The sequence below is a fragment of the Rhizobium sp. NZLR1b genome (assembly GCF_019685155.1).
GTDB lineage: Bacteria > Pseudomonadota > Alphaproteobacteria > Rhizobiales > Rhizobiaceae > Rhizobium.
Genome location: NZ_JABDWC010000016.1, coordinates 110671 through 153900 on the forward strand (window position 1 = coordinate 110671; position 43230 = coordinate 153900).

At 61.3% G+C, this 43230-nt stretch carries 38 protein-coding genes and 1 pseudogene (1 of these 39 only partly in view); 20 read left to right on the plus strand and 19 right to left on the minus strand.

All coding sequences use genetic code 11. From position 1 onward, the window contains the following. The 8 genes and pseudogenes from dhaL to HJB84_RS21800 all read left to right on the plus strand — a co-directional run. Positions 1–495, plus strand: partial view of a dihydroxyacetone kinase subunit DhaL gene (gene dhaL / locus HJB84_RS21765; RefSeq protein ID WP_221116853.1) — the 3' portion only. The gene continues 177 nt to the left of window position 1, outside the view; 495 of the gene's 672 nt are visible here — the last part of the coding sequence; its start codon lies off the left edge, out of view; it ends in the stop codon at positions 493–495. A gap of 46 nt (positions 496–541) precedes the next feature. After that, positions 542–1795 (plus strand): ABC transporter substrate-binding protein, encoded by a 1254-nt coding sequence (locus HJB84_RS21770; protein WP_221116854.1) that lies wholly within the window; start codon positions 542–544, stop codon positions 1793–1795. A 192-nt stretch (positions 1796–1987) separates the two neighbouring features. Continuing rightward, complete coding sequence (locus HJB84_RS21775; protein ID WP_221116855.1) at positions 1988–2887, plus strand: carbohydrate ABC transporter permease; 900 nt, start codon at positions 1988–1990, stop codon at positions 2885–2887. A 53-nt stretch (positions 2888–2940) separates the two neighbouring features. Beyond that, positions 2941–3768, plus strand: coding sequence for a carbohydrate ABC transporter permease (locus tag HJB84_RS21780; RefSeq protein ID WP_259671144.1), 828 nt, complete (start codon positions 2941–2943; stop codon positions 3766–3768). A 32-nt stretch (positions 3769–3800) separates the two neighbouring features. Continuing rightward, a complete protein-coding gene (locus HJB84_RS21785) occupies positions 3801–5327 on the plus strand; it encodes a DUF5060 domain-containing protein (protein ID WP_221116857.1) in 1527 nt (508 codons plus the stop codon). A gap of 14 nt (positions 5328–5341) precedes the next feature. Then, a complete protein-coding gene (locus tag HJB84_RS21790; protein WP_221116858.1) occupies positions 5342–6412 on the plus strand; it encodes an ABC transporter ATP-binding protein in 1071 nt (356 codons plus the stop codon). Positions 6413–6665: 253 nt separating this feature from the next. Then, positions 6666–7175 (plus strand): GNAT family N-acetyltransferase, encoded by a 510-nt coding sequence (locus HJB84_RS21795; RefSeq protein WP_221116859.1) that lies wholly within the window; start codon positions 6666–6668, stop codon positions 7173–7175. Positions 7176–7473: 298 nt separating this feature from the next. Next, positions 7474–8366: pseudogene (locus tag HJB84_RS21800) on the plus strand (protein-L-isoaspartate O-methyltransferase family protein). Between the two features lie 1415 nt (positions 8367–9781). On the opposite strand, the gene HJB84_RS21805 reads toward HJB84_RS21800, so the two are convergent. Next, entirely contained in the window at positions 9782–9919 is a 138-nt protein-coding gene (locus HJB84_RS21805) for a hypothetical protein (protein WP_207585110.1), read from the minus strand. Between the two features lie 1213 nt (positions 9920–11132). Here HJB84_RS21805 and HJB84_RS21810 point away from each other — a divergent pair. Together HJB84_RS21810 and HJB84_RS21815 are read left to right on the plus strand one after the other, a co-directional pair. Next, positions 11133–12212, plus strand: coding sequence for a YihY/virulence factor BrkB family protein (locus HJB84_RS21810; protein ID WP_221116860.1), 1080 nt, complete (start codon positions 11133–11135; stop codon positions 12210–12212). Between the two features lie 86 nt (positions 12213–12298). Continuing rightward, positions 12299–13582 (plus strand): cystathionine gamma-synthase family protein, encoded by a 1284-nt coding sequence (locus HJB84_RS21815; protein WP_221116861.1) that lies wholly within the window; start codon positions 12299–12301, stop codon positions 13580–13582. A 47-nt stretch (positions 13583–13629) separates the two neighbouring features. Here HJB84_RS21815 and HJB84_RS21820 read toward each other — a convergent pair whose 3' ends face one another. Beyond that, positions 13630–14043 (minus strand): cupin domain-containing protein, encoded by a 414-nt coding sequence (locus HJB84_RS21820; RefSeq protein WP_221116862.1) that lies wholly within the window; start codon positions 14041–14043, stop codon positions 13630–13632. Positions 14044–14080: 37 nt separating this feature from the next. Next, a complete protein-coding gene (locus HJB84_RS21825; protein ID WP_221116863.1) occupies positions 14081–14845 on the minus strand; it encodes an SDR family oxidoreductase in 765 nt (254 codons plus the stop codon). Between the two features lie 379 nt (positions 14846–15224). On the opposite strand from HJB84_RS21825, the gene HJB84_RS21830 reads away from it, so the two are divergent. Further along, positions 15225–15683 (plus strand): carboxymuconolactone decarboxylase family protein, encoded by a 459-nt coding sequence (locus tag HJB84_RS21830; protein WP_221116864.1) that lies wholly within the window; start codon positions 15225–15227, stop codon positions 15681–15683. A gap of 118 nt (positions 15684–15801) precedes the next feature. Here HJB84_RS21830 and HJB84_RS21835 read toward each other — a convergent pair whose 3' ends face one another. From HJB84_RS21835 to HJB84_RS21845, 3 genes are read right to left on the minus strand one after another with little or no spacing between them, the layout of a single operon-like run. After that, positions 15802–17007: a thiolase family protein gene (locus HJB84_RS21835; RefSeq protein ID WP_207585116.1), complete on the minus strand. Its 1206-nt coding sequence runs from the start codon at positions 17005–17007 to the stop codon at positions 15802–15804. Next, on the minus strand, positions 16985–18508 hold the full coding sequence (locus HJB84_RS21840; protein WP_221116865.1) for a class I adenylate-forming enzyme family protein: 1524 nt from the start codon (positions 18506–18508) through the stop codon (positions 16985–16987). The genes HJB84_RS21835 and HJB84_RS21840 overlap by 23 nt, the downstream gene beginning before the upstream one ends. Before the next feature lie 28 nt (positions 18509–18536). Beyond that, complete coding sequence (locus tag HJB84_RS21845; protein ID WP_221116866.1) at positions 18537–18947, minus strand: thioesterase family protein; 411 nt, start codon at positions 18945–18947, stop codon at positions 18537–18539. A gap of 54 nt (positions 18948–19001) precedes the next feature. Here HJB84_RS21845 and HJB84_RS21850 point away from each other — a divergent pair, with 54 nt between their 5' ends. Beyond that, positions 19002–19970 (plus strand): zinc-dependent alcohol dehydrogenase family protein, encoded by a 969-nt coding sequence (locus HJB84_RS21850; protein WP_221116867.1) that lies wholly within the window; start codon positions 19002–19004, stop codon positions 19968–19970. A gap of 40 nt (positions 19971–20010) precedes the next feature. Here the strand turns inward: HJB84_RS21850 and HJB84_RS33630 are convergent, their stop codons facing one another. Then, complete coding sequence (locus HJB84_RS33630; RefSeq protein WP_311044999.1) at positions 20011–20556, minus strand: hypothetical protein; 546 nt, start codon at positions 20554–20556, stop codon at positions 20011–20013. A 412-nt stretch (positions 20557–20968) separates the two neighbouring features. On the opposite strand from HJB84_RS33630, the gene HJB84_RS21865 reads away from it, so the two are divergent. The 3 genes from HJB84_RS21865 (at position 20969) to HJB84_RS21875 (ending at position 22340) form a co-directional block, all read left to right on the plus strand. Next, complete coding sequence (locus HJB84_RS21865; protein ID WP_221116868.1) at positions 20969–21424, plus strand: SgcJ/EcaC family oxidoreductase; 456 nt, start codon at positions 20969–20971, stop codon at positions 21422–21424. A 248-nt stretch (positions 21425–21672) separates the two neighbouring features. Next, positions 21673–21933, plus strand: coding sequence for an antitoxin (locus tag HJB84_RS21870; protein WP_207585121.1), 261 nt, complete (start codon positions 21673–21675; stop codon positions 21931–21933). Then, complete coding sequence (locus HJB84_RS21875; RefSeq protein WP_207585122.1) at positions 21930–22340, plus strand: type II toxin-antitoxin system VapC family toxin; 411 nt, start codon at positions 21930–21932, stop codon at positions 22338–22340. Before HJB84_RS21870 ends, HJB84_RS21875 begins: the two co-directional genes overlap by 4 nt. 76 nt (positions 22341–22416) lie before the next feature. Here HJB84_RS21875 and katG read toward each other — a convergent pair whose 3' ends face one another. Further along, complete coding sequence (katG, locus tag HJB84_RS21880; protein ID WP_221116869.1) at positions 22417–24603, minus strand: catalase/peroxidase HPI; 2187 nt, start codon at positions 24601–24603, stop codon at positions 22417–22419. Positions 24604–24744: 141 nt separating this feature from the next. Here katG and HJB84_RS21885 point away from each other — a divergent pair, with 141 nt between their 5' ends. Then, positions 24745–25659, plus strand: a complete 915-nt coding sequence (locus HJB84_RS21885) for a hydrogen peroxide-inducible genes activator (RefSeq protein ID WP_221116870.1) — start codon at positions 24745–24747, stop codon at positions 25657–25659. A gap of 13 nt (positions 25660–25672) precedes the next feature. On the opposite strand, the gene panB is transcribed toward HJB84_RS21885, so the two are convergent. Continuing rightward, on the minus strand, positions 25673–26494 hold the full coding sequence (panB, locus tag HJB84_RS21890) for a 3-methyl-2-oxobutanoate hydroxymethyltransferase (protein ID WP_221116871.1): 822 nt from the start codon (positions 26492–26494) through the stop codon (positions 25673–25675). Continuing rightward, positions 26491–27384, minus strand: a complete 894-nt coding sequence (panC, locus tag HJB84_RS21895) for a pantoate--beta-alanine ligase (protein ID WP_221116872.1) — start codon at positions 27382–27384, stop codon at positions 26491–26493. The genes panB and panC overlap by 4 nt, the downstream gene beginning before the upstream one ends. A 278-nt stretch (positions 27385–27662) precedes the next feature. On the opposite strand from panC, the gene HJB84_RS21900 reads away from it, so the two are divergent. The 3 genes from HJB84_RS21900 to HJB84_RS21910 all read left to right on the plus strand — a co-directional run bounded on the left by HJB84_RS21900 (position 27663) and on the right by HJB84_RS21910 (position 31162). Next, positions 27663–28136: a ProQ/FINO family protein gene (locus HJB84_RS21900; RefSeq protein ID WP_221116873.1), complete on the plus strand. Its 474-nt coding sequence runs from the start codon at positions 27663–27665 to the stop codon at positions 28134–28136. Between the two features lie 220 nt (positions 28137–28356). After that, positions 28357–29346 (plus strand): cytochrome-c peroxidase, encoded by a 990-nt coding sequence (locus HJB84_RS21905; protein WP_221116874.1) that lies wholly within the window; start codon positions 28357–28359, stop codon positions 29344–29346. 10 nt (positions 29347–29356) lie between these two features. Then, positions 29357–31162, plus strand: coding sequence for a methyl-accepting chemotaxis protein (locus tag HJB84_RS21910; protein ID WP_221116875.1), 1806 nt, complete (start codon positions 29357–29359; stop codon positions 31160–31162). Here the strand turns inward: HJB84_RS21910 and repC are convergent. The 9 genes from repC to HJB84_RS21955 all read right to left on the minus strand — a co-directional run bounded on the left by repC (position 31144) and on the right by HJB84_RS21955 (position 41606). After that, entirely contained in the window at positions 31144–32442 is a 1299-nt protein-coding gene (repC, locus tag HJB84_RS21915) for a plasmid replication protein RepC (RefSeq protein ID WP_221116876.1), read from the minus strand. The two genes, HJB84_RS21910 and repC, sit on opposite strands and share 19 nt — an antisense overlap. A 213-nt stretch (positions 32443–32655) precedes the next feature. Continuing rightward, positions 32656–33633 carry a plasmid partitioning protein RepB gene (gene repB / locus HJB84_RS21920; protein WP_221116877.1) on the minus strand — a complete coding sequence of 326 codons (978 nt, stop codon included), beginning with the start codon at positions 33631–33633 and terminating at the stop codon, positions 32656–32658. 69 nt (positions 33634–33702) lie between these two features. Next, complete coding sequence (gene repA / locus HJB84_RS21925; RefSeq protein WP_221116878.1) at positions 33703–34911, minus strand: plasmid partitioning protein RepA; 1209 nt, start codon at positions 34909–34911, stop codon at positions 33703–33705. A 272-nt stretch (positions 34912–35183) separates the two neighbouring features. Beyond that, complete coding sequence (locus HJB84_RS21930) at positions 35184–36245, minus strand: ABC transporter ATP-binding protein (protein ID WP_221116879.1); 1062 nt, start codon at positions 36243–36245, stop codon at positions 35184–35186. Between the two features lie 22 nt (positions 36246–36267). Continuing rightward, positions 36268–37122: a sugar phosphate isomerase/epimerase gene (locus HJB84_RS21935; protein WP_221116880.1), complete on the minus strand. Its 855-nt coding sequence runs from the start codon at positions 37120–37122 to the stop codon at positions 36268–36270. Positions 37123–37170: 48 nt separating this feature from the next. Then, positions 37171–38409: an ROK family transcriptional regulator gene (locus HJB84_RS21940; protein ID WP_221116881.1), complete on the minus strand. Its 1239-nt coding sequence runs from the start codon at positions 38407–38409 to the stop codon at positions 37171–37173. A gap of 40 nt (positions 38410–38449) precedes the next feature. Beyond that, positions 38450–39292 carry a carbohydrate ABC transporter permease gene (locus HJB84_RS21945; RefSeq protein ID WP_007635896.1) on the minus strand — a complete coding sequence of 281 codons (843 nt, stop codon included), beginning with the start codon at positions 39290–39292 and terminating at the stop codon, positions 38450–38452. Then, positions 39289–40218, minus strand: coding sequence for a carbohydrate ABC transporter permease (locus HJB84_RS21950; RefSeq protein ID WP_207585136.1), 930 nt, complete (start codon positions 40216–40218; stop codon positions 39289–39291). Before HJB84_RS21950 ends, HJB84_RS21945 begins: the two co-directional genes overlap by 4 nt. An 89-nt stretch (positions 40219–40307) precedes the next feature. Further along, on the minus strand, positions 40308–41606 hold the full coding sequence (locus HJB84_RS21955) for an ABC transporter substrate-binding protein (protein WP_221116882.1): 1299 nt from the start codon (positions 41604–41606) through the stop codon (positions 40308–40310). Positions 41607–41952: 346 nt separating this feature from the next. Here HJB84_RS21955 and HJB84_RS21960 point away from each other — a divergent pair, with 346 nt between their 5' ends. Next, on the plus strand, positions 41953–43032 hold the full coding sequence (locus tag HJB84_RS21960; protein ID WP_221116883.1) for a Gfo/Idh/MocA family protein: 1080 nt from the start codon (positions 41953–41955) through the stop codon (positions 43030–43032). Positions 43033–43230 lie beyond the last annotated feature (198 nt).

Consider the following 43230-nt stretch of genomic DNA (forward strand, 5'->3'; position numbering starts at 1 on the left):
CAGACTGCGCCGACGCCTGCCTTCAACGCTGCTGCAAAGGCATTTCTGAATGCGGTCGGCGCGTCATCGGGCCCGCTCTATGCCACCGCCTTCATGCGCGCCGGCGCTTCGGTCAAGGACAGGTCTGACCTGAGCGATGACGATTTTGTGCGGGCTTTCGCGGCGATGGCGCAAGGCATTCAGGAACGCGGCAAGGCGGAGCCCGGCGAAAAGACCATGGTCGACGCCTGGAAGCCGGCGACCGATGCGGCGCTCAGGGCCTGGGCGTCGGGAACCGCCCTTCCTGAATGCTTCGACATGGCGGAGCGGGCAGCGCGCCAAGGCTGCGAAGCGACCCGGGAGATGACAGCGGCCAAGGGACGGGCTTCGCGGCTGGGGGATCGAGTGATTGGCCATATCGATCCGGGTGCCGCCTCGGCCGTCATCATCATCGCTTCCATTGCAAAATTCATCCGGCATCGCGATGGTTATCTCATCATACCAGTTGACATGTAAATGATCATCTGCGACAAGGGGCCGGCTTATCAAGAGGAGGACGGTAATGCTGACCCTATCTGCGAAATTGAAGACTGCGAGCATCGTCGCGATGGCTGTGGCGTCTCTGGCTGCAACTCCGGCTGTTGCCGAAGACATCACGCTCTGGACCCTCAACTTCGACAACAACGCCGCCAACGGCGCGCTCAAGAAGGTTGCGACGGATTTCGAAGCGGCAAACCCCGGAACCCATGTCGAGATCGTTCAGCGCGCCGTCGACGAACACAAGACGGCCCTGCGTGTCGCGGCCGGTTCCGACAAAGGCCCCGACATTTATTTCAGCTGGGCGGGCCTCGGCCTTGGCGGCGAATATGTGAAGGCCGGTCTCTCCCTGCCACTCGACAAATATTATGCCGAATATAAATGGAACGACGAATTGCTGCCCGCCGCTGCGGCTTTCGCCGACCTCTATCCCGGCGGCAAGCACGGCGTTCCCTTCACCTTCAAGGGCGAAGCCGTCTATTACAACAAGAAGCTTTTCGAACAGGCCGGCATCAAGGAAGAGCCGAAGACCTATGAGGAACTTCTCGCCGCGGCCGACAAGCTGAAAGCCGCCGGCATCCCCGCCTTCACCTTCGGTGGCACCGTCAACTGGCACGTCATGCGCCTGATGGACGTCATACTCGAAACCAAGTGCGGCGCCGAAAAGCATGATGCACTGAAGGCTATGACGCTGGACTGGACCAAGGAACCTTGTGCGACGGACGCCTTCGCCGAGTTTGCGAAGTGGACGAAGGATTATACGCTGCAGCCGTTCATGGGCATCGACAACAAGCAGTCCTACAGCCTCTTCACCGCAGGCCGCGCGGCGATGATGCTCGAAGGCGACTGGTTGGTCAGCCAGCTCAACGGCTCCGGCGCCAATCTCGACGATTACGGCATCTTCCCCTTCCCGACCAATACCGAGCGTCTCTATGGCTTCGCCGAGTACAACTACATCAGCACCAAGAGCAAGAATCCTGATATAGCCGCCAAATTCCTCGACTATTTCCTGTCGACGAAGGTGCAGCAGGATCTGCTCGGCCAGTTGAGCTCGACCTCCGTCAACAAGAACGTCCAATACGCCAACCAGAAGCCGCTCGAGGCGGAATGGCTGGAGATCTTCCAGAAGTACGGCAAGGTCTACATGAACGGCGATCAGGCCTTCCCGCTCGATGTCACGACGGAATATTTCCGCGTCATCAACGACGTCGCCTCCGGCAACACCGAGCCGGCCGACGCGGCCAAGCAGCTGCAGAGTTTCATCGCAAGCAGAACCTGATTCCTCCCAAGCGCCAGTCGATCGATCCTTGAGTTGATCGGCTGGCACATTCTTTCGTGAGCTGGCGCAAACGCCCCGCCAGCGCATCGGTCGAAAATCGGAATCGATTTTCGAAAGGCACGATGCGCAGATTCAAAGTGCTGCAGCGTCCTTTGCGCGTCTGAAGCACGCGCGGCGCTGTAGGAGGAAAGCATGTCACTTCGACAATCGACACATGATCCGCGCATGCAAGCGGCCATCCTGCTCGTGCCGGCGTTGGCGATCTATGCGGTCTTTGCGCTCTACCCGATGCTCAACGTCGTCATCCTGAGCTTCCAGAAGTGGAACGGGCTGGATGCCAACCGGCAGTTCGTGGGCATTGCCAACTATTCGGCGATCTTCACCCGGGACCCGGTCTTCTGGGTTGCCTTCCGCAACACGGTGATCTGGACTTTGATGAGCCTGATCTTCCCGCCTGTCGTCGGCCTGTTGCTGGCGCTCAGCCTCAATCAGAAGATCTTCGGCCGCAATGGCCTGAGGGCGATCTTCTATCTGCCCGTCATCATCGCGCCGATCGCCGTCGCCACCATGTGGAAATGGATGTACGATCCCTTCTTTGGCCTGTTCGCCCAGCTGCTGACCTCCTGGGGCATGCAGAGCTGGATCAAGGACTGGCTCGGCAACAGGGATATCGCCCTCTATTCTGTCTTCGTCGCCTATCTCTGGCAGACGGTGGGTTTCTCGATGGTGCTGTTCCTGGCCGGCCTGCAGAGTGTCTCGCAGACGCTGGTCGAGGCCGCGCGCATCGACGGCGCCGGCCGCTGGGCGGTGTTCAAGCATGTGACGCTGCCGGCATTGCGCCCGACGATCACCATCGTTCTCGTTCTTTCGATCATCTCCTCGCTGAAGGCCTTCGATATCGTCTACGGCCTGACCGGCGGCGGGCCGGCGCAGTCCACCCAGATGCTGGCGCTCTGGGCCTTCACGCAGGCCATGCAGATCTTCGATTTCGGCCGGGGTGCGGCGATCTCCGTCGTCCTGCTGCTGATCACCATGGCCGTCGTCATTCCCTATTTGAGATGGACCCAGAAACACGAGGAGGTCGAATCGTGACAGCAGTGCCGAGCGATACCGCCGCCGTGCATCTCGAAGTCCAGCCGTCGTCGATGAAGCGCGATCCCGTTCTGATCGGCCTCTGGATCACGCTTGTCGTCGTCGCCCTCGTCTGGGTTGCGCCCTTCGTGTTCATCGTCTTTACCTCGCTGAAGACGCCGGCGGCGGTGACGAGCACCGGCGCCTTCATGCCGCCGACCGAGCTTGCCTATGACAATTACAGCGCTGCCTGGAGCCGCGGCAATTTCGCCAACTCCTTTCTGAACAGCGTCATCATCACCGTCATCAAGGTGCCGCTCGGCCTGTTCCTGTCGGCCATGGCCGCCTATGCTCTGGCCAAGATCAAGCTGAAGATCAGCAAGGCCCTGCTGCTCGTCGTCGTCTTCGGCACGATGATCCCCTTTCAGGTGATGCTGGCGCCGCTCTTCACCCTGGTCAATTCCTTCGGACTGATCGACACCTATCCCGGCGTCATCCTGCCCTATATCGCCTTCGGCGTTCCCTACCAGGTCTTCATCCTGCACGGCTTCTTCAAGGGCATTCCCAAGGAGCTGTCGGAAGCAGCCCTCATCGACGGCGCCACCCACTTCACCATCTTCCGGCGGATCTTCCTACCGGTGTGCCTGCCCGTGCTTGCCGCGCTGCTCATCCTCGATTTCGTTTCCACCTGGAACGAATTCGCCATGGCGCTGGTGCTGCTGCAGGACCAGCACATGTGGACCTTGCCGCTCGGCTTGATGTCATTCCAGGGGCAGTTCTCCAGCAATTACGGCCAGCTCAACGCGGCGATCGTCATGACCGTTCTGCCGGCGACGATCGTCTATCTCATGTTCCAGCGCTACTTCGTCTCCGGCCTCACCTCCGGCGCCGTCAAGGGCTGATCGCGAAATCTTATCTCACGAGGAGAGACAGAATGTCTGATGCAACAGTCGAAAAATGGGGTGTGTTCGAGGCCGCCTTCGAGGGGCCTGCCGGCGGCAATCCCTATCTCGACGTGGCATTCGATGCCGTGTTCACCCAGAAGAGCCGCGATGTGCGCGTGCCGGGCTTCTATGACGGCAACGGCACTTATCGCATCCGTTTCATGCCCGACAGTGAGGGTGAGTGGTCGTTCAAGACGCGCTCCAAGACTGCGGCCCTCGACGGCAAGACCGGTGTTTTGACCGCGACCGCACCTTCGGCCGGCAATCACGGCCCGGTGCGCGTGCGCAACAAATTCCACTTCGCCTATGCCGACGGCACGCCGTTCCTCTCCTTCGGAACAACTTGCTACGCCTGGACGCATCAGCCGCTCGACATGCAGAAGCAGACGCTGGAAACCCTCAAGACGGCGCGTTTCAACAAGATGCGCATGGGCGTGTTTCCGAAGGACTATCCCTATAATGTCAACGAGCCGCTGCATGCCTGCTTCGAACGCGGCACGGACGGCGGCCAAGATTTCGACCGGCCCAACCCCGCCGCCTTCCAGCATTTCGAAAAGCAGGTCGCGGCGCTTTGCGAACTGGGCATCGAGGCCGATATCATCATCTTCCACCCCTATGACCGCTGGGGCTATGCCGACATGTCGGCCGCGCAGGATTTCCGCTATGTCGAATATCTGGCCGCGCGTCTTTCCGCCTACCGGAACGTCTGGTGGTCGCTCGCCAATGAATATGATTTCCTCATCGACACCAAACCGATGGCGCAGTGGGACCGCTACTTCCACATCCTGGAGGAAAACGATCCCTACCAGCACCTGCGCTCCATCCACAATGGCGACGTGACGGCGAATTTCGATCATCGCAAGCCGTGGGTCACGCATAGCTGCATTCAGAACCCCGACGTCAAGCGCACCCAGGAATGGCGCGATGCCTATGGCAAGCCTGTCGTCAACGACGAGCCGGAATATGAGGGCGACATCCTGCAGTCATGGGGCAATCTCCATGCCGGGGAACTCGTGCATCGCTTCTGGATCACCATGGCGCGCGGCGGTTATGCCGGCCATGGCGAGACCTATTCGCATCCCGAGGATCTGATCTGGTGGGCCAAGGGCGGCGAGCTGCGCGGCGAGGCCTGGAAGCGCATCGGCTTCCTGCGCGATCTGCTGGAGGCCGACGTCAAACATGGGCTCGAGCCGCTCGGCATCATCGGCGAATGGCCCTGGTCGCGCGTATCGGGGGCGCGTGACGGCGACGGCGATTTCCGGCTGATCTATTTCGGCGAACATCAGCCGGTCGTCTGGTCCACCGGCCTGCCTGTCGATGGCGACGATTACGATGTCGATATCATCGACACCTGGGAGATGACGATCACGCCGGCCGAAAAGGTGGCAGCGCCCGTTCCGCATCCGACCCGCCACGGCTCGGTCGTGCGCGGCGGAAAGCCGGACGCGGCCTTCGGCGTCAAAATCCCGCGCAAACCGTATCAGGCGCTGCGCGTGCGCCGGCGCGGGAAGCACTAATCAAGGGGTCCAAAATGTCTGGCTTGAGCATCAGAAACGTCAAGAAATCCTTCGGCACGGTCGATATTATTCATGGCGTCGACGTCGAGATCGCCGATGGTGAATTCGCCATTCTCGTCGGCCCCTCCGGCTGCGGCAAGTCGACCTTGCTGCGCATGATCGCCGGGCTCGAAGACGTCACCGCCGGCCAGATCAGCATCGACGGCCGGGTGGTGAACAATCTGCAGCCGAAGGATCGCGATATCGCGATGGTCTTCCAGAACTACGCGCTGTACCCGCAGATGACCGTCTCCCAGAACATGGGTTTCGCGCTGGAGCTTGCCGGCGCCAAGCGGCCTGAGATCGAGAAGAAGGTCGGCGAAGCCGCCGCCATTCTCGGTTTGCAGCCGCTTCTCCACCGCAAGCCGGCGCAGCTTTCCGGTGGGCAGCGCCAGCGCGTCGCCATGGGCCGCGCCATCGTTCGTGATCCCAAAGTCTTCCTGTTCGACGAGCCGCTCTCCAATCTCGATGCGAAACTGCGGGTGAAGATGCGGGCGGAGATCAAGGCCCTGCACCAGCGGCTGAAGACCACCATCGTCTACGTCACCCATGACCAGATCGAAGCCATGACCATGGCCGACAAGATCGTCGTGCTGCATGGCGGCCGCGTCGAGCAGATCGGCAGCCCGCTCGAGCTCTATGACAGGCCGCGCAACATCTTCGTCGCCGGTTTCCTCGGCTCCCCCGCCATGAATTTTCTCGAAGGGACGATCGACGATGGGGGAAAGCCGGCATTGGCGCTGTCCAGCGGTTCGCGCGTGGCGCTGTCGCGGGCGCCGGCCAATTCAGCCAACCGGCCGCTGACGCTCGGCATCCGCCCGGAAGACATCGCCTTCGGCGGCGAGAACGGGGTGGATGCCGTGATCAAGGTGGTCGAACCGACGGGATCGGAAACCCATGTCGCCGTGGAAGTCGACGGCCGGGAGCTGACATGGGTCGTGCGCGAACGTGTCGAGCTCGTCCCGGAACAGCCGGTGAAGCTTTCCTTCGAAACGTCCAAGGTTCATTTCTTCGACCGGCAGACGCAGCAGCGATTGAACGCCTGATGACAGTTTGCGCGCAATCGGCGAACGCGAAACCGGTGTCGAGTGCGCTGGACGATGCCTCATCGTGGCAGACGAAATGGTGACTTGTCACCTCGAAATCTCGCCGATAGGTTGTTGACTAGAGCATGAGGCCGAAAAGTGAGCGCGGTTTTCTCATGACATCATGCTCTAACTCTTTAACTGAGAACAGGATTCAGATTTTAGGCCAACTGGGCCTAAAATCATCCTGTTCTAGCGACGAGGTAGCCAAGACATGCACATCCGAAAAGCCGTCTCCTCCGACGCCGAGGAGTTGAGCGCTCTCTTGAACGAGATCATTCGGACCGGCGGAACGACAGCGCTCGAGACCCCGCTTTCGGCCGCCGAATTCGCGGACTGGTTCATCGAGGGCGAGTTTCCGCTTGTCTGCCATGTTGCAGAGCACAATCAGGCGCTTGTCGGCTTTCAATCGCTGAGCTTATACGGCGATCCGCCGAAAGGCGTCGCCGACATTGCGACCTTTGCCCGCATGAACCCAAAGACCGCGGGCGTCGGCAGCGCGCTTTTTCCCGCGACCCGGGCGGCAGCGAAAGAGCTCGGGCTGGAATTCATCAATGCGACCATCCGCGCCGACAATATCAGCGGACTTGGCTATTACGCGAAGATGGGCTTTGAGACCTATGACAGGCTGGTTCAGGTTCCGCTTCAGGACGGAACGCACGTCGACAGGATCAAGAAGCGTTTCAGCGTAAACGCCATGGGTCGCGCGACGCCGCACGGCTGAATGCCTCGACGGCGCTCTGGGAAGCTGTTGAGGCCAGAGGCCGCCCGGCTCGGAATGATGCTGGCTTGCAGGCCAGCTTTGAGGTGCGTTCGTTTATGGCCCGCCTGTATTAAGCGTATGACCTAACAATGTAGTTTTCTGCAATGGAAGCTAATTAGCGCTTAACTTCCGTCACGAATGCGGAGTCTTGAGGATCTGTCCGCTATCTGTATTAACCAGATATCGGCAGATATGGATCCGCTTGATGTAAAGGCGTAGCAAAACGGAACAGATCGGAAGCCATGTCCGGAGATGAGTCATGCCGACTGCGATATTTACGCTCGACGAACTGGCGGTGGTCCGCCGGGCTTACGCCCATCAGGTGGCGGCAACCGCCGGAATAACGAACCCGCGGATCGAGGCCGCCTTTGCCGTCGTGCCACGCGAAAAATTCCTCGGTGCGCCGCCATGGCAGATCGCCAATCTGGGTGGCGGATATCGCCCGCTGCTTTCCTCCGATTTGGTTCTGGCCTATCAGGATGTGCTGTTCGCCTTGCAATCCGACAAGGGCGTCAACAATGGCAGCCCGTCGCTGCATGCGCAGCTCCTGGCTGAACTGGACGTGCAAATCGGCGATCGCATCGCTCATATCGGTGCCGGCACTGGCTATTATAGCGCCATTCTCGCGGAGTTGGTGGGTGCGGCGGGTCATGTCTTTGCCGTCGAGATGGATCCGGATCTCGCGGGTCACGCCCAAGCAGCGCTTGCCGATCGGGCCAATGTCAGCGTCATCATCGCCGACGGCAATCAATGGCCGCAGCAGGAGGTGGATGCGGTCTATGTGAATTTCGCCGTCGGGCGTCCGGCGGCACCCCGGATCGAAAGGTTGCGACCCGGGGGACGTCTGGTGTTGCCGCTTGGCGTACCGCGCCAGGGCCGACCGTCGAGTGGCGGCCGTCATGCCTCTCATGGCGCCGCGCTTCGTATCGAGCGCGGCGCAAGTGGATTTGCGGCGCGCTGGATCAGTACTGCCTATTTCGTCTGCGCCGATGGTGGATTGACGATCGACGAGAACGAGATTGAGGCGCTGACGGCTGCATTCAAGCGCGCGGCATCGAGTTCATAAAAAGCCTGCTCTGGAAAACGGACCCGCGGGTAGGGCGCTGCTGGTATATCGGCGACCAATGGGCGCTCTGCTATGACGATCCCTGAAGCATTCCTTCCAGAGTGCCGACTGCTGCATCTCCGTTGCGAACAGCGACGCAGCCCACCACGCCGAAGATCTCGATGCCCCTCGCCCCTTCGCCCGGCGCGATCAGCCGGCCGCAGGTTTGATCAGCGACGACATCGCAACACCCGAGCATCCGGCGGAGATGGTATGGGCGATGACACGTTCGGAGTGTCGACCTTAGATCCGGCCTTCCCGAAGCTTAGCGCAAGCTCGCCAACGGCGCCTCTCCCCAGTTGAAGCGGGAAACTCTGCTGTTGAAATTTGCTGTCGATGATCTTCGAGATCGAGCCGGAGGCGCCGAGTATTCGAGCCGCGGCCATGCGGCGAAAGTTCATATGAATTGCGCACCACCGCCGGCGGCAAGGCGGCAGCTTCGGCGCAGGTTGGCGACGCAGGCAATGAACTTTGCCGCCGGCTCCGCCGATCCCGTTTGAGGACCGGATCGATAGGAGCGGAAGAAATGGAGGATGTGGCCTGTCCGGCTACTCCAGTGGTTTGCCGAAACAGCGAAAGCCCGGCGCGGGAGAGGCACCGGGCTTCGATAGTGAGCGACAGCCTGGGAGGAGGAATGACTGTCTGTCGGACCCAAGCGGCTCGGAGGGGTGAAGCGCTTCGGTCCATCACGAGGTAGTGCCGCGACGCGGCAAATTCAAGCTTGGCGGCTGGGTGGCAAGACGGGTGACGCTGCAAGAGGGTCGAATTGGGCGCAGCTTTTGATTATTGCTCGCGGCCGGATTCGGCGGCGTTGTCCGCGGACAACTTGCGCTGCGCCGCCACTCATTCCCGAAGCGAGCAGGTCGCTGCGTCCTTTGAGGCGTTTGCGGGGAGCGCCTCAGGCTCAATTGGACGACTGCGTAAGGTGAAGTGTTCTCGAGAACTTGTTCTGTCTCGATGGTCACCGGGTTGTCCGCGGACAACCCATTTACGATCAATCCCATATTCTCGACGCTCAGGCTTTTGCATAGCTGATCCTTCCTCACCTTTAGCGCGCGGCGCCGACGCTGCTCCTTGCATTTCCCTCGACGTCGGCGCACCCGCATCGCCCGTCGAGGCCCCGAGCGGCGCGCTTCAGGGTGAGGCTCTCGGGGGTAGTATCGGAATCTTCAACGCCTGAAATTGAGACGCAGGAAATCTACCGCCCCTTGTTGGGGGCGCATCCTCCAGCGTGCGCCTCATCTTGAGACACGCAGGCCGACAGCCGGAGCCTCGAAGGACGTGCTCAGCGCCGTTCCTCGCACTCCTTCGGCGTCGGCGCACCGGCCTCGCCCTTCGAGGCCTCTTGCGGGGCGCCTCAGGATGATGCTCTCGTGTGCGGTGGCGCGGGTTCTTCAACGCGCACTATTGGAGCGCAGATCCGCAGTGTCCCTTGTTGAGGACGGCACCCTCAGGGCGTTCCTCATCCTGAGGCGCGCAGGCCGACGGCCGGAGCCTCGAAGGGTCCGCTCCAGCGCTGCTCCTTGCATTCCTTCGACGTCGGCGCGCCCGCCTCGTCCTTCGAGGCGGTGCGCCTCGGGATGAGGCTCTCGTGGGCCACGGCACGGCATTCTCCAGCGCTCGTTGTTGGGCGCAGATTCCTGGCGTCTCCTATGGACGGCGGCACCCTCTAGGCGTCCCTCATCCTAAGGGGCACAGGCCGAAGGCCATTGCCTCGAGGGAGACGCCGCAGCGCTGCTCTTTGCATCCATTCGGCGTCGGTGCGCCCCTCGCATTTCGCTGCCATGCACACCAGTTGCGGGGCGTGTTGAATAGGCTTTGCGGCCATCGTCTGATTGGAAGTTGTCCGCGGACAACGGGCAATCAGGCAAGCGGACCTACATCCGAGTTCAGGGATTCGCCTGGTGACGCGCCAGGCCTCGTGCCGGGAAGAGCCTTTGGCCGAGGTCTGACCCGGCCGAGGCTCGGCTGTCGCACGCCCGTGACGAAGCGATCGCGTGCATCGTCGGACGTGCATTTTTCATCGGTCGATGCTTGGAGATATCGAGCCGATTGCCCTTCCGCCATGTGACACCGCATCCATCGCGCGATGGCTGGTCGAGGCGCACGGCAGTCTGGCCGGCCTCGCCATGCGGCCGAACCGAATGACCATGAAGCAGGGGAGGGGCTGGTTCTCAAGCAGCGCCGACCCGGTCTGCAGACGAGACTTTCGGGGGCGTATCGTGAATGCGTTGTCCGGCTGCGACCGAGGTATTGAGATCTCGATCTCGATCGCGGGCAGGCAATGCTCCGGCTTCGGCGGCGGGCAACATGGATGATGCCGGGCAGAAGCACCTCCGCGTCCGGTTCCCGATATTCGCGGTCGATAACGAGAGCAGCTATTGCAGGGGATTGCCACTGGCGTTATTGTTTTGTCGATCGCTGACAGGCGCTGTGGTCGCAACATTGCAGACGCTTGGAGCCAGAATTCGCTGCCTTTGAGACCGAAACGATGGTTGTCGGGCAGGCTTGTCGAAAAGACCGCCCAGTCAGTAACGAAACTAAAGTGCGAATTCACTTCCATAACTGGAAGTGATAATAACGAGATCAATGGCTTAGAATTTTGTAAGCTGCACCATACCCCCCGCCACCAGGCGATAGATTCCCCCGCAGCGACCGGTTTGACAAGCCCGAATCGGTCAAAATTGCCGTTACTCGACAGGCTCGAGGAACGGAATGATTTTGCCCCCCGCTCGAATGGTCGCGGGAGGCAGCGGCTTGCATCCTTTAGCGGCACTCTGCGTTATCCCCGCACCAGAGCGGAGAGCATCCTCATGCCAGATGTGCTTCACCTCAAGAAGATGTCGATCGCAGCGGCGATGGTGGCTGCGGCGATCGGCGCACTTGCGTTGATGCAGGCAACGGAGCGCAGTTCCGTTCCCCCGAGTGCCGAACCCCGCCGCGCGGTTGACGATCATGGCCGCAGCGCCGCGACGCCCGAGGCTATTCCGCTCCGCGGACTTCGCGATGTGTTCTGGCGCGTCTACCATGAAGTCCTGAACGACCGGGTCACACTCATTGCCGCGGGTGTGACCTTTTATCTGCTGCTGGCGCTGTTTCCCGCCATGGCGGCTCTGGTGGCGCTCTACGGGCTGGTTGCCGATCCGATCACCATATCCGAACATCTTCGCGAATTGGCCGGCCTCATGCCGCCGGGAGCGTTCGATCTACTTGCCGATCAGATCAAGGAACTCGTCAATAAGCGCGACAGTGCACTTGGCATCACCTTTTTCGTCGGTCTCGGCATCGCGCTATGGAGCACGCATAGCGGCACGCTGGCGATCTTCGATGCGATGAACGTCGCCTATGAGGAGAATGAAAAGCGCGGTCTTATCCGGTTGAACCTCGTCGGACTCTGCTTCACCTTGAGCGCGATGCTTCTGACGGTGGTGATGGTGGCGCTTGTCGGCGTCATGCCGGTCGTGCTTTCCTATCTCTGGCTCGATCAGTTCAACGAGCACATGGCCCTTCTCCTGCGGTGGCCGCTGCTGCTGCTGGTCGTCGCGGTGGCGGTTACCTCAGTTTACCGCTTTGGCCCCAGCCGGGAGCCTGCCAAGCTCCGGTGGATGACGTGGGGCGCCGTTCTGACGACGGCCGCCTGGGCGGCCATGTCGCTTGCCTTCTCCTTCTATCTCGATCATTTCGCCAATTATAACGCGACCTACGGCACGCTCGGTGCGCTGATCGGCTTCCTCATCTGGATCTGGCTTTCCGTCGTCATTCTCGTCATCGGCGCGGAACTCAACGCCGAATTGGAACATCAGACCGCGAGGGATACGACGACGGGCACGCCGCTGCCGATGGGCGCGCGCGGCGCCTATGTTGCAGACACTTTGGGCGAGGCCGTCAACTGATCATTGAGGAGCATCATCAATGACTGCGCCTCACCTGTGGTTTTGATGTATTTTATCCTTCCGCAGCCCCGACAGAGGAGACGATCATGACGGCCCCGCATCCTTCCAAAACCCATATCGGCAATCATGCACTGCATCCCGAAACGCAGATGCTGAATTACGGCTACGATCCCGAACTCTCGGAAGGGGCGGTCAAGCCGCCGGTATTCCTCACCTCCACCTTCGTCTTCAAGTCGGCCGAGGATGGCCGCGATTTCTTCGATTACGTCTCGGGCCGCCGCGAGCCGCCGGCGGGGAAAGGCGCGGGTCTCGTCTATTCGCGCTTCAATCATCCCAATAGCGAGATCGTCGAGGACAGGCTCGCCGTTTACGAGCGGACGGAAAGCGGCGCGCTGTTTTCCTCAGGCATGTCGGCGATCGCCACGACCTTGTTCGCCTTCGTTCGGCCGGGCGATGCGATCCTGCATTCGCAGCCGCTTTATGGCGGCACGGAAACCTTGCTGGCAAAGACGTTCCTCAATTTCGGCGTCGGCGCCGTCGGCTTTGCCGATGGCGTCAGCGAGGGATCGGTGCAGAAGGCGGCGGAAGAGGCGATGGCGAAGGGCCGCGTTTCCGTCATCCTGATCGAAACACCCGCCAATCCGACCAACAGCCTGGTCGATGTCGCGATGATCCGGCGCGTGGCCGAGACGATCGGCGCAAAGCAGGGGCATACGCCGATCATCGTCTGCGACAATACCCTGCTCGGCCCGGTTTTCCAGCGGCCGATCGAACACGGCGCCGATATCTCGCTCTATTCGCTGACCAAATATGTCGGCGGCCATTCCGACCTGATCGCCGGCGCCGTTCTCGGCCGCAAGGCTGTCATCAAGCAGGTCAAGGCGCTGCGCGGCGCGATCGGCACGCAGCTCGATCCGCATTCCTGCTGGATGCTCGGCCGGTCGCTGGAAACGCTGCAGCTGCGCATGGAACGGGCAAACAGCAATGCGCGGGCCGTTGCCGATTTTCTGCGCGATCATCCGAAGGTCGAGAAGGTCCACTACCTGCCCTATCACGATCCGGATTCACCATCCGGCCGGACCTTCGCCGCGCAATGCACCGGCGCCGGCTCCACCTTCTCCTTCGACATTCGCGGCGGCCAGCCGGCCGCCTTCAAGTTCCTGAACGCGCTGCAGGTCTTCAAACTTGCGGTCAGCCTCGGCGGCACGGAATCGCTTGCGAGCCATCCGGCCGCCATGACGCATTCCGGCGTGCCCGCCGATGTCCGCCAGCGCATCGGCGTGCTGGAATCGACGATCCGCCTGTCGATCGGCATCGAGCATCCGGACGATCTGATCGCCGACCTGGAGATGGCGCTGCAGGCGGCCTGATACGGCGGGGAAATCGATGCCCGGCGGCGCCGGGCATCGTGGGGACGTCACTTGTCGTCGGTTGTCAGTTCCGTCTCGTCGGTATTCAGCACGAAGACCGCAAGCAGGCGGGCCGGCTTTGTCTTGCTGGCATTCTTGCTGACGGCGTGATGATCGCCCGGAAATTCGGGAAAGCTTTCGCCGGCCTTATAGACCTTCTCCGGCCCGTCATTCACCTTGCTGGTGATCGCCCCTTCGAGAACGGTGGCGTAGATGAAGGCCGAGGCCGGGTGCGTATGGCCGGGCGACGAGCCGCCCGGCCCATATTCGACGAGCACCGCCCGCATGCTCTTGCCGGGAACATTGGGAAGCTTCTGGTCGAAAACGACGCGAACCTTCGCGTCGCCGCCTGCAGCATAAGCCTGAGTGCCGGCGGCAAGGACAATGGCGAACGCGGCCGCCGAGATCATTTTCCTGAGCATGTGTGGTCTCCTGCGTTGATGGGACGTGGTCTCGCTGTTAGGCGCTCTTTTTCTGCGGCGGCTGCCGGCTGAGCCAATCGTCGAAGCGGATCCGGCCGAGCCGCGCCTTGGGACCCGTTACCAGCGAGTTATCCTCAAGCTCGACGCCGAAATAGCGGGCGTGGGGATCGGCCGTCACCTGGCGCGGATCGTTCGTCGCTTTCAGGAGGCGCGTCACGATGTCGGTGAGGCGGATTTTCTCCGGTCCACCGATCTCGATCGTACCGCTCAGAGGCGCGGCGAGCGCCACCTCGGCCATGACATCGGCGACATCGTCCGAAGCGATCGGCTGCACATAGGCCGGCGACAGATGCACCATCTGGCCGACGGTGCCCGACTGGGCGATGCCTGCCATGAATTCATGGAACTGGGTGGAATGGACGATGGTGTAGGGTATGCCAGAACTTTTGATCAGCTGTTCCTGGGCCATCTTGGCGCGCATGTAGCCGCTGCCCTGAAGGCGCTCCATGCCGACGATCGAGAGCGCGATGTGATGCTTCACGCCGGCGGCGGCCCCTGCCTTGAGCAGGTTGCGGCCCGAGGTCTGGAAGAATTCGAGAACCGCCTTGTCCTCGAAGGAGGGAGAGTTGGCCAGGTCGAGCACCACTTGGGCGCCGGCAAGCGCTTCGGCGAGCCCTTTGCCGGTGATCGTGTCGACGCCCGAATTCGGCGAGGCCGGCAGAACGTCGTGTCCCTTGCTGCGCAATCTTTCCACGGTCTTCGAGCCGATGAGGCCAGTGCCGCCGATAATGACGATCTTCATGGGTAGTCTCCTTGACCTTGCGAGGATTTCCTCTGTTGACTTGAGGTGGCTGCCGAAATCGCGCCCTCGGCGAGGCAAGCGATCGATCTAGGGACCGTCGCCGCGGGGATTTTCCGGCGCGGCCGGCCGGAACCGACGGGCTGCAGAATGCGCCGGATCGCGGCCCCGAACCATTCTCCCCCAGTCGCGGTCACCCTATGCGTAGGCAGTAGCCGGGCTCGCCCTGCGCTCGATCCATCCGGCCGAAATGGAGGAGTTTCACGTCATCCGGGATCGGCCGAACCTACCCTCGGAGCAGATAGGCGAGCCTGATGGCACGGCGTATCCACTGTCGGGCAAGCCGTGGCTTGCGTCATCAACCCTCTCGATGGAGACGAGAATGATCAAGCGTTTGAACTTCATAGCCCATAAGAACAGCGGCGTTGACGGTCTGGTCGCCGTCGAAGCCTGGATCGCCAAGAGCTTCGACCCGAAGCTGCTCGAACTTGTCAAAGTGCGCGTTTCCCAGATGAACGGATGCGCTCACTGCCTGCATATGCACCGTCAGGACGCCCTGAAGCTCGGCGAAACGGACGACCGGCTGCTGCTTCTGAATGCGTGGCGCGAGTCGCAGCTCTTCACCCAACGGGAGCGGGCCGCCCTCGCCTGGGCCGAGGCGCTCACAGAAATCGCGAAAAGCCATGCGCCTGATAATGTTTATGAAGATGCGCATAGCAATTTTTCGGATGACGAACTCGTGGCCCTTTCGATCGGCATTGCGATGATCAACGCCTGGAACAGGCTGGCGATCGGCTTCCGGCTTCAGCACCCCGCGGATCACAAGCGCATCGCCGCCTGACGGGATCGCAGCATGAAGAACGGACCGGGCGAAGAGCTTCGCCCGGCTCAGTTTGCTAAAAACCTGGTTTGTTACTCGGTGTCATGTTTGGTGGCGACGACACACGATACCCTTATGATCAGGAAAGCGTGGCGGTCTCGAACATGGCGGTCAGCCCGATGCCGCCGCCGATGCCGATCATTGCCAGGCCGGTCGCGCCGGCAGCTGAGCCGCTTTTATGGGCGCGGATCAGCTGGCTGTAGAGCCGGGTGACGAGGATTGCACCGGATGCGCCGAACGGATGACCCAAGGCAATGGCGCCGCCATTGCTGTTGACCGCGTCCGCGGAAACTTCGAGTTGATCCAGCGATGCCAGAACCTGGGCCGCGAAAGCCTCGTTGAATTCGATGGCATCGACGGCGGCGAGCGAGAGCCCGGGCTGACGCTGAAAGAGCTTTTTGGTCGAGGCAACCGGACCGATGCCAAGCAGGTTGGGGTCGACACCGGCCGCCGCGCTGTCGATGAAGGCGAGGCCCTTGTCGATGCCGAGACTTTTCGCCATCCCGCGGCTCATGACCAGCACCAGGCAGGCGCCGTCATTCACAGGGCAGGCATTGCCTGCTGTCACCGAACCGCCGGGGAGAAAGACCGGCCGGAGGTTTGCGAGCGCCTTGAGCGATGTGGATGGGCGCGGGCATTCGTCGCGTTCGACCAGTCCGTGGCCGGTGGAGATTTCGACGATCTCGGGCCGAAAGATGCCGGCATCGGCCGCCGCGGCGGCGAGCTGGTGACTGCGGAGCGCGAATTCATCCTGTCTCTGCCGCGATATGCCGAATTGACGGGCGACGTTTTCGGCGGCAATTCCCATCTCAGGATCGCCGACGGCATCAGGCGAAAACCGGGCGCGCCCATAAAAGCGCGGTAGTGCCCCATTGGCTTTTGGTCGTTCGACACGCCATGGCGCGGTGCTGACGCTCTCGACGCCGCCGGCCAGAAAGCAGCAGCCCGCTTTCGCCTGGATCAGGCGGGCGGCCATGATGATCGCTTCCAGGCCTGAACCGCATTGCCGGTCGATCGTCACACCCGGAACCGCCATGGGCAGGCCTGCGGCGAGTGCCGCCAGCCGCGCGATGTTGCCACCACCGCCGGCGGCGTTACCGACCAGGACGTCGTCTATAACGTCGGGCGCAATTGCCGTTTCGGAAAGGATCCGACGGATGATCGGCGCGAGCAGGTCTTCCGCCGCAACTGTCGAAAGCGATCCGAAAGCCCGCCCGATCGGCGTGCGGTAAGCGGCAACCACGACCGGCTGCCAATCCTCGTCAGGCTGATAGGCGTAGGACAAGATCGTCTCCCGAGATCACAGCCGTTTCCACGTGCCCCCTGGCAATCTTGCCGCTGCTCGTCATCGGCCAGGATCCGATATGGTAGAATTGCCTGGGGATCTTGTACCTGACGAGCTTATCCGCGCAATAATCGGCCAGGATTTTTGGATCTGTCGCCTCTCCCGACACGACCGCGACGATCCGCTGGCCGTAATAGGCATCCGGCAGCCCGAAGACGACGGCATCGTCGACCCCCGGGCAAGCTTTTAGGGCGCTTTCGACTTCGGCGGGATAAACATTATTGCCGCCGGATATCATCATGCCGCCTGCCCTGCCGATCACCCGCAGCATGCCGTTTTCATCGAGTTCGCCGAGGTCCCCGACCGTCGCTCCCGCCTCGGTGACCCGGAATGCCTGACCGTCGTCACCCCAGAGATAGCCGTCGGCGATCAGGTCGCTCCTGACGAATATGGTTCCCGGCACATCGGTCCCGACGTTGTTTTCATCAGGGTCGCGAATGGAAATTTCCACGCCGGGATAGGCTTGTCCCACCCGATCGATCGGAAAATCGACCGCGCCGCCGACGAGCGTCGAGACCGTCATGAAACCGATTTCGGATGCGCCGTAATATTCCCTTATGCGCGCCTTCGGAAAAAGACGGCGCATGGATTCGACCCCGTTCACGTCCAATTTTGCGCCGGCGGTCAGGACATCGCGCAGGGATGTCAGAGCCGGTTTGGCGGCCCAGGCCCTGGCAATGCCCGCTATATGGGTGGGCACGGCGACCAGCCGCTCGATCTCTTCGGCCGAGAGCGTGCGCGCGACGGCCTCGGCATCCCATTTCCTCACCGAATAAAAGGTGCCGCCGGCATCCAAGGCTTCGACCAAGGCGTAAAGCGCCAGCCCATGCGCCAGCGCTCCCGGGCATAGGGTCGATGGCGCGTCTTCGAGCTCGAAAACGAGACGGCCCCGGTCGAGGCTGCTGCGCCATTGCTCGCGCGAGCGATAATAGGCTTTCGGCTCGGCGGTGGTGCCTGAGGTAAAGCCGATCAGAAAAATTCCCTCGGCATCATCAGGCAGGTCGCCTGCCGCTGCGCCAACATCAAAGGGTTCGGTTCCGGCGACGACGACGGGAACGCCGAACCTGCGGCCGATCTCGGCGTTCGGCCCGGCATCGTCGTCGACAACAAGCACGTCCGGCGCCAGCCGCTCGATGATGCGCTCGATCCTCTCCGGCGGCATCATCGGGTCGATCACTGCGCAGGCATTCGGGATGGCGGTGGCGGCGACAAAATACTCGGCGAAGCCGATATGATTGCCGAGGCTGAGCGCAGCAAGCTTCTCCACCGAGGGCAGCTCGAGCTTGCGGCGGCTCGAGCGCGGCAATTCCTGGAGAAAACGGTAAATCGCCTTGGCGCGCGAATAGAGCTCGCGGTAGCTCAAGGAGCGGCCGTCGATCACCAGGGCCGGTTTATCCGGCCTTTCCGTTGCATGTCGAAGAAGCTGCGCATGGATCGGCATGGACACCCGCTGGTTTGAAGATCTGCCGTCAGCCCAAAGCGGCTCTGGTCGCTTCCGGAATCGGCGTCGGGCGGCCGTCGGAAAGGCCGACGCAGACCCAGACAAGGCCGGCCGAGGCGCAATGGGCGCCGTCGCGCTGGCGAAAGAGCTCGAGCGCGAAGGAGAGGCTCGTGCGCCCGATTTTCCCGACGGCCACCTTCGCTTCGACGACATCGTCGACGTCGATGGGGCTGTGAAAAATGATTTCCGCCTTCTTCACGTGATAGGCGACACCCGAGGAGGTGTGGCGGAAATGGCTGAGAATTTGCCGGTGCCGCAGGAATTCGACGACGGCATCCTCGCAATAATCGAGATACACCGAATTGTGGACATGACCATAGATGTCGATGTCTCGCATCGAGACCCGGAACGATGCTAAAGGCCTGTCGTCAACACTCATTCGATCACCGAAATTTCGAAGGCGTGTTCTAACCGCTGTTGTCTGGGGGATGCAATGCAATATCAGGCGGTCGTGCGAAAATTCGGGCCGGCCGAGGAGGTCGTTGAGATCGAGCGGGCCGCACTGCCGGTGCTGCGGCGCGACCAGGTGCGCGTGCGGCTGCTTGCGCGGTCGATCAATCCGTCCGATATCATCACCATATCGGGCACCTATGCCGGACGCACCACCCTGCCCTTCATTCCCGGCTTCGAAGCCTTCGGGGTGGTCGAAGCGTGCGGCGAAGAGGTCCATGGGCTTGTCCCCGGCACACGCGTGCTGCCGGTGCGCAGCGTCGGCGGATGGCAGGAATACAAGGATACCGATCCCAGCTGGTGCCTGCGTGTTCCGGACGAGCTGTCCGACTTCGAGGCTGCGACGAGCTATGTCAACCCGATGACGGCCTGGCTGATGCTGCACAAGAAGATCGGGCTGAGGCCGGGCATGCGCATCGCCATCAATGCCGCTGCCTCTTCGATCGGATCGATCCTGATCGGTCTGGCCAATGCCGTCGATGTTGAGCCGGTCGCGATCGTCCGCAGCGAGGAATCCCTCCAGCGCCTCCGCGGCCGCCTCGAGGCCGTCATCGTCGACAGGGCGGACGGCGACCTGGCAGCGGGGATGGCTGGCCGGCATGGGCTCGACGCGGTGCTCGACTGCGTCGGCGGCACGCGCGCCGGCCTCCTTGCCGTTGCGCTCAAACCCGGCGGGCATTTCGTGCATTACGGCCTGCTCTCGGGACAAAGCATCCCGCCGTCTTTCTGGTCGTCGCATCCAGATGTCGCTTTTTCCTTCTTCCATCTTCGCGAATGGGTTCATTCCGAAGCCATGGGCGACGTCCAGCGCGCCTATGCCGAGGTGGCGGCGCAGATCGCCTCGAAGGTCATCGCGACCGAGGTGCGGGAGGTTTTTCCCTTGGAAAATATCCGCCAGGCGCTGCAATCCGCCCTTCCCTTCCGGACGGGCGGTAAGGTGCTGCTCGCCTGACACGCGAGCGCGCAAACCGCCGCCGACGGCCAACGCCCCTTCAAGATAAGGGTGGATCGACCCACGGCCGTTCCGACTTCGGCGTCGCCAGCCCGTGTCTGGCGAGCTCCAACGTCAGAATGCGAGTTTCAAGAAGGTTGAAGATGCGCAGGACCGCCTCGATCGCATCGAAGGGTTTCGTCAGGAAATCCTTGGCGCCGAGGGACAGCGCCCGCCTGCGCGTCGGCAAGGTCGCGTCGGCGGTGAGAACCAGGATCGGCTTCGCCGAGCCGTCATGCAGATCGAGCGCCACCCGTTGCCGCTCCTGCTCCTGTGCCCGGATCAGCTGCGCGACCAGGGCGGCAAGCTCGCTGCGCTGCCGTTCGAGATCGCCGAGCAGCGCCTGCTTTTCTGCCGCCTGACGTTCGAGATTGCAGGCGTCGGCGAGCTGGCCCGCCACCACCTCCAAGGTCTGCCGGTCGTCGGCATCGTATGCGCGCGCCCTCGAAGGACCGATGAGCGTCAGATGGAGAGCGGAACCATCCTGCGAGGCAAACAGGATGCCGTCGCTTTCCGAGCTCCTCGATTGCCCGACCGTAAGCTGCACGGGCGCCTCTCCCTGCAAGGGCGGAAAGACGAGCCTGGCAAGCGGCGCTCCGGCGAAATCGGCAAGCCGGGACAAGACCTCTGGGGCGGCCGTTTCGAAGGCGTGTGTGTCGAGAAGGTTCCGCACTTCGATGATGAAACGCAGACGTGCCGCCCGCGCTGTAAAGGGCTCTCATCTCCGCGACATCAGGCGAATGCGCCGTATCTGTGTTATGCTCCAGACCCAACGGGACTGCTCCTGAAATGAATGACGCGGGCACGATAGTCATTCCGGTGGGAATGTCATCTATGCCGTTCGGCAAATCGGATCGGAGCCACCCGGCAGATGGGGCCGCAGCGCCGGCCGCTTAGATATTGGTCATGCGGTTGACCGATGCGATGTCCGCCGGAGCCGCCATAAAGGAAAGTCAAACATGCGTACGATCATCGCTGCCGCCCTCGTCCTCGGTTTCGTTCAGGTCCAGTCGGCGGCAGCGGCCGAAACGGCGACTTGCGCGCCAGTCAGCGAGGAGGAAGTGGCAAAGCTTTTCGACCGCTGGAATACGTCGCTGGCGACGCTGAGCCCGCAGGAAGTCGCAAAGAACTATAGCGAGGATTCCGTGCTTCTCGCCACCCTGTCCGACAAACCTCGCCTGACCCAGGCGGAACGGATCGATTATTTCGAGCACTTCCTGGCGAAGGAGCCCAAGGGCCACATCGACAGCCGCGACATCAAGACCGGCTGCAACTGGGCAGTCGATACCGGCACCTATACATTCGCGCTGAAGGACGGTTCGAAGGTGCCGGCCCGCTATACCTACACCTATGAGTTCAAGGATGGCACCTGGCTGATCACCTCGCACCACTCGTCGATGATGCCGGAGAAGTAAGGTTTCATCGATTTATTGGTCCGGCAGGGAGATCCCGTGTTCACCCCACACGGGGTCTCCTACTGCTGACTGCATATTCGTTGTGCGCGGCTTGTGCCTCGAGCATCTGTCATCGATCGATGGCAGATGCTCGAGGCACGGAGCCGGCATGACACAGGAGGGGTGTGCCTGGCACGCCTTCTCCTTCTTTTAAAAACATGGCGCACCGCGTATATACGTTCTAATATATACAAATCGCGGAGGCTCCTATGCCGCAATATGCACGAGTGTTTCAATCCGGCAATTCACAAGCGGTTCGTCTGCCGAAGGAATTCCGTTTCGACGTTGACCAGGTAGAAGTGACGCGGGAAGGCGATGCCATAATCCTGCGGCCGCGGACCGATCACGGCAGGCGCTGGGCGTCGTTGCAGAGCGCCTTGGAGCGCGGCTTCAGTGACGATTTCATGGCGGAAGGACGCGGGCAGCCGGAGGATCAGGAGAGGCCTGGGCTACAGGACCTGTTCAAGTGATCACCCATCTCGTCGACACCAATGCAGTGATCGCTTTGATCGGCCGGAAGTCCGACATACTCTTGAGCCGCGTGATTGAGAGCGACGAGGGATCGATCGGACTGTCGACGATCGTGATGCACGAGCTTTATTACGGCGCCTATGGGAGCGCGAAAATTTCCTACAATCTTGAGACCCTGCGCCTGTTCATGGCGGATTTCCCAGCCATTGGTTTCGAACGCGAGGATGCGCTGGCCGCCGGCGAGATCCGCGCGGCATTGGCGGCAAAGGGAAGACCAATCGGTCCCTACGATGTTCTGATCGCCGCCCAGGCGAAGGCCCGGGATCTGTTTGTCATTACCAACAATGTCGGGGAGTTCCGGCGCGTGGATGGCTTGCGCGTCGAGGATTGGATGGTCGGGCGGTAGTTCCCGATGCGCGGCATTCCATAAAGAAAGAAATGCCGGGTGCAGCCGAAGCTGCGCCCGGGGGAATGCTTACCGATCAGACGAGGTCGAAACGGTCGGCGTTCATGACCTTGGTCCAGGCCGCGACGAAGTCTCTCACGAACTTCTCCTTGGCGTCGGATTGGCCGTAGACTTCGGCAAAGGCGCGAAGCTGCGAATGCGAGCCGAAGATCAGGTCGACGCGGGTGCCGGTCCACTTGACTGCGTTCGTATTGCGGTCGCGGCCTTCGTAAACGCCTTCTTTGCCAGCTGCGGGCGACCACTGCGTGGCCATGTCGAGCAGGTTGACGAAGAAGTCGTTCGTCAGCGTTTCCGGGCCGGAGGTGAAGACGCCATGATCGGGCGTGCCGGCTTTCAGGACTCGCAGGCCGCCGACGAGGACCGTCATTTCGGGTCCAGTTAGCGTCAGAAGCTGGGCGCGATCCACCAAGGCTTCCTCCGGCTTCATGAACTGCAGGCGCTTGCCGTTCACATAGTTGCGGAAGCCGTCGATGCGCGGTTCAAGGGCAGCGAAGGAGGCAGCATCGGTCTGTTCCTGCGATGCATCCGTGCGGCCCGGCGTAAACGGCACGCTGACGGGATGACCCCCGGCGGCTGCCGCTTTCTCCACACCGGCAGCACCGGCGAGAACGATCAGGTCGGCGAGCGAGATCTTCTTGCCGCCGGTCTGGGCAGCGTTGAAGTCCTTCTGGATGCCTTCAAGAACGCCGAGCACCTTGGTGAGCTGTGCCGGCTGGTTGACGTCCCAGTCCTTCTGCGGGGCAAGGCGGATGCGCGCGCCATTGGCGCCGCCGCGCTTGTCGGAACCGCGGAAGGTCGAGGCCGACGCCCAGGCGGTCGAGACCAGTTCCTGCACGCTAAGACCGGTTGTCAGCACCTTTGCCTTCAGCTCGGCGATGTCCTTGTCGTCGACCAGCGGATGATCGACGGCCGGGATCACATCCTGCCAGATCAGGTCTTCGGCCGGCACTTCAGGGCCGAGGTAACGGACCTTCGGTCCCATGTCGCGGTGGGTCAGCTTGAACCAGGCGCGGGCGAAGGCGTCGGCGAACTGATCTGGATTTTCGAGGAAGCGGCGCGAGATCTTCTCGTAGACCGGATCGAAACGCAGTGCCAGGTCGCTGGTCAGCATGGTCGGCAGATGTTTCTTCGAGGCATCATAGGCATCCGGAATGGAGGCGGCGGCGTTCTTGGCCTGCCACTGATGCGCGCCGGCCGGGCTCTTCGTCAGTTCCCACTCGAAAGCGAAGAGGTTTTCGAAGAAGTAGTTGCTCCACTTGGTCGGCGTCTGCGACCAAGTCACTTCCAGACCGGCGGTGATGGCATCCTTGCCGACGCCGCTGCCGAACGAGCTCTTCCAGCCGAGGCCCTGATCCTCGATCGCGCCGCCTTCCGGCTCGGCGCCGATAAGGGACGGATCGCCTGCGCCATGCGTCTTGCCAAAGGTGTGGCCGCCGGCGATCAGCGCCACGGTCTCTTCGTCGTTCATCGCCATGCGGGCAAAGGTTTCGCGGATGTCGCGCGCCGAAGCGATCGGATCGGGATTGCCGCCAGGGCCTTCCGGATTGACGTAGATGAGACCCATCTGCACGGCGCCGAGTGGCTCTGCCAGCTGGCGTTCGCCGCTGTAGCGCTCGTCGCCCAGCCAGGTTCCCTCAGGACCCCAGAACAGTTCCTCGGGCTCCCACACGTCGGCACGGCCGCCGGCAAAGCCGAAGGTCTCGAAGCCCATGGATTCCAAGGCGACGTTGCCGGTGAGGATCAGAAGGTCGGCCCAGGAGATGCGGTTGCCGTATTTCTGCTTGATCGGCCACAGCAGGCGGCGGGCCTTGTCGAGGTTGGCATTGTCAGGCCAGCTGTTGAGCGGCGCAAAACGCTGCTGGCCCTGGCCGGCGCCGCCGCGGCCGTCGGTGATGCGGTAGGTGCCGGCGCTGTGCCAGGCCATGCGGATGAACAGGCCGCCGTAATGTCCGAAGTCGGCCGGCCACCAATCCTGCGAATCCGTCATCAGCGCATGAAGATCCTGCTTCAGCGCCTCGAGATCGAGCTTCTTGAACTCCTCGGCATAATCGAAGGCTTGGCCGAGCGGGTCGGCGCGGCCGGAGTTGTGGTGAAGAATCTGCACGTTCAGCTGGTTCGGCCACCAGTCACGGTTCGACCGGGCGGCTGGAGCCTTGTGATGCGCAACAGGACATTTGCCTGTGCTGTCAGCGGGGTTGTCCATGATTGTCTCCTTCATTGCTTGATCTGTCTGCCATTCAAACGTTGAGCCGAGTGGGCGCCCCGCTCTCCCTTGCTGTCTTCATATCGGAAGCATATGATAATTTTAAGTTGGATTTACTGATTGCTGCGATAAGCTGAGCTTATGAAGAACCTGACCTTGAAACAGCTGCGTTATTTTGAAGCCCTGGCGAGGGATGGCCGCTTCCGGCGCGCTGCCGACGCCTGCGCCATCTCCCAGCCGGCACTCTCAATGCAGATCAAAGAACTTGAGCAGGAGTTGGGCAGCGCGCTTTTCGAGCGCAGCGCGCGTGAAGTAAAGCTGACGGCCTTCGGCCAGACCTTCGCTCTCAAGGTCCGCGCGATCCTGCACGGCGTGGACGAGCTGGGGGAGCTGGCGCGCGCCTCCAGCGACTCCTTCCTGACGCGGCTGCGCATCGGTATCATACCGACCATCGCGCCTTATCTGCTGCCGGTCATCATAAACGATCTGAACAAAACTTTCGCCGGAATTCAGATCGAAGTGCGCGAGACGCAGACGGCAAAGCTTGTTCAGGAGCTTACCCAAGGCCAGTTGGACACGGCAATCGTCGCCTTGCCCGTGTCGGAACCGTCGCTGACCGAGCTCGAGCTCTTCAAGGAAGAATTCGTGTTGGTGCGGCGGCCAGAAGACGAGGGCAAGCCGGTGCCCGAACGCGAGGCGCTGCGCGAAATGCGGTTGCTGCTGCTGGAAGAAGGCCATTGCTTCCGCGACCAGGCCTTGTCGTTCTGCAAGATCGGGTCGGCCCGCCCCCGGGAAGTCATGGAAGGCAGCTCGCTCTCCACCCTGGTCCAGATGGTCAGCGCCGGCATCGGCATCACATTGATCCCGGAGATGGCGGTTCCTGTGGAAACGCGCTCGGCGCACGTTTCGATCTCCCGCTTCCAGTCTCCGCAGCCGTCGCGAACGATCGGCATGGTCTGGCGCAATTCGACCCCCATGGCCAAACAGCTCCTGCAGGTCTCCGAGGCGGTTCGCCGGTCGGCCGACATTATGCGCGAACGACAGGTCGCACGGTGATGGCCGGATGTCCTCAGGGTCGCCGCTTGAACGTGTGCTCTGCTGCCGGAAACTTTCGCGATCGCACCTCGGCGGCATAGGCGGCGGCAGCCTCGGTGACCCGCTTGCCGAGCTCGTCGTAGCGTTTGACGAAACGCGGCGTGAAATCGTTGAAGAGCCCGAGAATGTCGTCAGAGACCAGAACCTGGCCGTCGCAGGCTGAGGAGGCGCCGATACCGATGCTCGGGATGTGCATGGCTGAAGTCACCTCTCGGGCGAGCGGTTCCACCGTGCCCTCGATGACAACGGCAAAGGCGCCCGAGCCGCCGATGGCGTGCGCGTCACGCCGGATCTTCGACGTCTCGTGTTCGGAATGGCCGACGGAACGATAACCGCCTGCGGTATTAATCTGCTGCGGCATCAGGCCGATATGCCCCATCACCGGGACCCCTCGCTTCGTCAGAAAGGCGATGGTCTCGGCCATCTCTTCGCCCCCCTCCAGCTTGACGGCATCGCAGCCAGTTTCCTGCAGGATGCGGACGGCGTTGCGGAAGGCAACCTCTTTCGATTCCTGATAACTGCCGAACGGCATGTCGACGACGACGCAAGCCTTGCCGACGCCGCGCATCACCGCCTTGCCATGTGCGATCATCATGTCGAGCGTGACGCCAATGGTGCTCTCCATGCCGTAGAGCACCATGCCGAGCGAATCCCCTACCAGGAGCAAATCGCAATGCTCATCGAGCAGCCGCGCCATCGGCGTCGTATAGGCGGTGAGGCAGACGATCGGTTTGCCGCCCTTCATTGCTAAAATGCGGGCTGGCGTAAGGCGCTTTTGAATTCCGGCCGCACTCATCTGGTCACTCCCTTTCCCGGCAAGCCCCGCCCGCCGATCACTCTGTTACCCGCGAGGACCCGGTTGTCGAGAAGCCGTGTCGTGCCGAGCCGAACGAAGAGCGCCACGACGACGGGTTCTGTGATCGACGCGACCGGCTGCAGCGTCGAAGCATCCCTGACGGCAACGACCTCGGGCTTTGCCAGAGGCTCTCGACCGAGAAACGCCTTGAGCTTTTTCTCGAGTTCAGCTGGATCCGTCAGGCCGCCGGCGATGAGACGCTCCGCTTCGTCGAGGGTCTGAGGCACGATCACCGCGGCACGCCGCTCCGCCGCGCTGAGATAGACGTTGCGCGACGACAATGCGAGGCCGTCGCCGTCCCGAACCGTCGGCACCGATATCACCCGCACCGGCACGGCCAGATCATCCACCATGCGCTTGATGATGACGACCTGCTGATAGTCCTTTTCTCCGAAATAGGCGGTCTGCGGCTGCACGATGTTGAAGAGCTTGTTGACGACGGTGGCGACACCGGCAAAGTGCCCAGGCCTGACCGCCCCTTCGAGCTCGTGTCCGAGATCGGGAACGTCGACGACGGTCAGCATCGGCTGGGGATACATATCCTCGACGTCGGGCGAAAAAAGGAAATTGACCCCGACCTGCTTCAGCATGGCTGCGTCGCGTTCCGGATCGCGCGGATATTTGCTCAGGTCTTCGGCCGGGCCGAACTGCAGCGGATTGACGAAAATCGAGACGACGACGATATCGTTCTCGGCGCGCGCGCGCGAGACGAGTTCCATATGACCGGCATGAAGATAGCCCATCGTCGGAACGAGGCCGACAGTCCTCCCCTGCCGCTTCAGCGCATCCAGCGTGTGGCGCAGCTCGTCAATACTCGAGAAAACCCGCATACATCCTCCCCGCGGCCGGTCACTCTATCTTGGGCGCGGATAAGGACTGTAATCGATGCTGGAGGTCAATGCATATTGCTCGATAAAAACGATTAGATGAAACGGCATTCCGAAAACACCGAGCGACATCAACCCCAGGAAACGGCATTTCGCCACAGGGCTGCCGCACCGCTTCAGTGCGGCTTGCAGCCGGACCGACGATGTGCCACGTCCGTTACTCGCCCTTTTCGTCAAAATACCATCATAGTCGGTCGCTATGGACGTTATATGGAGGACGCATGGACAAGCCCTGGAAGATCAGCCGCGGACCGATTGCGGCAACCGAGCTCGACGTTGAGAAGGCAACCGCGATCAACATGCTGTTGATCCGGTCGGTCGCCGTCCTTCCGGCCAAAGCAGGAGATCCGATCCTTCCCTTTGCCGTCGGCCTTTTCAACGAACTGCGTCCGCTGCTGAAGCCCGAAGCCGGCGTGACGACGCTGCGTCGGGCGACCGCCGCCTATGTTCACTGCCGGCGCTACTATTTTGCAAGCGCCCAGCCCGATTCCATGCGCCACGGCCTCGAGGGCGAACCCGTCGAACCAATGACGCCCGAAGACCGGCTGGTCGCGCAAAAACGCTTCCTGAGTCTCAAGCAGAGCACCGGCAAGGCCGAAGCGCCAGTACCGGTTCCCCCTCCCCTGCTGAGCAAGAGCGAACAGATCCGCGCAGCTCTTCTCGGCAAGAAGGGCGCGTCGGCCAGAGCAGGATGACATTGGGTTTGCCCATATCCGGCTTCCTTTAAGGCGTTCGTGCATCCGCAACATCGATATAAGTAGACCTGGTATTGTATTTCGCCGGGATAAATATCCGCACTGCAATGCTGGCTGGCAAAATCTTCACGTCGGCCTCAAATATATTTTGCTTTACATACCATTAATGCAATTGCGCTAATTTTAGCATCAGCCAGAAACGTTCTCCGGACCTGCTAGAATGACGCGTCTCCTGATTGCAGCTTCCCTCTTCGCATTGGCCGCAGTCCAGCCCAGCGCGGCCGCGGATCTTTCCGCCTATAAAAGACCGCTGACGGTCCCTTTCGAGGGGGTGACGGCCTATTCCCCGCAATTGGCGACGCTCGGCAAGATGCTGTTCTTCGATCCCCGGCTTTCCGGCAACAAGAACATGACCTGCGCCAGCTGTCATAATCCTTCCTTCGGCTTCGAGACGCCGGTGACGACGCCGATCGGCGCCGCCAATACCCCGTTGGCGCGCCAGGCGCCGACGGTTCTGAACGTTGCCTGGGTGTCGCCCTTCTTCTGGGACGGCCGCGCGCCGAACCTGGAGCAGCAGGCGGCAGGTCCGATCACCGCTGCCGCCGAGATGAACGGAAAGCTCGACGACGCCGTGATCGAAATGCAGGACATACCCGATTACAAGAACTGGTTCGGTGAGGTGTTTCCCGACAAGGGCATCAGCAAGGAGACCCTGCTGACGGCGATCGCCACATATGAGCGGACGGTGGTTTCCAACTGGTCGCCGTTCGATCGCTGGGTGGATGGCGACGAGAAGGCGGTTTCGGACAGCGCCAAGCGGGGCTTTGAGTTGTTCACCGGCACTGTGGGCTGTTCCTCCTGCCACACGGGCTGGAATTTCACCGACAACAAATTCCATGACATCGGTCTGCCAGGCGACGATATCGGCCGCTACAAGATCGACGCGAGCAGCCCGAACAATAAATACGCCTTCAAGACACCCGGCCTGCGCAACACGCTCTACCGTGGTCCCTATATGCATGACGGAAGCCTGAAGAGCATGGACGAGGTGATCGCCCATTATGAAAGCGGCGGCGTCAGCCGTCCGTCGCTCGATCCGGCGATGTCGCCCTTCCTGCTGACGGAAGAGGAGAGCAAAGATTTGATCGCCTTTCTGGGAACTTTGACCGCGGAAAAGCAAGACATCCCCTTGCCGACGCTGCCGAACTGAGGTGCAGGCAATGAAACTCTCGATACGCATGCAGATTCTCGTGCCGATGGTGGCAACGATCGTCGTCGGCTTCGGCAGCGCATTCCTGATCGGCTACCAGGCGGTCACCGGCCAGACCCGGGTCGCCGCGGTGGTGCAGGAGGCGGTGAACGCCAAGCTGGCCTCCGCTCATATCGAACAGCAGTTCCGGCAAGCCACATCGGTGGTCGAGCGGGTGCTGTCGATGACGAACTTCGTGCCGGCGACCGAGGTCAAGGCCGAGTTTGACGCGACCGACAGCGTGCTCTCGCAATCGCTCGATGAGCTTGGCCGCATCGATCTCGCCGCTTCGCTGACCGAGGGGGTACGATCGCTCCGCCAGGCGCATGAGGTCTGGGATAAGAATGTCAGGATCAGCCTTGGACTGCAGCAGGCGGAAGAGGTCCCGACGGCCGAAAAGCTGGCGCGTTCGCAGCAGGCGATCCTGACCGGAATTGCCGCCGTCAATGCCATCGTCGATCAGATTGCGACGGAGAGTGTGGCTGACGCCGGCAGCGCGCTGGAGACGAAGATCGAAATCGAATTGGCCTTGGCGGGCCTTGCCGCCATCATCGGTCTCGGCATACTGATCGCCATCGCCCGGCACGTGTCGCGCCCGATCCAGCGCATCACGCACTCCATGCAGGAGCTCGCGAGCGGCGAGACGGACAAGGCGATCCCCTATGCGGGGCGCCGCGACGAGATCGGCCTGATGGCGGGCTCGGTGGAAGTCTTCCGCCAGAACGCCATCGCCCGCACCCGGCTCGAAGGCGAAGCCGCGGAAAACCGGCGGCTGGCGGAAGCAAACCGGCTGGCTGACCAGGAGCAGGCGGAGGCGAGCGCGGCCGAGCGGCTGACGGTTGCCACGTCGGGTCTCGCGGCCGGGCTGAAGCGGCTCGCGGAGGGCGATCTCGCCTTCAAGCTCTTGGACCGGTTCGCGCCGGAATTCGAGCCCCTCCGAAATGATTTCAACGCCTCCGTCGAGCAGCTCGGCGGCACGCTCCTTTCCGTTTCCGAAAGCGTATCGATCATCAATTCCGGCACTCGCGAGATCAGCAACGGCTCCAACGAACTCTCCGGCCGCACCGAGCGGCAGGCGGCGACGCTCGAACAGACCGCCGCGGCGCTCAGCGCCGTGACTGCCAAGGTCAACGAAGCCTCCAAGATCGCCGAAGAGGCCCGCGGTGTCGCCGACAGTGCCAATCGCAGCGCCGTAGCCTCGGGCAAGGTCGTGGCCCAGACAGTCGATGCCATGGGGCAGATCGAGGAATCGTCCAAGCAGATCAACAACATCATCAGCGTCATCGACCAGATTGCCTTCCAAACCAACCTCTTGGCGCTCAATGCTGGTGTCGAGGCTGCCCGGGCCGGCGAGGCCGGCAAGGGTTTTGCCGTTGTCGCCCAGGAGGTGCGCGAACTCGCACAGCGCTCGGCCCAGGCCGCCAAGGAGATCAAGGACCTTATCGGGCGGTCGTCCGCCAAGGTCACCACCGGCGTCGAACTGGTCAACCAGACCGGCGCAGCACTTGGTGATATCGGCCGCTTCATCGTCGATATCAATCGGTTCATGGAAGCACTGGCAGGCGCGGCGCGCGAACAGTCTACCAACCTGTCGGAAGTCAATGCGGCCATGCACCAGCTCGACCAGGTGACCCAGCAAAACGCCGCAATGGTGGAGGAAACCACAGCCGCCAGCGTCACGCTTGCCGGCGAGGCCGAGCGCCTGCGCGAGCTGGTTACCCAGTTCGAACTGGGCAGGGCGGCGTCCGGCACGCGGGCCTATCGCAATGCTGCCTGAGCGGGGTGCGAGGGAGATGAGCCCCTCGTGCGCAACTGCGCCATCAGCACCGGACCGAGCGCGAATTCGCCGCGTTCGGCGCGTCGCGTCAGGTCCCTGAGATAACCGCCGGCGGAGTTGATGCTCTCTCCCCGCTGCAGAATGCAGGCCATGACGGCGGCGGTGTTCTCCGGTCCCATCACCTTCGCCGCTTCCTCATAGGCCGACGGGCCGACGCCCAGCATCGAGCGCACGACGACCGCCGCCATCATCAGGTCCCGCCAACTGGCGATCGCGGCGCCTGGCCCATAGTCGACAATGTCAGGGCAGGCCTGCAGAACCATGCCGAGCGGGAAAGATTTCAATCCCGCAGCATTCGTCCGGGCGATGGCCCGCGATCCCTCCCCGTCCTTCCCCACCATTCTGGGTTCGCACCTTTCCAGCCCTGCCCTCGGCTCGCAATCTCGGTTCGCCTTCTGCCCCGTTTCCAAGCCCGGTTCAGATTCAGATGTGGATTCAGGGTTCGAATTCTGTATGTGGCGCTCAATCTGGGATTCATTGGTGCTCGCTATCTGAATTTTATCGTGCGATTCCAATGTGTTGATGATGTTTCGGCGCGCCGTCTCGAGCTCTTCGAGGACCGGCGAGAGGTTTTCGGGCGTTGCTGCCCTCGGAATGCGCTGCAGGAGCGCCTGGAACATCGAAGAGGTGCGCTCCCAGTCACCGGGAACCGCTTCCGCGACGGCTGCGGAAACGAGCTTGGCGATATCGCGCCGGCAGATCGTCAGCCGCTCCTTCATTGCGCGCAGCATCTGTCGGTCAGCGGCGATGCGGGCGGCGATCGTTTCGATCTCGGTGGCGCGGGCAAGAAGCGGCGCCAGGCTGAAGCCATAGGCCTCGTCGAGCCCGCCTTCCCTGTGGCGCCTGATATAGCGCTTGCCGTTCGGGCTGTCCTTGCGGGAGATGAGGCCGGCTTCAACGAGACCTGCGAGATGCCGGCGCAATGTCGCGGCGGCCATGCCGCGTGCCCTGAGGCAAAGTTGCGCGTTCGAGGGAAAGACGACCAGTCCTTTCCCACCGGACAGCTCGTCGTCGGGAAAAAATGTCAGCAGGGCATCGAGCACCGTCAGCGCGCGGTCGCTCACGCCGAGACGCGCGCGGGCCTCGCAGACAGATCTGAACAGTTTCCACTTGTTGCGTCTCGTCCCGGGCTCGATCGCTTCGCCTCGCCGCTGTTTCAGCAGCATGGCAAGCGACATTGGCCGCCGCCCGAAGGGCGTCGTCACACATTCACTCTCCATTTCCTTCACCTTTCATCAGGCAAAAGAAATCCGCTCACCAAACGGCGCGTAGCTTCAAAGCGCTACAGCGTTCCTTGCGTGTCTGAAAAAGACACGGGCGGCGCTGCAGGACTCTTGACTGGGATTCGTGAAAATGCGATTCTCTGTCTTGCTTAAGGATAGGAGAAGGGCTTCCACGACCTGGTCGTTTGGGGGCCTTTTTCTTTTGCGGTTTCAGTCTCCTTGATTGCTCTCCTCGGCGAGGAATTGCTCATAGAGCACATCCAGCCTGCTGGAGAGAAATTTTCCGAAGCGGCCGGCATTCCTGGCTTTCATCGAAAGCGAAAATGCCTTGCCGTCATTCTTCATTTCTGCCTGAACTGCCTTGTCCCGCGGCTGCCATTTGACCTTGCCTGCCGCGGCTTGGGTTTTCTTCACCGGCCGGGCGCTTTTGTTCAGCGCCGTGTAGAGCGCTTCGAAACGTTTGTCGGAGGGCGATCCAAGAAAATCGTCGTCTTCCAGGATCTTGGCGATATCGGCCGCATTGGCCGACTTGCCGGCGAGCAGCGAAAGCTCCACCCAGCGTTCACGGCCGATGCCGGGCGCCGCGCCGATCGCCTGGACGACCTCCGGCGAGATGCGATCCATTACCGTTATCATCTTCGAAATCGACGCCGCATTGGCGGCGAGTGCGGTCGAGATGACCTCCCTGTCGTAGCCACGCTCCTCCAGCCGGCTGGCAAAGAGGGCGCGCTCGATGAAGGTAAGGTTGGCCCGGGCCGAATTCTCCTGCCCTTGGGCGATGACATGGGTCCGATCGTCGATCGCCTTGACGACGGCCCTGACATTGCGGCCGAGTTGGCGGGCCGCGCGCAGGCGCCGATGGCCGAAGACAACCTGATAGCGTCCGTCGATCTTGCCATGGGGACGCACCAGGATCGGCGTATCCTGCCCGCGGGCGCGGATCGCTTCGACCAGCGCGCGGAATTCCTCGTCGTCCTCGGACAGGCGGTCCTTGACGAAGGAGACATCGACGACATCCGGGTCGAGATCGACGACCGCCTCGCCCTCCAGGAACTTCTCCGCCTGTTTGGCCAGTTCATCCAGCGAGCGGACAAGCGACCGGCCTGCCCCGCGCATCGGATAGTTCGGCGCGCCTGCGCCCTCGTCAGGCATGTCGCCCAGCCCTTCCAGAAGATTCTTTCGTGCCATCACGTCCCCCGATTGCGGTCAATCAATTGATTCGGTTTAAGGAAACGATGAATTTGTCAGCCGACAAGTTCATCGCCCCCATGCCTGGTGAATGAGATCGGCAATCTCTGCGTTGACCGAGCCCATCGCCTCCAGCGCCCGATCGTAGGTTCCCCGGTTCATCGACGAACGCTCGACCTCGTAGAGCGTCTGCTTGGTGATCCCGGCATCCGAGATCGCCGTCGATTTGACCATCTGGTTCCGGAGCATGAACTCGTGGAACATCGTCGACATGAAGCCGACCATTTGCGCCTGCGGCACGTCGGTCGGCTCGTAGCGGGTGATCAGATAGCGGTACCAGGAGAGGTTCACTTCGGCGCCGGCCGCGCGGATCGGCTTCAGGATGCCGCCGAGCATCAGCAGGAACTGGCCCATCGACATGACGTCGAGCATCTGCGGATGGATGGTGATCAGCACGCTTGTTGCCGCCGTCAGCGCCGTCAAGGTGAGGTAACCGAGCTGTGGGGGGCAATCGATGACGACGACATCGTAGCGATCGTCGACTTCGGCAAGGGCGCGCGAGATGCGGGTGAAAAACGTCTTGCCCTCATTGGTCGATTTGTCGGCCATGGCGAGCGGCGTGTCGTATTCGTATTCCTGCAGATCGAGATTGGCCGGCACGATATCGAGGCCGGGAAAATTCGTCCTGTGGATGATGTCGGCGAGCGACTTCTTCTCGCCGTCGTAGCGGATCGCTTCGTAGATGGATGCGGCCTGGTCGAACTCCGGCTGGAACCCATGCAGGGACGAGAGCGATGCCTGCGGATCGAGATCGACGGCAAGCACGCGGTGGCCGGTCAGCGCAAGATGCTGGGCAAGATGGGCGGCCGTCGTCGTCTTGCCGGAGCCGCCTTTGAAATTGACGACGGCCAGCACCTGCAGCTTCTCATTGCCGCGGCGATGGGGAACATACATGCGGCTTTCGGAGCGGCCGTGGACATCGAGATATCGTCTCAGTTCCAGCATCTGCTCGGCGGTGTAGGAGCGGCGTCCGGAGGGCGACGTCTGCGGGCAGGGGCCTTTGCCTTCGAGATGGAGTTTCTTCAGCGTGCTTTGCGAGGCACCGACGAAATTCGCGACCTCCGCCAGGGAGAAGTTGCGCAGCGTTTTCTTCGCATTGGGCGGAAAGCGCTGCACGCTGAGCAGATGCAGCTTCTTTGAAATCACGTCGCCATGTTCGAGGATCTGATCCTCGAATTGCAACGGCGCCTTGTTCAAAGGCATCAAACTAGCGTTCATTGGCAGCAATCTCTCGGATAACGATTTTCGGGACCAAAAGCCCTTCTAACCGTTATTATCCGCGATTCTCCGATGCCAGCCAAGAATTTTAAGGTTAACGCATATTAACCTTTTCGGCGTTGGTTCAAGCACTTGGCCGGTGCTGCAGCAATTCCAAGTTACAGCGTCCTTTGCGCTGTAGTGCCTGAAGACTTAAGAGTTTTCGCGGCCGGGGGCGCGGAAAACGCGCCCCCGGCCGACACCCGGCCGAAGGGGAGGGGCAATCGGCCGGCTTAATTCACCGGGGTTTCGCCTGATGTGATGCGTTGCTCGCCGGCGGCAAACAGGTGAACGGCATCAGGGACCGGAGCAACCCTCAGCACCTCGCCGGGAGCCGCCCTGATCCGCTCCCGGAAGACGCAGGTGAGCGTCTGCGTTCCTAACCGGACGATAACCAGCGTTTCCGAACCCGTAGGCTCCACGACGACGGTCGTCACTTCGATGCCGTTGGAATCCAGCAAAATATGCTCGGGACGGATGCCATAAGTCACGGCATCATCCGGGCGGCGCTCGCTCGGCAGCAGCAGCCCGTCGGCGGTTCGGAACCCGTCTTGCGTCATGTTGCCGCTGATGAAATTCATCGCGGGTGAGCCGATAAAGCCAGCAACGAAAAGGTTGTTGGGGCGGTCGTACAATTCCAGCGGCGAGCCTGACTGTTCGATCACTCCGTCCTTCATCACGACGATCTTGTCGGCCATGGTCATGGCTTCGATCTGGTCGTGGGTGACGTAGATGGTGGTCGTCTGCAGCCGTTGATGCAGTTCCTTGATCTCTGAGCGCATCTGTACTCTGAGCTTGGCGTCGAGGTTCGACAACGGCTCGTCGAAGAGGAAGACGGCCGGGTCGCGCACGATCGCCCGGCCCATGGCGACACGCTGCCTCTGGCCGCCCGACAGCTGTTTCGGATATCTCTCCAGCAGACTTTCCAGGCCGAGGATCTTGGCGGCATTGCCGACCCGCTGATCGATCTCCGTCTTCGGCATTCGTTTCAGCCGCAGCGAAAAACCCATATTCTTTGCAACGGTCATGTGCGGATAGAGCGCGTAATTCTGAAACACCATGGCGATGTCCCGATCCTTGGGCGCAAGCTCGTTGACGATATGCCTGCCGATCTGGATCTGCCCTGAGGTGATGCCTTCCAGGCCGGCGATCATCCTGAGCAACGTGGATTTTCCGCAGCCCGAGGGGCCGACCAGAACGACGAACTCGCCGTCGCCGATGTCGACCGATACGCCTTTAATGGCTTTGAAAGCGCCGTAATCCTTGCGTGCATTGTTGACCGAAACATGGGCCATTGCAGTCCTCCTGAAATCGCTATCAAAGCCTGCTCAAGACATTTCTGAGATAATCGAGGCCGAGACGCTCGCCCTCCTTACGCGCCGACAAATCCTTGCCGGGCCAGCCATAGGCGGCGTCCTCGTGCTCGATCGACAGCGTGCCGTCGAAGCCGGCCCCACGCGCCTGGCGCAGAAAGCGCGGCCAGTCGATGAGGCCGAGACCGGGCAGCTTGTATTGCCACCAGCCCTTGCCGTGATACCCCACAGCCTCCAGCACATCTTTATCGATCGCCGTATCCTTGGCGTGCAGGATGGCGATGCGATCCTTCACTGCTTCCATCGCCTGATAAGGATCGACGCCGATGCGGATGAGATGCGACGGGTCGAATTCCAAGCCGAAGCGAGGATCCGAGATTCGCCGAAAAAGCTCCTGCCATCCTCTCGGCGTCGTGCCGATGAAATTGTCCTTCGGACCCGGCCAGTTTTCGATCGCGAAGGTCAGGCCGGCGGATTGCGTCTCTCCGATCAGCCTGATTGCGAATTCGGCGAAGTCGTCATAATTGGCGTCTTCGCTGGCGCTGTCGTCGCGGCCGGGAAAAATCACGAAGATCGGGACGCCGGCCTCACCGATTGCCTTGGCAAAATCGGCGGTTTTCGCCCGAAGCTCCCGGCGCTTGTCGCGGTCGGCGTCGAGCTGATTGCCGAAATAGGTGATCGAGGAGACGAAGAGGCCGCGGCTGCGGGCGAGGGCGACGGCGGCCTCAACCCGGTCGGGCGTTTTGATATGGCCGCCGACATCGATTTCGATGGCATCGAACCCCGCCAATGCGGCGAAATCCACCACTTCCTCCAGTGGGCGATCATTGAATGTCGAGGTGTAAAAGCCGATCTTCACCAAAATCCTCCCATCTTCACCAAATGCCTGGGGCCGTGCCGGCCGTTTTCAGCTGTTCAGGCGATCCATGTTTTTGAGCGGCGACCGGGTGCGTTGAGCCGCGTCGGCCGATGCGAGCATCAGTGCTGCCGCCATCGGCATGGCCGCCGCCCCCATCGCCGAGGCATCCTCGCCGAGCGAGGCGCGATGAAGCGAGGGCAGGTTGGTATCCTCGGGGTCGAGATGCTCGTGCACATAACGCAGCAACTCGTCGACGATGCGGATCGGCAGTCTGCCGCCGACGAGGACGGCGTCGGGATCGACGATCATGCCGATATGCTTGACGGCGACGGCCAGGTGCGCGCTCATTTCCTTCAGCCACTGCGAAACCAGGCGCCTGCCATGCGCATCCAGGCTCAGGAGGTCGTGCGGAACACTCACCTCGACGGCGTGCCGCGCAAGAAAATCGTAAAGGGAAAACAGCGAAAATATCTCGCCGAGAAGCTGGACCTTTTGGCTCTTTTCGTCTCTGCCGTCGGCAATTGGAAGCCAGCCAATCTCGCCGCTGAGGCCCATGGCGCCGCGATGACCGTTGCCGTCAAGCACGAGACCTCCGCCGGGGCAGGCATTGATGGCGATGTAGAAGAAGCTGCTGCTTTCGGCCCCCAGTCCATAATCGAGCTCGGCAAGGGCTGCGGCATTGGCTTCATTTTCGATGAAGACAGGATGCTGTGTCAGGTTTTCCAGTGCCGCGCGCACATCGAATGCCGTCCATTCCTGATAGGCCTTGGGCTTACCGAGCAGCGAAATCTCCCCAAGCCAATCCGGCATCGCCAGACCGATGCCGGCCAGGCGCGCGTCGTCGATCAGCCGGCTGCGCTGGAAATGCGAAATCGCATCTGATGTCAGCTGCAGGAATTCTACCGGCAGGATGAAGCGCTTTTCATGATGCACGCGGGCACGGACATTGCCGACGGCATCGACGGCCAGGACTGTCAGATGATCGCGATCGATATTGATGCCGATCGCAAAACAGGCGTCCGGATTGATCTCCAGTTCAATCGCCGGCTGCCCTCTCAGCCCATGCCGCCGACGGGCTTCCATGATCAGGCCCTCATCCAGCAAACGATCGACGATGCGGGCGATTGCCGGTTTGGTAAAACCCGTCTGCCGAGCGATTTCGGCGCGTGAAATCGGTGCCTGGCGATGGATGCAGCGCAGGACGACGGCCCTGTTGTGCTCGCCTGCATCTTCGACATTGGCGCCGGTCAAATCCGGGGAAAGCCTGGCGCCGAGCGTTTGGTTCATGGGGTCGTATCCTTCCTCACGCATGGAGATTGACCGTCCCTCATCCCTTCACCGCGCCGCTGGTCATTGCGCCGAGGATCAGCCTCTGGAGCGACAGGAAGGCCACGATCGCCGGAACGACCGAGATCAGGCAGGCGGCGGCGAGAAGCTGGATGGACGAGTCGGTCTGCATGCCGCGGAAGTTAAAGATTCCGACGCCGATCGGCATCAGGTCATTTTTGGTGAGTAGCAGGAAAGGCACCAGGAATTGCGACCAGCCGGCAATCACCGTGATGATGAAGACCGAGGCGATGCCCGGCGCCGACAAGGGCAGAACAATACGCCAGAACACCGAAAACCTGTTGCAGCCATCGATCATGGCGGCCTCGTCGAGGCTGCGCGGAATGCCGTCCACGGTGCTCTTTAAAAGCCAGGTCGCCAGCGGAACGCCGAGGGCGATATAGACCATGACGACGGCAAAATGGGTGTCCAGCATTCCGAGGCGGTTCATGTAGCGGTAGAGCGGCACCATGATGACAAGCGGCGAAATCATCTGGAAAAGCAGCAGACCCATCATCGACAGGCCCTTGCCGCGGAATTGAAAGCGGGAAAAGGCGTAAGCCGCGGGCAGTGCTACGATCAGCACGCCGAAGCCGCTCAAGGCCGCAAGCTTGAGACCGTTCCAGAGATAGACCGGGAAATAGCTGTTGTTCAGAACGGTGATGAAATTGTCGATGGTGGGATTCTGGGGAATATAGCGCGCCGCGCCGCGATAGATCTCGCGCTTGTCACGCATCGCCATCGACAGGAGATAGGTGAGGGGGCCGGCGAAGAAGATGAACATCACCAGCATGAAGAGATAGCTGAAGGCATCGCCGAGCCGCGTTCCGGTCCGTCCGCTCATTGCTCTTCCTCCTTCGGTAGGAATGACGCATAGACGAAAGCAAGCCCGAGGCTGATGATCAGCATGAGCACGGAGAGCACGCTGCCGCCTGATAGATCGTAGTTTCTAAAGACGATATTGAAAACGTAGAGCGAGATGACCTCGGTCGCGCGCCCCGGACCACCGCCGGTCAGCGTGATGATCGCATCGAAAGTATTCACCGTCTGAATCGTGATGAGGATCATATTGACGAGGATCGCCGCGCGCAGCTGCGGCAGGGTAATGAAGAAGAACTGCTGCGATGCGGTTGCGCCATCGACCTCGGCGGCTTCGTAGAGCGAGGGATCGATCGCCTTCAGCGCCGCATACATGACGACCATCGAAAAGGCCGTGCCGCGCCATATGTTGGAGATCAGCGTCGACCATGGGGCGATTGCGGGATCGGAAAGCCAGGCGACAACAGGCATGTGCATCAGCCGCAAAATGCTGTTCAATGCGCCGTAAGGCGCTTCGGAAAACAGCATCTGCCAGATGATGCCGCCGGCAATGCCGGGGACGACCCAGGCGATCAGCGCCGTCGTTCTCAGGATCGTGGTGCCGAACAGGCCGCGTTTTTCGCCGCGGATAACCACGACGGCAACGGCAATGCCCAGAATTTGCTGGCCGATAACGCTGCCGCCGACGAAAATCAGCGTCGCCCATAAAATGTCGGGCAGCTGCGGCGAACTCAAGGCATTGGTGATCGAGCCCAGCGTATATTGCTGATTGTCGCCGATCAGCGTCGCATTGGTAAATGACAGCCTGAAAACGTCGATGACCGGATAAAGATAGAAAATGCCGATGACGATGATCACGGGCATGATCCAGGGCAAGGGCGCGCCGGCGAAACGGCGCATGAACGTTCTGCTTTGAGGCGGGCTGTCAGCCTCGATGGCAATGGGGCTCATTAGCTCTCTGTCCGGGTTTGGCAAAGTCGGCGACGCCTGAAGGGCAGGCGTCGCCGCTGTCTGAAGCGTTAAGATTGCTTGGCGCGGGGTTACAGGCGCTTGTAAGCCTCCATTGCCGCGTTGAAGGCGGCATTCAAAGCGTCCTCCGGCTTTTTGGTCCCGGAGAGCACGTCGCCCATCATGATCTGGATCTGGTTGGAGATCTCCGGATAGATCGGCACACCGGGGCGTGCCTGGCCGTCGACCAGAGCCGCGGCGAAGGTCTTGTTGGCCTCCGTGGAGAACACCTCATATTTGTCGAAGAGCGATTTGCGGGTCGGCAGCTGCTGCTGCAGCGCGTTTGCCGGCCCCATATAGACCTCGCGTGCGAGGTTGGCGCACATCTCGACCTTGTCCTTGTCCTTGCTGAAGGAGGCGATCGTCCAGCCGCCGGTGCCGGTCGAGCGCTGATCGGCACTGGGACCGGGGATTGGCGAGAAGGTCCAGTTCTTGAATTCGTCCGCGTCGAGCGTCGTCTTCAACTGCGCATATTGCCAGTTGCCGCCGATGAAGAGCGCCGTCGTCGCCGCTGCGGCCGCAGCATTCATGTCGTCGTAATTGGCGATCGTGCTGACGCGCTTGGGCGCTGCGCCGGAATCGACGAGATCCTTGAAGTAATTCAGCGCTTTGAGGAATTTCTCCTTGTTCTCGCCTTCGCCGAAGACCGGCTTGCCGGAGTCGTCGACGAGCTTGCCGCCGAGCGCCCAATAATTTGCGAGCCAGTCGAACGTCGTCCCTTCCCAGCGCCCGCCATTGAAGAGCACGCCTTCCATGCCTTCCTTGGTGGAGGCGAGCGCGGCCTTTTTCAGGTCGTCCCATGTCTGCGGCGCATCCGCGACGATCGACTTGTTGCGGTAGAGCACCCGAAGGTCCGTGTCCCACCACCATGCCCGGACCGTCTGGTCTTTGTCGGTGATGCCGCTGCGGATGAAGGGGAAGAGGTCAGCCACTTCTTCCTTCGAGAAGTAGGGTGTGAAGTCCGCAAGCACGTGATTGACCATGAACTGTGAAAGCACGAAGGAATCGACGGCGGCGCAATCGGGCGCATTGCCGGCCTTGGCCTGCTCCAGCATCTTGGCTTGTTCGGTGCCGATGTCCGACGACATGAACTGCATCTGCAGTTTCCAGTCGGGATGCTTCTTGATGAAATCGACGAAGAGCTTCTGATAGCCCTCGGCGATCGCCGGATCCGCATTGTTCGGACTGTCGTTCGTCAGACGGACGACGAGGGATTTCGGGGCATCGGCCAAGCCGATCCTGTCCTTGGTAGCGAGTTCCTGGGCAAATGAAACGGATGCTGAAAATAACATTGTGCTCAGCGCAAATGCGCTGACGGTGGCGCTCTTCATGATGGGTCTCCTCCCCATTTGGAACGAATACAGCCTGGCGGTCAGTTGACCTCTCCTCATTTCCGTGCTGCATTAAATAGATTAAGTTACTTTGATTTGATGTCAAGCCAGAGCTTTTGGGAGGATCGAAATGCTGGCGACATTCAACAGCAGCTAGCGCGCACGCTGGTTTTCGGAAGGGATATGCGCCAATTAAAGTGACGGAGCGCGTGCCTTTCGGACACGTGGCGCATCCATCCGCAATTTTCCTGAAGAAGAGCACGAGGCGATCGCGGATGGCCGCGATGGCAAGGCAAAGGTTTTGTCCGGCTGCGCGGTAGCCGGAAGCGAACTCATGGAGGATAAGATGCGGTTACTCATTCTCGGCACAGGCGGCATGGCCAACCAGCACGCCGCGAGATTCAAGGCGATCGAAGGCGTCAGCGTCGTTGGAGGCGTCGATGTCGTTGCGGAAAGGCTTACTGCCTTTTGCACCGAACATGGCATCGCCAATCAATTCACTTCCCTCGAAGAGGCTCTCGCCTGGGGCGAGTTCGATGCGGTCGCCAATGTCACGCCTGATAACATCCACCACCCGACGACGCTTCAGGCGATCGCCGCCGAAAAACACGTCTTCTGCGAAAAGCCGCTTGCCACCGATGCGGTCAAGGCGATGGAGATGACCGAGGCGATCGAGCGATCGGGCAAGGTCGGCATGGTCAATTTCACCTATCGCAACTCGCCGGCGCTGCAGAAAGGTCGGCAGATGGTGCTCGCCGGCGAAATCGGCGCGGTGCGCCATGTCGAGGCCTCCCACCTTCAAAGCTGGCTGGTCGGTCGACACTGGGGCGACTGGAAGAGCGAAAGCAAATGGCTGTGGCGGCTGAGCAAGAAGCATGGATCGAACGGCGCACTCGGCGATATCGGCATCCACATCGTCGATTTCGCCTCATACGGTTCGGGGCTCGACTTCGCCCATGTCTTCGCGCGGCTGAAAACCTTCGACAAGGCGCCAGGCCACAAGATCGGCGAATATGATCTCGATGCGAACGACAGCTTCACGATGAATGTCGATTTCACCAATGGTGCGATCGGCACGATTCAGGCCACACGCACGGCAGCCGGCCAGATGGATCAGTTGCGCCTCAGGGTCTACGGCGAAACCGGCTCGATCGAGATGATTTACGATACGGGACAATCGACGCTGCGCGCCTGTCTCGGCGAAGACGTGCATACTGCGACCTGGAGCGACGTGCCGTTCGATCCTGTCGAGACCAACTACCAGCGTTTCGTCCAGGCCGTGCGAGCCGGCAGGACGCAGGAACCGTCGTTCCGCCGCGCCGCCAATATCCAGAAGATCCTCGACAAGGCGCTGGCATCCGATCTCAGCCATGCCGACGAAGCGCTAGAACAGGATGATTTTAGGCCCGGTCGGCCTAAAATCTGATTCCTGTTCTACATTAGATAGCTAGAGCATGATGTCGTCCGAAAACCGCCCAGACTTTTCGGCATCATGCTCTAGCAGGCTGCTGAAAAACCCACTGGCTTTTGGGCTGGACACATGATTCCATCTTGCAAGTGATTTCGAGGGAATTTGGATGCGCGGCGGGGATGATCGGACGGGGTCGCTGTTTTCGTATGTCGA

What these genes read in the sequence shown, in the direction of transcription:
- HJB84_RS21770 (WP_221116854.1), top strand. Translation starts at nt 542, where the DNA reads ATGCTGACCCTATCTGCGAAATTGAAGACTGCGAGCATCGTCGCGATG.
- HJB84_RS21775 (WP_221116855.1), top strand. Translation starts at nt 1,988, where the DNA reads ATGTCACTTCGACAATCGACACATGATCCGCGCATGCAAGCGGCCATC.
- HJB84_RS21780 (WP_259671144.1), top strand. Translation starts at nt 2,941, where the DNA reads ATGAAGCGCGATCCCGTTCTGATCGGCCTCTGGATCACGCTTGTCGTC.
- HJB84_RS21785 (WP_221116857.1), top strand. Translation starts at nt 3,801, where the DNA reads ATGTCTGATGCAACAGTCGAAAAATGGGGTGTGTTCGAGGCCGCCTTC.
- HJB84_RS21790 (WP_221116858.1), top strand. Translation starts at nt 5,342, where the DNA reads ATGTCTGGCTTGAGCATCAGAAACGTCAAGAAATCCTTCGGCACGGTC.
- HJB84_RS21795 (WP_221116859.1), top strand. Translation starts at nt 6,666, where the DNA reads ATGCACATCCGAAAAGCCGTCTCCTCCGACGCCGAGGAGTTGAGCGCT.
- HJB84_RS21810 (WP_221116860.1), top strand. Translation starts at nt 11,133, where the DNA reads ATGCCAGATGTGCTTCACCTCAAGAAGATGTCGATCGCAGCGGCGATG.
- HJB84_RS21815 (WP_221116861.1), top strand. Translation starts at nt 12,299, where the DNA reads ATGACGGCCCCGCATCCTTCCAAAACCCATATCGGCAATCATGCACTG.
- HJB84_RS21820 (WP_221116862.1), bottom strand. Translation starts at nt 14,043, where the DNA reads ATGCTCAGGAAAATGATCTCGGCGGCCGCGTTCGCCATTGTCCTTGCC.
- HJB84_RS21825 (WP_221116863.1), bottom strand. Translation starts at nt 14,845, where the DNA reads ATGAAGATCGTCATTATCGGCGGCACTGGCCTCATCGGCTCGAAGACC.
- HJB84_RS21830 (WP_221116864.1), top strand. Translation starts at nt 15,225, where the DNA reads ATGATCAAGCGTTTGAACTTCATAGCCCATAAGAACAGCGGCGTTGAC.
- HJB84_RS21840 (WP_221116865.1), bottom strand. Translation starts at nt 18,508, where the DNA reads ATGCCGATCCATGCGCAGCTTCTTCGACATGCAACGGAAAGGCCGGAT.
- HJB84_RS21845 (WP_221116866.1), bottom strand. Translation starts at nt 18,947, where the DNA reads ATGAGTGTTGACGACAGGCCTTTAGCATCGTTCCGGGTCTCGATGCGA.
- HJB84_RS21850 (WP_221116867.1), top strand. Translation starts at nt 19,002, where the DNA reads ATGCAATATCAGGCGGTCGTGCGAAAATTCGGGCCGGCCGAGGAGGTC.
- HJB84_RS21865 (WP_221116868.1), top strand. Translation starts at nt 20,969, where the DNA reads ATGCGTACGATCATCGCTGCCGCCCTCGTCCTCGGTTTCGTTCAGGTC.
- HJB84_RS21870 (WP_207585121.1), top strand. Translation starts at nt 21,673, where the DNA reads ATGCCGCAATATGCACGAGTGTTTCAATCCGGCAATTCACAAGCGGTT.
- katG (WP_221116869.1), bottom strand. Translation starts at nt 24,603, where the DNA reads ATGGACAACCCCGCTGACAGCACAGGCAAATGTCCTGTTGCGCATCAC.
- HJB84_RS21885 (WP_221116870.1), top strand. Translation starts at nt 24,745, where the DNA reads ATGAAGAACCTGACCTTGAAACAGCTGCGTTATTTTGAAGCCCTGGCG.
- panB (WP_221116871.1), bottom strand. Translation starts at nt 26,494, where the DNA reads ATGAGTGCGGCCGGAATTCAAAAGCGCCTTACGCCAGCCCGCATTTTA.
- panC (WP_221116872.1), bottom strand. Translation starts at nt 27,384, where the DNA reads ATGCGGGTTTTCTCGAGTATTGACGAGCTGCGCCACACGCTGGATGCG.
- HJB84_RS21900 (WP_221116873.1), top strand. Translation starts at nt 27,663, where the DNA reads ATGGACAAGCCCTGGAAGATCAGCCGCGGACCGATTGCGGCAACCGAG.
- HJB84_RS21905 (WP_221116874.1), top strand. Translation starts at nt 28,357, where the DNA reads ATGACGCGTCTCCTGATTGCAGCTTCCCTCTTCGCATTGGCCGCAGTC.
- HJB84_RS21910 (WP_221116875.1), top strand. Translation starts at nt 29,357, where the DNA reads ATGAAACTCTCGATACGCATGCAGATTCTCGTGCCGATGGTGGCAACG.
- repC (WP_221116876.1), bottom strand. Translation starts at nt 32,442, where the DNA reads ATGGAGAGTGAATGTGTGACGACGCCCTTCGGGCGGCGGCCAATGTCG.
- repB (WP_221116877.1), bottom strand. Translation starts at nt 33,633, where the DNA reads ATGGCACGAAAGAATCTTCTGGAAGGGCTGGGCGACATGCCTGACGAG.
- repA (WP_221116878.1), bottom strand. Translation starts at nt 34,911, where the DNA reads ATGAACGCTAGTTTGATGCCTTTGAACAAGGCGCCGTTGCAATTCGAG.
- HJB84_RS21930 (WP_221116879.1), bottom strand. Translation starts at nt 36,245, where the DNA reads ATGGCCCATGTTTCGGTCAACAATGCACGCAAGGATTACGGCGCTTTC.
- HJB84_RS21940 (WP_221116881.1), bottom strand. Translation starts at nt 38,409, where the DNA reads ATGAACCAAACGCTCGGCGCCAGGCTTTCCCCGGATTTGACCGGCGCC.
- HJB84_RS21945 (WP_007635896.1), bottom strand. Translation starts at nt 39,292, where the DNA reads ATGAGCGGACGGACCGGAACGCGGCTCGGCGATGCCTTCAGCTATCTC.
- HJB84_RS21950 (WP_207585136.1), bottom strand. Translation starts at nt 40,218, where the DNA reads ATGAGCCCCATTGCCATCGAGGCTGACAGCCCGCCTCAAAGCAGAACG.
- HJB84_RS21955 (WP_221116882.1), bottom strand. Translation starts at nt 41,606, where the DNA reads ATGAAGAGCGCCACCGTCAGCGCATTTGCGCTGAGCACAATGTTATTT.
- HJB84_RS21960 (WP_221116883.1), top strand. Translation starts at nt 41,953, where the DNA reads ATGCGGTTACTCATTCTCGGCACAGGCGGCATGGCCAACCAGCACGCC.